Source organism: Microbacterium meiriae, assembly GCF_040686935.1.
GTDB lineage: Bacteria > Actinomycetota > Actinomycetes > Actinomycetales > Microbacteriaceae > Microbacterium > Microbacterium meiriae.
Window position 1 is genome coordinate 226,282 of record NZ_JBFBMF010000001.1, and the last position, 56,515, is coordinate 282,796.

Annotated in this window: 49 protein-coding genes and 1 riboswitch (2 of these 50 running past the window's edge); of the genes, 29 read left to right on the plus strand and 20 right to left on the minus strand. The window is 71.8% G+C overall.

The features are described from left to right. The 6 genes from paaK to dhaK all read right to left on the minus strand — a co-directional run. Nucleotides 1-473, minus strand: partial view of a phenylacetate--CoA ligase PaaK gene (gene paaK / locus AB0P08_RS01065; protein WP_363588587.1) — the 5' end (the start) only. 844 nt of this gene lie to the left of the window's left edge; the window shows 473 of its 1,317 coding nt (coding positions 1-473); it begins with the start codon at nt 471-473; the stop codon falls past the left edge of the window. A 33-nt stretch (nt 474-506) separates the two neighbouring features. After that, a complete protein-coding gene (gene paaI / locus AB0P08_RS01070; protein ID WP_363587591.1) occupies nt 507-884 on the minus strand; it encodes a hydroxyphenylacetyl-CoA thioesterase PaaI in 378 nt (125 codons plus the stop codon). Nucleotides 885-1,041: 157 nt separating this feature from the next. Continuing rightward, on the minus strand, nt 1,042-2,349 hold the full coding sequence (locus tag AB0P08_RS01075; RefSeq protein ID WP_363587593.1) for a hypothetical protein: 1,308 nt from the start codon (nt 2,347-2,349) through the stop codon (nt 1,042-1,044). Between the two features lie 171 nt (nt 2,350-2,520). Next, the gene (gene ptsP, locus AB0P08_RS01080) at nt 2,521-5,076 is read right to left on the minus strand and encodes a phosphoenolpyruvate--protein phosphotransferase (RefSeq protein ID WP_363587595.1); all 2,556 of its coding nucleotides are present in this window, start codon (nt 5,074-5,076) and stop codon (nt 2,521-2,523) included. Next, the gene (gene dhaL, locus AB0P08_RS01085; protein WP_363445967.1) at nt 5,073-5,714 is read right to left on the minus strand and encodes a dihydroxyacetone kinase subunit DhaL; all 642 of its coding nucleotides are present in this window, start codon (nt 5,712-5,714) and stop codon (nt 5,073-5,075) included. Before dhaL ends, ptsP begins: the two co-directional genes overlap by 4 nt. After that, nucleotides 5,714-6,706 (minus strand): dihydroxyacetone kinase subunit DhaK, encoded by a 993-nt coding sequence (gene dhaK, locus AB0P08_RS01090; RefSeq protein WP_259952011.1) that lies wholly within the window; start codon nt 6,704-6,706, stop codon nt 5,714-5,716. Before dhaK ends, dhaL begins: the two co-directional genes overlap by 1 nt. A 148-nt stretch (nt 6,707-6,854) precedes the next feature. Here dhaK and AB0P08_RS01095 point away from each other — a divergent pair, with 148 nt between their 5' ends. Beyond that, entirely contained in the window at nt 6,855-7,622 is a 768-nt protein-coding gene (locus AB0P08_RS01095) for an IclR family transcriptional regulator (RefSeq protein WP_363587597.1), read from the plus strand. A 24-nt stretch (nt 7,623-7,646) separates the two neighbouring features. Here AB0P08_RS01095 and AB0P08_RS01100 read toward each other — a convergent pair whose 3' ends face one another. Continuing rightward, the gene (locus tag AB0P08_RS01100) at nt 7,647-9,773 is read right to left on the minus strand and encodes a RecQ family ATP-dependent DNA helicase (protein ID WP_363587599.1); all 2,127 of its coding nucleotides are present in this window, start codon (nt 9,771-9,773) and stop codon (nt 7,647-7,649) included. Nucleotides 9,774-9,861: 88 nt separating this feature from the next. Here AB0P08_RS01100 and AB0P08_RS01105 point away from each other — a divergent pair, with 88 nt between their 5' ends. The 8 genes from AB0P08_RS01105 to AB0P08_RS01140 all read left to right on the plus strand — a co-directional run bounded on the left by AB0P08_RS01105 (nt 9,862) and on the right by AB0P08_RS01140 (nt 16,602). Further along, the gene (locus AB0P08_RS01105; RefSeq protein ID WP_187663501.1) at nt 9,862-10,281 is read left to right on the plus strand and encodes a pilus assembly protein CpaE; all 420 of its coding nucleotides are present in this window, start codon (nt 9,862-9,864) and stop codon (nt 10,279-10,281) included. An 87-nt stretch (nt 10,282-10,368) separates the two neighbouring features. After that, nucleotides 10,369-11,355, plus strand: coding sequence for a 1,2-phenylacetyl-CoA epoxidase subunit PaaA (gene paaA / locus AB0P08_RS01110; protein WP_363587601.1), 987 nt, complete (start codon nt 10,369-10,371; stop codon nt 11,353-11,355). Next, nucleotides 11,355-11,684, plus strand: a complete 330-nt coding sequence (gene paaB / locus AB0P08_RS01115) for a 1,2-phenylacetyl-CoA epoxidase subunit PaaB (protein WP_025103829.1) — start codon at nt 11,355-11,357, stop codon at nt 11,682-11,684. Before paaA ends, paaB begins: the two co-directional genes overlap by 1 nt. Further along, entirely contained in the window at nt 11,681-12,553 is an 873-nt protein-coding gene (paaC, locus tag AB0P08_RS01120; RefSeq protein WP_522727287.1) for a 1,2-phenylacetyl-CoA epoxidase subunit PaaC, read from the plus strand. The genes paaB and paaC overlap by 4 nt, the downstream gene beginning before the upstream one ends. Continuing rightward, the gene (gene paaD / locus AB0P08_RS01125; protein ID WP_363587603.1) at nt 12,547-13,050 is read left to right on the plus strand and encodes a 1,2-phenylacetyl-CoA epoxidase subunit PaaD; all 504 of its coding nucleotides are present in this window, start codon (nt 12,547-12,549) and stop codon (nt 13,048-13,050) included. The genes paaC and paaD overlap by 7 nt, the downstream gene beginning before the upstream one ends. Then, nucleotides 13,050-14,213, plus strand: a complete 1,164-nt coding sequence (gene paaE, locus AB0P08_RS01130; protein WP_363587605.1) for a 1,2-phenylacetyl-CoA epoxidase subunit PaaE — start codon at nt 13,050-13,052, stop codon at nt 14,211-14,213. Before paaD ends, paaE begins: the two co-directional genes overlap by 1 nt. Nucleotides 14,214-14,225: 12 nt before the next feature. Beyond that, entirely contained in the window at nt 14,226-14,996 is a 771-nt protein-coding gene (locus AB0P08_RS01135) for an enoyl-CoA hydratase/isomerase family protein (RefSeq protein ID WP_363587607.1), read from the plus strand. Nucleotides 14,997-15,063: 67 nt separating this feature from the next. After that, on the plus strand, nt 15,064-16,602 hold the full coding sequence (locus tag AB0P08_RS01140; RefSeq protein ID WP_363587609.1) for an ATP-dependent DNA ligase: 1,539 nt from the start codon (nt 15,064-15,066) through the stop codon (nt 16,600-16,602). On the opposite strand, the gene AB0P08_RS01145 is transcribed toward AB0P08_RS01140, so the two are convergent. After that, entirely contained in the window at nt 16,603-17,112 is a 510-nt protein-coding gene (locus AB0P08_RS01145; RefSeq protein WP_187663494.1) for a phosphoribosyltransferase, read from the minus strand. A gap of 160 nt (nt 17,113-17,272) precedes the next feature. On the opposite strand from AB0P08_RS01145, the gene AB0P08_RS01150 reads away from it, so the two are divergent. Together AB0P08_RS01150 and AB0P08_RS01155 are read left to right on the plus strand one after the other, a co-directional pair. Then, entirely contained in the window at nt 17,273-19,000 is a 1,728-nt protein-coding gene (locus AB0P08_RS01150) for a thiamine pyrophosphate-binding protein (RefSeq protein ID WP_363587611.1), read from the plus strand. A 26-nt stretch (nt 19,001-19,026) separates the two neighbouring features. Further along, nucleotides 19,027-19,875 (plus strand): PhzF family protein, encoded by an 849-nt coding sequence (locus AB0P08_RS01155; RefSeq protein ID WP_363587613.1) that lies wholly within the window; start codon nt 19,027-19,029, stop codon nt 19,873-19,875. Nucleotides 19,876-20,365: 490 nt separating this feature from the next. Here AB0P08_RS01155 and AB0P08_RS01160 read toward each other — a convergent pair whose 3' ends face one another. Both AB0P08_RS01160 and AB0P08_RS01165 read right to left on the minus strand, forming a co-directional pair. Further along, on the minus strand, nt 20,366-20,746 hold the full coding sequence (locus tag AB0P08_RS01160; protein WP_187663491.1) for a VOC family protein: 381 nt from the start codon (nt 20,744-20,746) through the stop codon (nt 20,366-20,368). A gap of 91 nt (nt 20,747-20,837) precedes the next feature. Beyond that, complete coding sequence (locus AB0P08_RS01165; protein ID WP_363588591.1) at nt 20,838-22,700, minus strand: FAD-dependent monooxygenase; 1,863 nt, start codon at nt 22,698-22,700, stop codon at nt 20,838-20,840. 128 nt (nt 22,701-22,828) lie between these two features. On the opposite strand from AB0P08_RS01165, the gene AB0P08_RS01170 reads away from it, so the two are divergent. Continuing rightward, nucleotides 22,829-23,536: an IclR family transcriptional regulator gene (locus AB0P08_RS01170; protein ID WP_363587615.1), complete on the plus strand. Its 708-nt coding sequence runs from the start codon at nt 22,829-22,831 to the stop codon at nt 23,534-23,536. A 57-nt stretch (nt 23,537-23,593) separates the two neighbouring features. On the opposite strand, the gene AB0P08_RS01175 is transcribed toward AB0P08_RS01170, so the two are convergent. Beyond that, complete coding sequence (locus AB0P08_RS01175) at nt 23,594-24,973, minus strand: MFS transporter (RefSeq protein WP_363587617.1); 1,380 nt, start codon at nt 24,971-24,973, stop codon at nt 23,594-23,596. 143 nt (nt 24,974-25,116) lie between these two features. Here AB0P08_RS01175 and AB0P08_RS01180 point away from each other — a divergent pair, with 143 nt between their 5' ends. The 8 genes from AB0P08_RS01180 (at nt 25,117) to AB0P08_RS01215 (ending at nt 33,619) form a co-directional block, all read left to right on the plus strand. Next, complete coding sequence (locus AB0P08_RS01180; protein WP_363587619.1) at nt 25,117-26,589, plus strand: fumarylacetoacetate hydrolase family protein; 1,473 nt, start codon at nt 25,117-25,119, stop codon at nt 26,587-26,589. Then, on the plus strand, nt 26,586-27,272 hold the full coding sequence (locus AB0P08_RS01185; RefSeq protein WP_363587621.1) for a GntR family transcriptional regulator: 687 nt from the start codon (nt 26,586-26,588) through the stop codon (nt 27,270-27,272). The genes AB0P08_RS01180 and AB0P08_RS01185 overlap by 4 nt, the downstream gene beginning before the upstream one ends. Beyond that, on the plus strand, nt 27,269-28,768 hold the full coding sequence (gene hpaE, locus AB0P08_RS01190; RefSeq protein ID WP_363587623.1) for a 5-carboxymethyl-2-hydroxymuconate semialdehyde dehydrogenase: 1,500 nt from the start codon (nt 27,269-27,271) through the stop codon (nt 28,766-28,768). The genes AB0P08_RS01185 and hpaE overlap by 4 nt, the downstream gene beginning before the upstream one ends. Before the next feature lie 30 nt (nt 28,769-28,798). After that, entirely contained in the window at nt 28,799-29,965 is a 1,167-nt protein-coding gene (hpaD, locus tag AB0P08_RS01195) for a 3,4-dihydroxyphenylacetate 2,3-dioxygenase (RefSeq protein WP_259951970.1), read from the plus strand. Nucleotides 29,966-29,974: 9 nt separating this feature from the next. Next, the gene (locus tag AB0P08_RS01200; protein ID WP_259951969.1) at nt 29,975-30,760 is read left to right on the plus strand and encodes a fumarylacetoacetate hydrolase family protein; all 786 of its coding nucleotides are present in this window, start codon (nt 29,975-29,977) and stop codon (nt 30,758-30,760) included. Further along, a complete protein-coding gene (locus AB0P08_RS01205; protein WP_363587625.1) occupies nt 30,745-31,548 on the plus strand; it encodes an HpcH/HpaI aldolase family protein in 804 nt (267 codons plus the stop codon). The genes AB0P08_RS01200 and AB0P08_RS01205 overlap by 16 nt, the downstream gene beginning before the upstream one ends. Nucleotides 31,549-31,629: 81 nt before the next feature. Continuing rightward, nucleotides 31,630-32,874, plus strand: coding sequence for an MFS transporter (locus tag AB0P08_RS01210; RefSeq protein ID WP_187663482.1), 1,245 nt, complete (start codon nt 31,630-31,632; stop codon nt 32,872-32,874). 22 nt (nt 32,875-32,896) lie between these two features. Further along, nucleotides 32,897-33,619 carry a DUF6882 domain-containing protein gene (locus AB0P08_RS01215; RefSeq protein ID WP_363587627.1) on the plus strand — a complete coding sequence of 241 codons (723 nt, stop codon included), beginning with the start codon at nt 32,897-32,899 and terminating at the stop codon, nt 33,617-33,619. Nucleotides 33,620-33,699: 80 nt separating this feature from the next. On the opposite strand, the gene AB0P08_RS01220 is transcribed toward AB0P08_RS01215, so the two are convergent. After that, nucleotides 33,700-34,578: a bifunctional methylenetetrahydrofolate dehydrogenase/methenyltetrahydrofolate cyclohydrolase gene (locus AB0P08_RS01220; protein ID WP_363587629.1), complete on the minus strand. Its 879-nt coding sequence runs from the start codon at nt 34,576-34,578 to the stop codon at nt 33,700-33,702. After that, nucleotides 34,575-35,849, minus strand: a complete 1,275-nt coding sequence (gene glyA / locus AB0P08_RS01225) for a serine hydroxymethyltransferase (protein WP_025103803.1) — start codon at nt 35,847-35,849, stop codon at nt 34,575-34,577. The genes AB0P08_RS01220 and glyA overlap by 4 nt, the downstream gene beginning before the upstream one ends. A gap of 38 nt (nt 35,850-35,887) precedes the next feature. Beyond that, a riboswitch (ZMP/ZTP riboswitch) is annotated at nt 35,888-35,972 on the minus strand. Nucleotides 35,973-36,089: 117 nt separating this feature from the next. Here glyA and AB0P08_RS01230 point away from each other — a divergent pair. From AB0P08_RS01230 to AB0P08_RS01255, 6 genes are all read left to right on the plus strand, one after another. After that, the gene (locus AB0P08_RS01230) at nt 36,090-37,601 is read left to right on the plus strand and encodes a beta-N-acetylhexosaminidase (protein WP_363587631.1); all 1,512 of its coding nucleotides are present in this window, start codon (nt 36,090-36,092) and stop codon (nt 37,599-37,601) included. Beyond that, nucleotides 37,598-38,770 carry an N-acetylglucosamine-6-phosphate deacetylase gene (locus AB0P08_RS01235; protein WP_363587633.1) on the plus strand — a complete coding sequence of 391 codons (1,173 nt, stop codon included), beginning with the start codon at nt 37,598-37,600 and terminating at the stop codon, nt 38,768-38,770. Before AB0P08_RS01230 ends, AB0P08_RS01235 begins: the two co-directional genes overlap by 4 nt. 507 nt (nt 38,771-39,277) lie before the next feature. Then, entirely contained in the window at nt 39,278-41,332 is a 2,055-nt protein-coding gene (locus AB0P08_RS01240; RefSeq protein WP_363587635.1) for a sigma-70 family RNA polymerase sigma factor, read from the plus strand. A gap of 9 nt (nt 41,333-41,341) precedes the next feature. Continuing rightward, nucleotides 41,342-41,713, plus strand: coding sequence for a YrdB family protein (locus tag AB0P08_RS01245; RefSeq protein WP_187663476.1), 372 nt, complete (start codon nt 41,342-41,344; stop codon nt 41,711-41,713). A 10-nt stretch (nt 41,714-41,723) separates the two neighbouring features. Further along, entirely contained in the window at nt 41,724-43,088 is a 1,365-nt protein-coding gene (locus AB0P08_RS01250; RefSeq protein ID WP_363587637.1) for an FAD-binding oxidoreductase, read from the plus strand. Further along, nucleotides 43,081-43,488: an NUDIX hydrolase gene (locus AB0P08_RS01255; RefSeq protein ID WP_363587639.1), complete on the plus strand. Its 408-nt coding sequence runs from the start codon at nt 43,081-43,083 to the stop codon at nt 43,486-43,488. The genes AB0P08_RS01250 and AB0P08_RS01255 overlap by 8 nt, the downstream gene beginning before the upstream one ends. Nucleotides 43,489-43,498: 10 nt before the next feature. Here the strand turns inward: AB0P08_RS01255 and nagB are convergent, their stop codons facing one another. From nagB to AB0P08_RS01280, 5 genes are all read right to left on the minus strand, one after another. After that, nucleotides 43,499-44,278 carry a glucosamine-6-phosphate deaminase gene (gene nagB, locus AB0P08_RS01260; protein WP_187663473.1) on the minus strand — a complete coding sequence of 260 codons (780 nt, stop codon included), beginning with the start codon at nt 44,276-44,278 and terminating at the stop codon, nt 43,499-43,501. After that, nucleotides 44,271-45,236, minus strand: coding sequence for an ROK family protein (locus tag AB0P08_RS01265; protein ID WP_363587641.1), 966 nt, complete (start codon nt 45,234-45,236; stop codon nt 44,271-44,273). The genes nagB and AB0P08_RS01265 overlap by 8 nt, the downstream gene beginning before the upstream one ends. Nucleotides 45,237-45,267: 31 nt before the next feature. Then, nucleotides 45,268-46,455 (minus strand): ROK family transcriptional regulator, encoded by a 1,188-nt coding sequence (locus AB0P08_RS01270; protein WP_363587643.1) that lies wholly within the window; start codon nt 46,453-46,455, stop codon nt 45,268-45,270. A 79-nt stretch (nt 46,456-46,534) separates the two neighbouring features. After that, entirely contained in the window at nt 46,535-49,807 is a 3,273-nt protein-coding gene (locus tag AB0P08_RS01275) for a family 20 glycosylhydrolase (RefSeq protein ID WP_363587645.1), read from the minus strand. Continuing rightward, on the minus strand, nt 49,798-51,015 hold the full coding sequence (locus AB0P08_RS01280; protein ID WP_363587646.1) for an alanine racemase: 1,218 nt from the start codon (nt 51,013-51,015) through the stop codon (nt 49,798-49,800). Before AB0P08_RS01280 ends, AB0P08_RS01275 begins: the two co-directional genes overlap by 10 nt. A 25-nt stretch (nt 51,016-51,040) precedes the next feature. Between AB0P08_RS01280 and AB0P08_RS01285 the strand changes: the two genes are divergently transcribed. Together AB0P08_RS01285 and AB0P08_RS01290 are read left to right on the plus strand one after the other, a co-directional pair. Further along, nucleotides 51,041-51,445 carry a RidA family protein gene (locus AB0P08_RS01285; RefSeq protein ID WP_187663468.1) on the plus strand — a complete coding sequence of 135 codons (405 nt, stop codon included), beginning with the start codon at nt 51,041-51,043 and terminating at the stop codon, nt 51,443-51,445. Nucleotides 51,446-51,561: 116 nt separating this feature from the next. After that, nucleotides 51,562-53,049, plus strand: coding sequence for a L,D-transpeptidase family protein (locus AB0P08_RS01290; RefSeq protein WP_363587648.1), 1,488 nt, complete (start codon nt 51,562-51,564; stop codon nt 53,047-53,049). A 168-nt stretch (nt 53,050-53,217) separates the two neighbouring features. Here AB0P08_RS01290 and AB0P08_RS01295 read toward each other — a convergent pair whose 3' ends face one another. Continuing rightward, the gene (locus AB0P08_RS01295) at nt 53,218-55,437 is read right to left on the minus strand and encodes an NADP-dependent isocitrate dehydrogenase (RefSeq protein ID WP_363587650.1); all 2,220 of its coding nucleotides are present in this window, start codon (nt 55,435-55,437) and stop codon (nt 53,218-53,220) included. Between the two features lie 164 nt (nt 55,438-55,601). Here AB0P08_RS01295 and AB0P08_RS01300 point away from each other — a divergent pair, with 164 nt between their 5' ends. Then, a complete protein-coding gene (locus AB0P08_RS01300) occupies nt 55,602-56,060 on the plus strand; it encodes a GNAT family N-acetyltransferase (protein WP_363587652.1) in 459 nt (152 codons plus the stop codon). A gap of 85 nt (nt 56,061-56,145) precedes the next feature. Here the strand turns inward: AB0P08_RS01300 and AB0P08_RS01305 are convergent, their stop codons facing one another. Further along, a protein-coding gene (locus AB0P08_RS01305) for a hypothetical protein (protein ID WP_363587654.1) crosses the window boundary here: on the minus strand, nt 56,146-56,515 show its 3' portion. It continues 452 nt past the right edge of the window; the window shows 370 of its 822 coding nt (coding positions 453-822); its start codon lies off the right edge, out of view; its stop codon occupies nt 56,146-56,148.

Below are 56,515 nucleotides of genomic sequence, written 5' to 3' on the forward strand. Positions count from 1 at the left end.
GCATGCGCGCCGAGCCCGCCCGTGAAGAGGCCGTAGCCGTAGGCGTTGTGCACCTTCATGCCGCGCCGGATCCCGCTGGCCCGGAGCGAGCGAGCCACGAGCGACCCCCAGCGGTCAAGGTCGCCACGCGTGTAGCCGACGACGGTCGGGCGCCCCGTGGTGCCGCTGGACGCGTGGATGCGGGCGACGTCGGCCATCGGCACCGCGAACATCCCGAACGGGTACGTCTCGCGCAGGTCGTCCTTGGTGGTGAACGGCAGCCGGTGCACGTCGTCGAGCGTGCGGATGTCGTCGGGGTGCACGCCCGCCTCATCGAACTTCCGCGTGTAGAGCGGGACGTTGCGGTAGGCGTGCTGCACGGTCAACCGCAGGCGCTCGAGCTGGAGCTGCTCGATCTCGGCGCGGCTCATCCGCTCCTCGGGGTCGAGCTCATCGGCCGTGGGCGGGCGGAGGGCGGAGGCGGGGGCGGTCATCGTCGACACGGGGACTCCTCGGAACGGGTGGGATCAGAAGGTGCGGGAGGTGGTGCGGGAGCGGCCGCGGAACTCGGCGACGGCGTCGCCCTGCTCGTCCACGACCGTCACGTCGTAGAGGCCGGAGCGACCGGTGCGGGTGCGGCGGACGGCCGTCGCGGTGAGCGTCTGCCCCGCGACGGTGGGCTTGAGGAACGAGATGTCGGCACCGGCAGCCACCGTCACCCGATCGTCCTCGTTGCAGGCGATCGCGAAGGCGGTGTCGGCGAGCGCGAACACGAGGCCACCGTGGGTGATCCGGAAGCCGTTGGTCATGTCCTCGCGGACGCGCATCGACACGACCGCGTGCCCGGGGTCGTCGCGCTCCACGACCAGACCGAGCATCGCCGAGGCCCGGTCTCGTGCCATCATGGCCCGATTCGGCCGGACGGCCTCCGCCGTCTCCGTCGTCGTCTCCGTCATCGCCGACCTCCTCGTCGCGCTCGGGCGGGACGACCTCGTCCCGCCCGCCCATACTAACTGAACGATCGGTCAGTAACGCAAGGAGGTCGAAACGACGGTCGACGGTTCACCTGATCGCGAGCGGCGGCCAGAGGGTCGCGTCCTCCACGGTCACCCCGGTGATGACGGCCGCGGGGTCCGCAGCATCCCGATCGGCGCGGAAGCGGATGACACCCCCTTCGCGCGTCGCTGACTGGTAGAAGTACTCGCCCGACGAGACGATGCGGATGAAGGTGCCCTCCGGGAATGCGGCGGCCGCCTCCGTCACCGGCGCGCCGATGCGGACTCCGCCCGTCGCGGGCAGGAGGGCACCGTCCGGCTCGACGTCGCCCTGCACGTTCGCGATGCCGGCGGTGATCCCCGCGAGCGTCGTGCCATCGTCCGTGAACTGCAGCAGGAGCGTGCTCGCGTCGTCCCCACTCGTGAGGCGCACCAGCGTGTTCGAGCCGCCGGCGACCTGCGCGGTCGCCCCGGGGACCGCCGCCAACGCCTCCTCGCGAGACATACCCAGCTGGAGCGGTCCGACGCCCGTCGCGGTCATCTCCCATTCGCTCCACGGGGCGGCGGGATCGGCCGTCTCCGGCGTCGGCGTCGCGGGCGGCGTGGCGGTCAGCTTCTCCACGAAGGCGGTCTTCGCTTCCCCCGCGCGGTCGCGCAGGAGCAGCGCCGCACGCTCGGCGTCGAACTCCGATCCGTCCCTGGCCGGCTGCCACAGGTGCACGATGACGTTCCCCACCGCGGCGAAACCGTGGTGCGCCCGCCAGGCGCTCTGCCCCGAGCCCATCTCCAGGGTTCCGGCGAAGGCCCGGACGCCGTCCATCTCCGGCGCCGCGACGGCGGCGAAGGTCCCCGTCCCCTGCGCATCGAACTGCGCACACTGCTCGACCGTGTCGAGGAGCTCGTCCATGCGCGACGCGGCGATGTCGTCAGACGGGAACTGCAGGATCTCCTGCTTCCCACTCATGCCCGTGTCGTCCGCGTTCACCCACGGCACGGTACGCGCGCCGATGCTGCCCATGGAGGCTTCCATGATCAGCAGCACGCAGACCGCCGGCGTGAACTCCGGTCCGCCGCCGTCGGAATACTGCAGGAGCGTGTCCTCGACCTCCGTCGCCGGAGGCGCGGAGGGAAGTAGGTCGGCGACCTCGGCCGGCGTGAGCGCGAAGGCGTCGAGCTCGTCGCCGACGAAGAGGAGGGGCCCGGCATAGGGATCAGGAGTGGGCGTCGGGGTCTCCGGCGCCCGTGATGCGGTCGCCGTGGGTGTCGCCTCCGGCGTCGCCGCGCACCCCGGGAGCACGACCAGCACTCCCGCCACCACCGCCGCGAGGAGCGCCGCTCCTCGCATCTTCCGCCCGCCGTGCACCGTCGCCGACATGAACCCTCCGCGTGATCATGTGCGCCGTGAACACGGCGCCCCCTGAGGGAAGAGTAGCGGTCGGGAGACACCCCGAACCCACCCGCACACGGTCGATATGCGAACGAGACAATAGTCATGCCACGGAAGGCATACAAGCCATGCCGATCGCATCCGCAGGAGCCGTGCGGCTCAGCCGGCGCCGCCTCCGCCGAGCACGAGAGCTGCTGCCTGTCGCGCCTCCGCAGCGGTCGCCGCGCGGCTCGCACCCTCCGCCGCCCGCCGGCACTCGTCCGGGCCCACCGCGTCGAGCGCGGCCGCCACCCGCCCGAGCGCGCGAGGCGTCATCGACAGCGAGGTCGCTCCGAGCCCGACGAGCACGGGGGCGAGCGCAGGATCACCGGCCGCCTCCCCGCAGATGCCGACGGCCTTGCCCGCCGCACGTCCCGCCGCCCCGACCGTCCCGATCAGCCGCAGCACCGCCGGCTGCCAGGGGTCGTTGAGATCGGCGAGCGCGCTGGACAGCCGGTCGGCGGCCAGCGTGTACTGGGCGAGATCGTTGGTTCCCAGGCTCACGAAATCCACGACCTCGAACAGCTCGGCCGCCAGCAGCGCCGCCGCCGGGGTCTCGATCATGATCCCCGCCCTGTCCAGCCCCGCGGCACGACACCGCGTGGCGAAGTCCGCCGCCTCGTCGACCGTGGCGACCATCGGCGCCATGACCTCCACGTCCGCGGATTCCGCGTCGGCCGCCCTGGCGAGCGCGCCGAGCTGGTCGTCGAGCAGCGCTGGCCGGCGACGGGAGAGACGCAGGCCCCGGACGCCGAGCGCCGGGTTGTCCTCGTCGTCGTCGTTCGCGAACGGCAGGGGCTTGTCGCTCCCCGCATCCAGCGTGCGCACGACCACCTTGCGTCCGGGGAACGCGCGAAGGACCCCGCGGTACGCCTCCACCTGCTCCTCGATGCTCGGCGCTTCGGTCCGGTCGAGGAAGCAGAACTCGGTGCGGAACAGTCCGACCCCCTCGGCGTGCGCCGCCGCGGCGCTCCCGGCATCCGATGCCCCTCCGACGTTGGCCAGGAGCGGCACGCGGGTCCCGTCGGCGAGACGGCCCCGTCCATCGAAGGTGACGACGACCGCCGCGGCCCGTGCCTCGGCGATCTCCGCCTCGTCCGGGTCGACGTGGATGGTGCCGTGGTCGCCGTCGACGAGGAGCATGGCACCCTCGGGGATCCCCGTCGCTCCGGCCACCCCGACCACGGCGGGCAGTCCCAGCGCGCGCGCGATGATCGCCGTGTGCGAGGTCGGCCCGCCGTCCGCTGTCACGAGGGCGACGCAGTTCCCGCCGTCCAGCGCTGCCGTGTCGGCGGGGGCGAGGTCGGTCGCGACGAGCACGAACGGCTCGTCACGCTCGGGGACCCCTGGTATGTCCACCCGGAGGACCTCGGCGATCATGCGGTCGCGGACGTCACGGATGTCGGCGGCGCGTTCCGCCATCCTCCCGCCGAGAGCCGTGAGCGCCGCTTCGTGCGCCGCGGAGGTCTCCCAGACCGCTCGCGCCGCCGTCCGCCCCTGTGCGCGCACGAGGGCGGTGGCTTCGGCGACGAGCTCCGGATCGGAGGCGAGGAGCCGTGACGCGTCCAGGATCGCCCGTGCCTCTCCGCGCGCCCGCTCGGCGCGCGATCGCAGCTGATCGGCGACGGCGACCGCCGCCCATTCGATCGTGGAGACCTCGGCCTCGCGACCCTCCGGCGGGACGACGGTCTCGGCATCCGGTTCCGGGAGTGCCGGTGCGAGGGCCACCGCCCTCGCGGCCACACGTCCGGGACTGACCCCACGGCCCTGCAGCACGGTCCCGGAGACGATCTCCGGCGGCGGCGCGGACGCGTGGTCGGCCCCGGTTCCCGTCTGAGCGTCCCCGGCCGTGCCGGGCGCGGGCGCGGGTGCGGTTCCGGGGCTGCCGGCGGCGCCCTCGTCCGTCTCGACGCCCTCGCCGAACCCACCCTGGAACAGCGAGACCAGGCGGTCGATCGCCGCCTCGGCGTCCGCTCCCCGACCGGTGAGCTCGATCTCGGTCCCCTGACGCGCCCCGAGCGCGAGCAGCCGGGTCAGGCTTCCGGCCGCGGCTTCCTGGCCGTCCGGCAGCCGCCGCAGACGCACGTCCGCGCCCGCCGCCGACTCCGCGATCAGCGCGGCGGGGCGGGCATGGATGCCGAGCGGGTTGCGCACGCGCACACGATGCGTCACGGTCTCCCCGGCCACGTCGGGCGAGGCGGAGTCGTCCCCCGCCGACGCCGGCGCGGAGTCCGCTGCCGCCGCGCCTTCCGCGTCCGCCGGGCCGAGCTGGCCGGTCTTCGCCGCGAGGGCGGACGAGGCTTCGTCGGCGACCGCGTCGAGGTCGCCGCCTGCCGCCGCAGCCACGACCGCCGCGAGGAGCCCCTCGACGAACGGTGCCGGAGCCAGCCGCACCGGCACGTCGCTGCTGCGCAGTTCGAGCGCGAGTTCGGCGCTCAGAACGGCCGACCCGAGGTCCATCAGCACGAGCACGCCGTCGACGTCGGGGGCGAGCTCGTCGATCGCCGCCGACACCGCGACGGCGTCCGTCCCGAGGATCGGCGCGCCCTCCGCGTCCACACCCGCACCGGCCGCCACGCGGACCTGCACGCCGCCGCCCGGCACCATCTGCAGGGCGAGTTCGAGCGCCGCCTCCCCGAGCCGGGCGCTGTGGGAGACGGCGACGATCCCGATCATCCGGCGTCCGCGAGGGCCGCGGCGAGCGTCTCGAACAGGAGCGCCGTCGAGGCGGCTCCCGGGTCGAGATGTCCGGCGCTGCGTTCACCGAGGTAGCTCGCTCTGCCCTTCCGGGCGACGAGGGGCACCGTGGCGTCACGACCGGCGGCCGCGGCGTCCGCAGCCGCCCTGGCCGCCGCCGCGGTATCCGCTCCGCCGGAGAGGGCGGCATCGAAAGCGTCGACCGCGGGGGCCATCGCATCGAACATCGTCTTGTCTCCGGCCTCGGGCTTGCCCCGCGCGACGATGCCCTCGAGCCCCGCCCGCAGTGCCGCGGCGAGCGCCGGTCCGTCCAGTGTCGTCACCGCACCGGCCGACATCCCCATGCGCAGGAAGAAGGTGCCGTAGAGGGGGCCACTCGCACCGCCCACCGAGCTCACCAGGGTCATACCGACGGACTTGAGGAGTTCGTCGATCGTCGCGGGCGTCGTCGCCGCGAGCTTCTCCCCGACCGCCGTGAAACCCCGCGCCATGTTCGCGCCGTGGTCGGCGTCCCCGATCGCGGAGTCCAGTTCCGTGAGCCAGTCGCGCTGCGCGGTGACGGCCTCGCGGTAGCGGGAGATCCAGTCGACGAGGACGTCGGTGCCGACGGCCGCCATCACGCGCCCCACCGCAGGCCGGGGGTGTTCACCGGGGCGTCCCACAGCCGCAGCAGCTCGTCGTCGGCCTTCAGCACCGTGACGGAGCACCCGGCCATGTCGAGGGAGGTGATGTAGTTGCCCACCAGGTTCCGCGCGATCTGCACGCCGGACTTCTCCAGGATCGCGGCGACCTCGCCGTACATGAGGTAGAGCTCGATCAGGGGCGTGGCGCCCATGCCGTTGAGCATCACGATCGCGGGTCCGGTGGCGTCGAGGTCGCCGAGGATCGGCTCGACGAGCTGCCGGGCGATCTCCGATGCCGGCGCGAGCGGCTCACGATGCCGTCCCGGCTCGCCGTGGATGCCGATGCCGATCTCCATCTGATCGTCGGGGAGGTCGAAGGTGGGCTTCCCGGCGGCGGGCACCGTGCAGCTCGTGAGGGCCATGCCCATCGAGCGCCCCTGCCCGTTGATGCGCTTCGCGAGGTCGACGACCGCCGCGAGGTCGCGGCCCTCCTCCGCCGCGGCCCCTACGAGCTTCTCCAGCAGGACGGTGAGGCCGACGCCGCGACGGCCGGCGGTGTAGAGCGAGTCCTGCACGGCCACGTCGTCGTCCACGACGACCGTGCCGACCTCGATCCCCTCCATCGCCGCGAGCTCGGCGGCCATCTCGAAGTTGAGCACGTCGCCCGTGTAGTTCTTGACGATGTGCAGCACGCCGGCGCCGCGGTCGACCGCCTGGGTCGCCACCTGCACGCGGTCGGGGGTGGGCGAGGTGAAGACCTCGCCGGCGACGGCCGCGTCGAGCATGCCGGTGCCGACGTAGCCGCCGTGCAGCGGTTCGTGGCCGGATCCCCCTCCGGAGACGACGGCCACCTTGCCCTGTTCCTTCGGTGTCGCCCGGGTGATGACGTGGTTCTCCAGGTCGACCGAGAGTTCGGGGTGCGCGGCGGCGACGCCCTTCAGGGACTCGACGAGGACGTCCTCCGGGGCGTTGATGAGCTTCTTCATCCTGCGATCTCCTTTGATGCGGCGTGAGTCTCGAGCAAAAATCCGAAAAGGATTCGTCAATGTCGAATATGCTCGGAGCCTGCCGGGTTGTCAAGATCGATCCGGCGACCGGAGACCCGGCTCGACGACGACCGGAAGGAGGACGAGCATGATCCAGGCGATCGACCGCGCGGCGAAGATCCTCGACCTGCTCCAGGGCGCCCGCCACCTCGGTATCACCGATCTCGCCGCGGCCCTGAGCCTTCCGCCGTCGACCGTGCACGGGCTGGTGAAGTCGCTGTGCGCGCACGGCCTCGTCGCGAAGGAGCGCGGCGGACAGCGCTACATGCTCGGCCCTACCCTCCTGCGGTTGAGCAACGTGTACCTCGACACACTGGATGTGCGGGCGCGGGCGATGCGCTGGACGCAGGAACTTGCCCGGCGCACCGAGCTGTCCGTGCGCCTCGGCGCTCCGCACCTCACGGACGTCCTCGTGATCCACCACAACCTCCGGCCCGACGACAGCCCGCAGATGCTGGAGACGGGGATGGCCGTCCCCGCGCATGCCTCCGCCATGGGGAAGGTGCTCCTCGCCTACGACCAGGGCTTCCAGCAGAGCGTGTTCGCGGAGCCCCTGCGCAGCCTCACCGGCGACACCATCACTGACGTCGCCCGACTGACCCTCGAGCTGCCGGGGATCGCGGAGCGCGGGACGGCGGGGGAGACGGACGAAGCCGTGCTCGGCGAATCCTCCCTCGCCGCCCCGATCGCCGACGCCTCGAACACGATCGTCGCCGCCGTCGCCGTCGTGCTGCCGACGTCGGAGGCACCCGCATCCGACGCGACCATGCACGCGCTGCGGGACACGGCACGGAACATCTCCCGCGAACTCGGCGCGACGACCTGGCCGCCACCCGTGGCCCCCGCCGAGGACTGACGGCGTCGGTTCGGGGACCGGTGCTCAGCCGCGCAGGCCGAGCGCGAACGGCAGCACGGCCGTGGCTCCGGCCTGCCGCACCCCGCGCGCCGCGACCGTCAGGGTCCAGCGACTGTCGATGAGGTCGTCGACGAGCAGCACCGGACCGGCGGGGACCTCGAGATGCGCCGCGTCGAACCGATCCCACACCCCCGCGAGCCGGAACACGCTGTTCCCGCCCGCCTGCCCCGACGGACCCCCGTTCCGCCACTCCAGCGCGCCGAGGTACGGCAGCCGCCCGATCTCCGAGAGCCCGCGGGCGAGGGAGTCGACGAGCTGCGGATGCGAGCGCGACGGCATCGCGACCACAGCCATCGGCCGCTCCGCCCAGTCCCACCCGGCCAGCACGCGCACGCAGGCCTGCAGCAGCGCCGGGCTGATCGGCGCGTCCGCGGCACCCGCGGCGAAGATCTCGCGCAGCGCGCCGCCCCAGCCGAGGTCGGTGAGCCGGGCGAGGGCGCGTCCCTCGTCGGCCTGCTCCCCCGCGGGGATGCGACCGCGCACCGGCACGCCCAGACGGTCGGCGCCGGTCGGCCACGCGCGGCGAGGCTCGACCGGCACACCGACCCGGTCCAGGGACTCCGTCGCCTGTGCACTCGCCGTCTGCGCGATCTCCGCCGGGAACCACACGCCCGCGCAGTTGTCGCACCGACCGCAGGGAGCCGCGGTGTCGTCGTCGAGCGCCCGCTGCAGGAAGGCCATGCGACAGCCGTCCGTGCGCTCGTACTCCAGCATGTGCTCCTGCTCCGCGACCCGTTCGGCGGCGATGCGCTCGTAGCGCTCGGCGTCGTACGTCCACGGCTGTCCCGTCGCGACCCAGCCGCCCTGCACACGGCGCACGGCACCGTCCACGTCGAGCACCTTCAGCAGCAGCTCGAGGGGCGTACGACGGATGTCGACGACGGCTTCCAGCGCCGGCGTGGAGATCGGGCTGTCGCCGAGCGCCGCGATGACCCGTTCCGCGCGCTCCCGATCGGGCATCGACGCGGTCGCGAAGTAGTGCCAGATCTCACGGTCCTCGACACCGGGGAGCAGGAGCACGTCCGCGCTCTCGCTGGCACGCCCGGCTCGTCCGACCTGCTGGTAGTACGCGACGGGCGAGGATGGGGCACCGAGATGCACGACGAATCCGAGGTCCGGCTTGTCGAACCCCATGCCGAGGGCGCTGGTCGCGACGAGCGCCTTCACCTCGTTCCGCTTGAGCATGCCCTCCGACTCGGCGCGCTCCTCGGGATCGGTCTGGCCGGTGTAGGCGCGCACGTCGTGGCCGTGGTCGCGCAGGAATCGGGCGGTGTCGACCGCCGCCGCCACCGTCAGCGTGTAGATGATCCCGCTGCCGGGGAGGTCGTCGAGGTGACTGAGCAGCCAGGCCAGGCGGCTCGCCGAGTCCTTGAGGCGGAGCACGCCGAGCCGCAGCGAGGTGCGGGCGAGCGGCCCCCGGATCGTGAGCACGGGCACCGCCTCCGCTCCGCCCGCGCCACCAGGCAGCGCCCCGAGCTGCTCGGCCACGTCGGCCACGACGCGGGAGTTCGCCGTCGCGGTCGTCGCCAGGACCGGCACGTCGGCGGGCATCTGCGCGATGAGATCGCGGAGCCGGCGGTAGTCCGGGCGGAAATCGTGCCCCCAGTCGCTGATGCAGTGCGCCTCGTCGACGACGAGCATGCCGAGCCGCGCCACCAGCGTCGGCAGCTGCTCCTCGCGGAAGGCCGGGTTGTTCAGCCGCTCCGGGGAGACGAGCAGCACATCGACCTCGTCCCGAGCGAGGCTGTCCTGCACCTCCGCCCATTCGTGCGCGTTCGTCGAGTTGATGGCGACCGCGCGCACCCCCGCGCGCTCGGCCGCGGCGATCTGGTCGCGCATGAGCGCCAGGAGCGGGGAGACGAGCACGGTGGGGCCGGTGCCCTGCCGGCGGCGCAGGAGGGTCGCGACGAAGTACACCGCCGACTTCCCCCACCCGGTGCGCTGCACGACCAGCGCGCGGCGACGCCCCTCCACCAGCGCCTCGATCGCCTCGAACTGGCCGTCGTGGAAGTCGACGTCGGGGCGGCCGACGAGTTCGCCGAGGGCGGCGCGGGCAGCCTCGCGGAGGGGCACGGCAGTAGTGGAGGTCATGCCTCCACTCTGCCGCAGGCCTCTGACAGGACTCTGCCCGTCGCCCACGCTCGGTGGACGACCGGCGCGGAACCCGTAGCGTGGAGGAATGATCACCCGCGAACTCGCCGTCGCGCTCCGCGATGCCGGCCTGACCTGGAAGCCCGCGGAGGGTGACCGGTTCCAGCTCGACCTCCCGGACGAGGTGGAGCTGGAGGCGGAGGCCGACGTCTTCACGGTCAGCGCGATGACCATCGAGGCGCGGCAGACGCCGGCCGGCACGGATCTCGCCTTCAACGGCACGACGGAGTGGGCGCTCGACGCCGTGACCCTCGCCGATGCGGTGTGGCTGCCGCGCGAGGACCAGCTGCGGGACCTGCTCCGCGGGACGTTCCGTGCCCTCATCCGCCTCCCCGACACGTTCCGCGTCGAGATCGAGCTCGCCGGGACTCCCCTGCTGTTCGAGCACCCGGACCCGGCGGAGGCCTACGGCCGCGCCCTGCTGGCGCTGATCTCGCGCTCCCGCTGACACGTCCTGTTGAATCGGGCCGTCGCGTGTGTCAGAATTACCTAACGATCGGTCAGTAAAGAAGGACCGGACCCCGAGGAGTCGATGATGACCAGTCCCGCAGACCTGTCCCTCGTGGACGGCGAGACCTCCGACGAGGAACGCCTGTTCGACGAGCTGATCGCGAACGAGCAGCGCATCGAGCCCCGCGACTGGATGCCCGAGGCCTATCGCAAGACCCTCATCCGGCAGATCTCCCAGCACGCCCATTCCGAGATCATCGGCATGCAGCCCGAGGGCAACTGGATCACGCGCGCCCCGAGCCTCAAGCGCAAGGCGATCCTCATGGCGAAGGTGCAGGACGAGGCCGGTCACGGGCTCTACCTCTACTCCGCCGCGCAGACCCTCGGCATCACCCGTGACGAGATGATGGACCAGCTCATCTCCGGAAAGGCGAAGTACTCGTCGATCTTCAACTACCCCACCCCTACCTGGGCCGACATGGGCGCGATCGGCTGGCTCGTCGACGGCGCTGCGATCTGCAACCAGGTGCCGCTGTGCCGCGCCTCCTACGGCCCCTACGGCCGCGCGATGGTGCGCATCTGCAAGGAGGAGTCGTTCCACCAGCGCCAGGGGTTCGAGATCCTGCTCTCGCTCATGCGGGGTACGGACGAGCAACGGCAGATGGCGCAGGACGCGGTCGACCGCTGGTACTGGCCGAGCCTGGCGATGTTCGGGCCGCCCGACGACCAGTCCCCCAACTCCGCCCAGTCGATGGCGTGGAAGATCAAGCGCTTCTCGAACGACGAGCTGCGTCAGCGGTTCGTGAGCATGCTCGTGCCCCAGGCCGAGATCCTCGGCGTCACCCTCCCCGATCCCGACCTGCGGTTCGACGAGGAGACCGGTCGCTACGAGATGGGTGAGATCGACTGGGACGAGTTCTTCCAGGTGCTGCGCGGCAATGGCCCGTGCAACGCCGAGCGTCTGGAGCGCCGCCGCACGGCGCACGACGAGGGCGCGTGGGTGCGGGAGGCCGCCGCGGAGTACGCCCGCAAGCAGCGTTCCCGCCTGGCCCCTGAAGGGGCGGTGGCGTGATGGCGACCCCCGGGGCCGACCCTTCGACGAGCTCAGGGACCCAGGGACGGGAGGTCTGGCCGCTGTGGGAGATCTTCGTGCGGGCGAACCGCGGGCTGAGCCACGTGCACGTCGGCTCGCTGCACGCCCCCGACGCCGACATGGCCATCCGCAACGCCCGCGACCTCTACACCCGCCGGGGCGAGGGCGTGTCGATCTGGGCGGTCCCCGCCGAGGCGATCACCACGAGCGACCCCGACGCCAAGGGCGCGTACTTCGAGAGTCCCGCGGGTAAGAACTACCGGCATGCGGTGTACTACACCGCGTCCGAGGGGGTGCCGCACCTGTGACCCTTCGACACGCTCAGGGACCCAGCTCCGCTCAGCAAGCCGGCGACGTCCACGGGGATGCGCACGGCGACGTCTCCGTCGACGAGTTGCGGCTCAGCGAGGAGCTCGCGGGCGCCGGCACGACCGCGGCGAGCGCCGACATCGCCGAGTACGCCCTGTGGCTCGGCGACGATGCGCTCATCCTGTCGCAGCAGCTCGGCGCCTGGATCTCCCGGGCCCCCGAGCTGGAGGAGGACGTGGCGCTCGGGAACATCGCGCTCGACCTGCTCGGCCACGCCCGCTCCTTCCTGCACTTCGCGGGGACGTGGGACGGCCGTTCCGAGGACGACCTCGCCTACTTCCGCGACGAGCCGGAGTTCCGCAGCGCCTGGATCATGGAGCAGCCGAACGGCGACTTCGCGCAGACCATCGCCCGCCAGCTCGTCGCGTCCGTCTATCTCGTCGAGCTGTATGCCGGGCTCCGTGCGAGCTCCGAGCCCACCCTCGCCGCGATCGCGGAGAAGGCGCTGAAGGAGGTCGACTACCACCGCGACCACGCCGTGCAGTGGGTGCTGCGCCTGGCGGGCGGGACGGAGGAGTCGCGGCGCCGCATGATCCGTGCCCTCGCGGATGTGTGGCCGTACGTCGACGAGCTGTTCCGCGATGAACCGCTGATCGACCGGCTGGGCGACGCCGCCGTGCGACCGTCGACGCTCCGCGCGCCGTTCGACGCGGTCATCGCCACCGTGTTCGCCGAGGCCGAGCTCACGGTGCCGGAGGTTCCGGCGTCGTCGGCGGGCGGCCGGAACGGCGCGCACGCGACCCCCTTCGGCCACCTCCTCGCCGAGATGCAGGTGCTGGTGCGACGGCACCCGGGGGCGTCATGGTGACCCGGACGACCGCCGACGCGGAGGCCCAGGCCTGGCGGATCGCCGCCGCCGTGCCGGACCCGGAGGTGCCGGTGCTCACGATCGAGGACCTCGGCGTGCTGCGGGCGGTCGAGCTCCGCGGCGAGCGCGTGGTCGTCGACATCACGCCGACCTACAGCGGGTGCCCGGCCATGGACACGATCCGCGACGACGTCGTGCTCGCGCTCACGGCGGCAGGATTCGCGGACGTCGAGGTGCGGCTCGTGCTCTCCCCCGCGTGGACGACGGATTGGATGAGCGACGCGGGGAAGCAGAAGCTCCGGGAGTACGGGATCGCGCCGCCCAGTGGCCGCGCGGCGATGCCCGCAGGTCCGATCCGACTCGCCCTCAGCGTGCGCTGTCCGCGGTGCGGCTCGCTCGACACCCGGGAGGTCTCCCGCTTCGGGTCGACCTCGTGCAAGGCACTGTACGAGTGCCGGGCCTGCCTGGAACCCTTCGATCACTTCAAGGTGCACTGATGTCGCTGTTCTCCCCGGCCCCGACGACGACGCCGGTGCCCTCTCCCGCCTTCCCCGCCCGGGCGCGCAGCCGTGCCCGGTTCCACACGCTCGAGGTCGAGGACGTCCGGCCGCTCACCGAGGACTCCGTCGAGGTGACCTTCACGGTGCCCGCGGAGCTCGCCGACGACTACGACCATCTCCCCGGGCAATACGTGGCGCTGCGCACGACGCTGGACGGCGTGGAGGTGCGGCGTTCCTACTCGCTGTGCCGGGCGCCCGAGCATCGCACCGACGGGGCACCCACCCGCCTGAGCGTCGCCGTGAAGCGCGACGAGGGCGGGACGTTCTCCACCTGGGCCCAGACCGGCCTGCACCCGGGCTTCCGCATCGACGTCATGAGCCCCCAGGGCACCTTCACCTCCGGCCTCGACGATCTGGACGAGAAGCACGTCGTCGGGATCGCGGCCGGCTCCGGGATCACGCCGCTGATGGCCCTCGCGCACACCGTGCTCTCCCGCTCGCAGACCTCGCGGTTCACGCTCCTGTACACGAACCGCTCGACGCTGGACGTGATGTTCCTGGAGGACCTCGCCGACCTCAAGGACCGCTACCCGACACGGCTCACGCTGCACCACGTGCTGTCCCGCGAGCAGCGGACCGCGCCGGTGCTGTCCGGCCGCATCGACGAGGCCAAGCTACGGACGATCCTCGACGCGCTGATCGATCCGGCCGACGTGGACGAGTGGTTCCTGTGCGGACCGCTCGCACTCGTCGACCTGTGCCGGGAGGTGCTGGCCGACGTGGGCGTGCCCCGCGAGCACGTGCGCTTCGAGCTGTTCACGACCGGCGACGAGCCGGTGCGGGACGCCCGACCGGTCACGGTGCGCTCGGGCGAGAAGACCGTGCGGATCGAGGTGAACCTCGACGGCGTCTCGTCGACGGTGGAGAGCCCCGTCGCAGCGCGCGAGTCGGTGCTGAACGCCGCACTGCGGGTGCGGCCGGACGCCCCGTTCGCGTGCGCGGGTGGCGTCTGCGGCACCTGTCGGGCGCGCGTGCTGGAGGGCAGCGTCACGATGACCGAGAACTACGCCCTGGAGCCCGACGAGCTGGAGCGCGGCTACGTGCTCACCTGCCAGTCCCACCCGACCAGCGACCGCGTGGTCGTGGACTACGACGTCTGACCCGGAGACCCCATGATCGATCTCGCCATCGCCGACGACGTCGCCACCGTGGTGCTCGACGCCCCCGCGAAGCTCAACGCCCTGGACGAGGCCGCCCTCGCGGAGCTCGACGCCGCGTACCGGGAGGCCGAGGCCGCCGGGGTGCGGGCGCTGCTGCTCCGCGGTGAAGGGCGGGCGTTCTGCGCCGGGCGGGACATCTCCGCCGTGGATCCGCGCGACGACGATGTGCTCGGCTACCTCGGCGGACGCGTGACGCCTCTGCTGCAGCGGATGTCCCGCTTCCCGGCGCCGACCTTCGCCGTCGCCCACGGCGCCTGTCTCGGCGTGGGACTCGGCCTGCTCATCGCGACGGATGTCGTGTACGTCGCGGAATCGGCGAAGATCGGCTCGCCGTTCGCCGCCCTCGGTGCCACCCTGGACTCCGGCGGTCACGCGCTGTTCCTCGACCGGCTCGGCCCCCACAAGACGCTCGACCTCATCTACACCGGCCGTCTCATGAGCGGCACGGAAGCCGTGCGCTCGGGGCTCTTCTCCCAGGTGCTCCCGGACGACGAGGTGCGGGTCGCCGCGACCGCCGCTGCGGGGAAGGCCGCCCACGGCGCCACGGCCGCCTTCCGGGCGAGCAAGGAGCTCGTCGCCCGCATCCGCGACGAACGCCTCACCCTCTGGGAGTCCATCGACGTCGAGAACGCGGCGCAGGCCGCCCTGTGCGACACCGAGGACTACCGGGAGGGCTTCGCCGCGTTCCAGGAGAAGCGGAGGCCGGAGTTCCGCGGGCGCTGACGCCACGCCCCGGTGGTCGCTGTCAACCGTCTCGTGCGGTGTCCGACGCCGGTGGGAGGATGCCCGCATGCTGCTCTCGGAGCTCGTCACCACCACCGACCAGGTCGCCGCGACCTCGTCCCGCCTGGCCAAGATCGAGGCGATAGCGGCGCTGCTCCGCCAGGCCGACGCCGACGACATCGCGCCTCTCGTGGGGCTGCTCCTGGCCGCGCCCCGCCAGGGTCGCCTCGGCGTGGGGTGGCGGGGGCTGACGGCCCTCGCCATCGAGCACACCACGACGCCGACGTTGACCATCGCGGAGATCGACCACGCCTTCGACACCCTCGCGCACACCTCGGGCTCCGGTTCGGCGGGCGTGCGCAGCGAGCTGCTGCACGACCTCGCCGCCCGAGCCACCGCTCCCGAATGGGACTTCCTGACCAGGGCGATGCTCGGGGAGCTCCGCACCGGAGCGCTGAGCGGCGTGCTCCTCGACGCGATCGCCCGCGCCGCCGAGGCCCCGCCTGCCGCGGTGCGACGAGCCGCCATGCTCTCCGGCGACCTCGGCGAGACGGCGCTGCTCGCGCTCACCGGCGCCGAGGGCGCACTCGAGGAGGTCGGGCTCCGGGTGGGTCGCCCCGTGCTCCCGATGCTCGCGGCCACGGCGCCGACGCCCACGGCCGCTCTGGAGATCACCGGGCGCGCCTCGGTCGAGTACAAGCTCGACGGCGCGCGCATCCAGGTGCACCGCCGCGGCGACGAGGTCGGCATCTACACGCGGAGCCTCGCCGACGTCACCCACCGGCTGCCCGAGATCGTCGAGGTCGTCCGGGGTCTTCCCGCGCAGGAGGTCATCCTCGACGGCGAGACGCTGGCGCTCGACGAGGACGGCGGTCCCCGGCCGTTCCAGGAGACGATGTCGCGGTTCGGTGCGGATGCCGCGCGGGAACTCGCCCTGCGCCCCTGGTTCTTCGACGTCCTGCACGTGGACGGCCGTGATCTGCTCGACGAGCCGCTGTCGGTGCGTCAGGAGGTCCTGGCCGCGGTCGCCGGTGAGTGGCGCATGCCCGGCATCGTCACCGACAGTGCGGAGGAAGCCGAGCGTCTGTCCCGGGAAGCGCTGGCGGCCGGCCACGAGGGTGTGCTGGTCAAAGCCGTGGATGCGACGTACACCGCCGGCCGCCGAGGCAAGTCCTGGGTGAAGGTGAAACCCGTCCTCACGTTCGACCTCGTCGTCCTCGGCGCCGAGTGGGGGTCGGGGCGCCGGCGCGGATGGCTGTCGAACCTGCACCTCGGCGCGCGGGACCCGGACGGCGACTTCGGCGACCCGGGCGGTTTCGTGATGGTCGGCAAGACGTTCAAGGGCCTCACGGATGCGCTGCTGCAGTGGCAGACCGACGAGTTCCCGGCGCACGAGACCCATCGCTCCGCGTCGACGGTGTTCCTCCGGCCGGAGCTCGTGGTCGAGATCGCGATCGACGGCGTGCAGCGGTCCCCGCGCTACCCCGGCGGCCTCGCCCTCCGGTTCGCCCGGGTCAAGGGCTACCGTCCGGACAAGACCGCCGCAGAGGCCGACACGATCCAGACGCTCCTGGCCCTGCGGCGGGGTGCGACGGACGACGCCTGATCAGGCCGTGGGCGGGAGCCCCTCGTCCTCCTGACGCACGGTGCCGCGGAACGACCAGGGGAAGTCGATCCAGAGGTCGGTGTCCTTCCACGCGAAGTCCGGCTGGATGATCGTCGAGGGCTTCGTGTAGATCGTGACGGAGCGCACGTCGGCGCCCTTCTCCTGCAGCAGCTGCACCGCGAGCGCCAGCGTGCGACCGGAGTCGGCGACATCGTCCACGAGCAGCACGCGGCGGCCGTCCAGATAGGCCATGTCGAGCTCCGGCGGCAGCACCTCCGGGGCGTCCAGCACGGTGCCGATGCCCGTGTAGAACTCGACGTTGATCGCGCCGCAGTTCTTCACGCCGAGCCCGTACGCGATGGCCCCGGCCGGGAGCAGGCCGCCGCGGGCGATCGCCACCACGACCTCCGGCTCGAAGCCCGTCGCCGAGATGTTCCGCGCCAGATCGCGCGTCGCCACGCCGAAGCCGTCCCAGGTGAGCGTCTCGCGCTCGATCGATGCATCCGTCATCGGTCCATTCTCGCGCATCCGCTCCGCCCGAGCCGCCGCTAGACTGAGCAGGTCCGGCCCCGCCGGTGCCTGAAAAAGAGGCACGAAGCACCTCGCATCGCCGCGAGGGCGAGACACATACGGATCCCCCTTCTCCGTCCCTGTCTCGAAAGGCTTCTCCATGCCCTCCGTCTCCGCGCACGTCGCCCTCACCCTCGCCCAGCACGTCGATGCCGTCTTCGGCGTCATGGGCAACGGCAACGCCTACTTCCTCGACGCCCTCGAGACGCAGACAGACGCCACGTTCACCGCCGTCCGCCACGAGCAGGGCGCGGTCGTCGCCGCCGACGCCCACTTCCGCGCCTCCGGCCGCATCGCCGCGGGCACCTCCACCTACGGCGCCGGCTTCACGAACACGATCACGGCGCTGGCCGAGGCCGTGCAGGCGCACGTGCCGCTCGTCCTCGTGGTGGGCGACGAGCCGACCTCGGGGCCGCGGCCGTGGGACGTGGACCAGATCGCGCTGGCCTCGGCGGTGGGCGCCCGCACCTATACCGTCGGGCGGACCGATGCCGCCGCGACCACCGTCATCGCCGTCGAGCACGCCCTCACCTATCGCGTGCCCGTGGTGCTCGCGATCCCCTACGACGTCGCAGCCCTCGAGGCGGGCGCGGTACCGGCGGCCCCGGCTCCCCGGCTCCCCGCGCCGCTCGCACCGCGCGGCGCGTTCGCCGAGGGCATGCTGGATGAGATCGCCGCCGCCCTGCGCGATGCCGAGCGTCCGTTCCTCCTCGCCGGCCGCGGGGCCTGGCTGGCCGGCGCCGGCGAGGCTCTGGGTGCCCTCGCCGCGCGGACCGGAGCACTGACCGCCTCCTCCGCCCTCGGCCGCGGCATCTTCCCGGACGCCCGGTACGACCTCGGGGTCACCGGCGGCTTCGGCGCCGAGGGGGCGATGGAGCTCGTGCGGACCGCCGACGTCGCGGTGGTCTTCGGCGCCAGCCTGAACCAGTTCACGATGCGCTTCGGCGACCTCTTCGCCCCGGGTACCCGGGTGTTCCAGATCGACACGGCTCCGGCCGCCACGCATGCCCATGTCGGCGGCTTCGTGCGCGCCGATGCCCGTCTCGCCGCCGAGGCCCTCGTCGCCCGCCTCTCCTCCGGGCACGACTTCGGAGATGCCGCCGGACTCGCCGGGGGCATCCCCGACTCCGGCGGCGAGTCGGGCACCGGCTCCGCAGTTGTGTCCGCCCGACCCTGGCGGGAGACGGTCGATGTCGCCGCGGCCCGCGCGTACGAGCCCGGGGACGAGCTCGCCCCGGACGGCCGCCTGGACCCGCGTTCCGCCGCGCGCCGGATCGCCGAGCTCCTCCCCGAAGACCGCGTCGTGGTCTCGGACGGCGGGCACTTCATCGGCTGGGCGAACATGTACTGGCCGGTCGCCGCGCCCGACCGGATGATGATGATCGGCACCGCGTTCCAGTCGATCGGACAGGGCTGGCCCAGCGTGGTGGGGGCGGCCCTCGCCCGTCGTGACGCGACCATCGTTCTCACCTCCGGCGACGGCGGCGGACTCATGGCGATCGCCGACCTCGAATCGGCCGTGCGGGCGGCGGGCGGACGCGGCATGGCCGTGGTCTGGAACGATGCCGCGTACGGTGCCGAGGTCAACCTCTACGGACTGAAGGGCCTGGCCGAGGGTCCGATGCGCATCCCCGAGGTCGACTTCGCCGCGTTCGGAGCCGCGGTCGGCGCGGAGGGTGTCGTCGTGCGGACGCTCGATGACCTGGAGCGTCTGGCCACCTGGGCCGAGGAGGACCCGGCGACCCGGCGCTTCCTCGTCCTCGACCTCCGGATCTCCGGCGACGTGATCGCGCCGTACCAGCAGGAGATCATCCGCGTGAACTCCTGACCCGCGCGGGCCGATAGGCTCCCGGGATGACGGATGCTCCCGAGGTCCTGCGCTACAGCGCCTTCGCCGCGACCGCGGACGGCGGCAACCCGGCCGGGGTCGTGCTCGCCGCGGACGGGCTCGACGAGGCGGACATGCAGCGGATCGCGACCGAGGTCGGCTACTCGGAGACCGCGTTCGTGCAGGACGCCGCGGCGGACGGCTCCCGCTTCCGGGTGCGGTACTGGTCGCCTGCCGCGGAGGTGCCGTTCTGCGGTCATGCGACGGTGGCGACCGCGGTCGCCCTCGCCGAACGGCAGGGTCCCGGGGCGGTCGTGTTCGAGACCGCGGCCGGAGACGTGTCGATGGAGTCCTTCGCGGACGCGGACGGCCGGGTCACGGTGTCGTTCACGAGCGTCGAGCCGGAGGTGCGCGACCTCGACCCCGTCGTGCGTGACCGCCTCCTCGCGCTGCTGGGGATGGAGCCGGCCGATGTCGACCCGCGCTTCCCGGTCCGCGAGGCGTTCGCGGGCAACTGGCATCCGATCGTCTTCGTCGCCGACCGGGAGCTCTTCCACCAGTTCCGTTTCTCCCCCGCCGAGGTCGCCACTCTCATGCGCGCGCGGGGCTGGCACGGCACGGTGACGGTGCTGCACGCCGAGGATCCTGCCGAGATCCAGGCCCGCAACCTCTTCCCCGTGGGGCGCATCACGGAGGATCCGGCGACAGGGTCCGCGGCCGCTTCGGTCGGCGCCTACCTCCGCGCCCAGGGCTATCCGGGCGACACCGTCCGCATCCATCAGGGGGCCCACGTCGGTCGCCCGAGCGAACTCCGCGTCGCGATACCGGCCTCCGGCGGCCTCGTCGTCTCGGGCGGAGCCACCCGCCTCCCCTGACCCCGGCCGCGGACTCCTCGGACTCGAGAGACGGAGCACGAGGCACGCGCGGTCACCCGCGCGACGCGGTTCCGTCTGCGCGACCACAGCCCTCGCCCGGCCGTGCATCCGTCCCCGGATCGTGCATTCGTCACAGCACCCGAGACCTCGCTCCTACGACCCGGCTCCGTCTGCACGACCCGGCTCCGTCTGCACGACCGAAACCCTCCCCGGGTCGTGCACTCGCACCCGCGTCGCGCACCCGTCATCCGACTCGAGACCCCGCCTCCCCGGGCATCGGAACGTCTGCACGAGCCGGTTCCGCCTGCACGACCAAACCCCGCCCCTGGTCGTGCACCCGCCCCGCGATCGTGCATCCGGAACCCGAACCAGGCCCCGGAACCCGAACCAGACCCCGGAACCCGAATCGGAACCCGACCCAGACCCCGGAACCCGAACCAGACCCCGGAACCCGAACCAGACCCCGGAGCCCGAACCGGAGCGCGAGTCGTCACCCCTGGGCGCTGTAGTCCGGGAGCTCCTGCAGGGTCCAGGTATTGCCATCGGGGTCGTCGAAGCGCACGAAGCGCCCCCAGTCCTGCTCGTCCACGCCCTCCGCCTCCACGCCGAGGCCGCGCAGGTGCGCGAGAGCCTCGTCGGCGTCGGGGACGACCACCTGGATGGTGTTCTGCTGCCCCGGCTCCAAGCCGGTGGTCAGCCCCGTGCCGAAGGCGATCGAGCAGGCCGATCCCGGCGGCGTCATCTGCACGAAGCGCAGCCCCTCGTACGGCACATGGTCGTGGTCGGCGTTGAAACCGATCTTCACGTAGAAGTCCTTCGCCCGGTCGACATCGCTGACCGGGACGAAGATGAGTTCGATCTTCCAGTCCATCACGCACTCCTCCTGTCGGGCTCCGTCACCCGTCGGCCCTCACAGTACGCGCGGCCTCCGACACCCGCCAGGGCCGGACGTGCGCCGAGGGTCAGCGCGCCGGCAGCAGCGCCCCGTCCAGGAACTCCGCCAGCTCGTCCACGCCGTCCAGCGGGAGGATCGCGGCGACGTACTGGTCCGGACGCACGACGATCACGACACCGTCACGGGACAGCTCCCGCGCCTCGAAGATGTCCGTCTCGCACCACTTGCTCGGGCCCGCGGCGTAGACCTTCTCCCAGTCGGTGAGTCCGAGCGGGCCGGTCTTCGGCTGGAAGAGCTCGGGCGTCGTCGTGACCTCGACCTCCTCGAAGGGCTGCTGGTACACGGCCTTCACGTCGAACACGGCGTCGGCGTCGGCGTCAGCCGGGGTGAACCGCGCGAACACCGGTGCCGCCTCCTCCGCCCACGCGGCGAGCGCCTCCCCGGTCCGGTCGCCGAAGGCGTAGACCCGCCAGCGGCCGTCGGCCTTCGCATGGTGCCCGAGGTGGACGACGTTGCCGTCCCCGACCCTCACGACCTCCGCCGACTTGAAGCGCTTGCCCAGCAGGTAGCCGACCGCGAGCTCCTGATGGGCGTCGGTGCCGGTGATCATGGAGGACGTGTACTGGGTCATGAAACCGGAGGGGAACTCGGCCGTCGCGAGATAGTACGTGGCCAGCTCGTTCGGGTCGGAGATCTCCTCCGGCTTGCGGGCCATGAGGCTGGACCACTCGCGGTCGAAGTCGATGAGCTGCTGCGCGACGGGACGACGCTCGGCGCCGTACGTGGCGAGCAGCGCCTCGGGGGCACGGCCGCTCAGCACGGAACCGAGCTTCCAGCCGAGATTGAAGCCATCCTGCATCGACACATTCATGCCCTGGCCGGCCTTGGCGCTGTGCGTGTGGCAGGCGTCGCCGGTGAGGAAGACCCGCGGGCTGCGATCGACGCCGGGGTCGACGTCGTCGAAGCCGTCCGTCACACGGTGGCCCACCTCGTAGACGCTGTGCCAGGCCACCTGCTTCACATCGAGCGTGTAGGGGTGGAGGATCGCGTTGGCGCGCCGGATGATCTCCTCGATGGGCGTCTGGCGCACGCGGTGGTCGTCGTCCGCCGCGACCTCGCCGAGGTCGATGTACATGCGGCTGAGGTAGCCGCCCTCCCGCGGGATGTGCAGGATGTTGCCGGCCTTGGAGTTGATCGCGCACTTGGTGCGCCAGTCCGGGAAGTCGGTGTTGACGAGCACGTCCATGACGCCCCAGGCGTGTGCGGCGCTCGCGCCCACGTGCGTGCGGCCGATCGCCTGCCGCACGCCGCTCCTGGCGCCGTCGCAGCCCACCACGTACTTCGCCCGGACCACGCGCTCCTCTGCGTCACCGACGTGGCGGACGCGCACCTCGACCGGGTACTCGCCCTCCTCGTGCACGGTGAGCCCGAGGAACTCCACGCCGTAGTCCGGCACGATCCGGCCGGGACCGTCGGCCGCCGCCTCGGCGAAGTAGTCGAGCACGCGCGCCTGGTTGACGATGAGGTGCGGGAACTCGCAGATGTCGTAGGCGTAGTCAGCGGTGCGGGTGGTCCGCACGATCTGATCGGGGTGCTCCGGGTCGGGGCCCCAGAAGTTCATCCAGCCGATGTTGTAGGCCTCGGCGATGATGCGCTCGGCGAAGCCGAAGGCCTGGAAGGTCTCCACGCTGCGGGGTTGGATGCCGTCGGCCTGCCCGAGGACGAGGCGGCCCTCGCGCTTCTCGATGATGCGGGTGGTGATGTCGGGGTACTGCGACATCTGTGCCGCGAGCAGCATGCCCGCGGGCCCGGAGCCGACGATGAGGACGTCGACCTCGTCGGGCAGGGCAGCGGGGCGGTCGATCCCGGTGCCGGCGGCGTCCTGCACGCGCGGGTCTCCGGACACATAGCCGTGGTGGTGGAACTGCATCGTCGTCGATTCCTTCCGGACGTCTTCGTCGGGTGTTGCGTCCAGGAACACGATGTTCTATATTCGAACACAGTGTTCTACTATTGAACACAGCTTAGACCGGTGCCTCGCGCATCGCAAGGAGAGCCATGCCCGAGCGCCCCGCCGCCCCCGCCTCGCAGACGCTGAGTCGCGGCATCCGCATCCTCGAGGTACTCGCCGACGCCCGCGGCGCGCTGACCATCGACGACATCGCGGGGCGCCTCGACGTGCACCGGTCCATCGCCTACCGCCTCCTCCGCACCCTCGAGGACCACGGTCTCGTCACCCGCGACGCGAGCGGCGCCGTGAGCCTCGGCGCCCGCATGGCCGCTCTCGCCGCCGGCGTGGCCCACGACCTTCAGGCAGAGGCGTTGCCGGAGCTGACCGCCATCGCGAACGAGCTCGGCATGACCTGCTTCCTCGCCGTCCTCGACGGCGCCGAGTGCATCACCCTCGCCAGCGTCGAACCGCGGCACGCCGTCGCGAGCGTCGCCCAGCGCCCCGGCGCGCGGCACTCCGTCACGGTCGGCGCTCCCGGGAAGGCGATCCTCGCGCAGCTCGACCCGGCGGAGGTGCCCGTCGGCATCTCCCCCGCCCTGCGCGCCGACATCGACACCGCCGCCGCACGCGGCTATGCCACGAGCCACGACGAGGTCATCCCCACGGTGCAGTCCGTCGCCGTCCCGCTGCGTCTGCGCGGCCAGCGTCCTGCCGCGATCGCGGTCGTGCACGTGGCCACCGACCTGGACGACGGGGAGATCGCCGCGCGACTCCAGCGTTCCGCCGACCTCATCCGCGAAGCCCTCGAGGGCTGAGCCGGAACGCACGAGAGCGCACGCCCCCTCAGGGACGTGCGCTCTCGGATCGCCGGGTCAGACCTTCGCGAGCCCGCGGATCGGGCTGACGGACTGCTCCTCCTCGTGGTCCGGACCGAGCGGGATGCCCGACCGGTCGCGCAGCAGGAGCGTGGCGACGAGACCGAGGAGCGTCATGCCGGCGAGGTACCAGGTGACGGCGTCCGTCGATCCGGTCTCCTTCACGATCGCCGTGGCGATGAGGGGCGCGAAGGCGCCACCGGCGATCGCGCCGATCGCGTAGGAGATGGAGACACCGGAGAACCGGATGCTCGCGGGGAACAGCTCGGTGTACAGCGCCGCCTGCGGCCCGTAGGTGAAGCCGAGGCCGATCGTGAGGATCGCGAGGCCCGCGAACAGCAGCCCCACCTCGCCGGTGTTGACGAGCGGGAACAGCGTGAACACGCCGACGAGCTGGAGCACCCAGCCGGTGAGGTAGGTCGTGCGACGGCCGATACGATCCGACACCCAGCCGGCCAGCAGCGTGGTCAGCAGCCAGGTCACGGCCGATCCGGTGACGGCCCACAGCACCGGCCCGCGCTCGAGCCCGATGGGTCCGTCGGGGTTCGTGGCGTAGCCCTGGATGTAGCCGCCGGTGGTCATGTAGCCCACGGCGTTGTTCCCGGCGAAGACGAGGGCCGCGATGATGACGAGCAGCAGGTGCTTGCGGAACAGCTGCACGATCGGCATCTTCGCCTTCTCCTTGCGCTCGGCGAGCTCGGCGAACACCGGGCTCTCCTCCACACGGCGGCGGACGTAGTAGCCGACGAGGATCAGCACGACGCTGAGCAGGAACGGCACGCGCCAGCCCCAGGCGAGGAACTGGTCTCCCGGAGCGATCGCGGTCATCAGCGCCATGACGCCCGACGCGAGCAGCAGGCCTAGCGGCACGCCGATCTGCGGGGATGCGCCGAAGATGCCGCGCTTCTTGCGGGGGGCGTGCTCGACGGCCATCAGCACCGCGCCACCCCACTCGCCGCCGGCCGAGATGCCCTGCACGATGCGCAGCAGCACCAGGAGGATCGGCGCCATCACGCCGATGGTCTCGTAGGTGGGGAGCAGACCGATCAGGGCGGTCGCGGCACCCATGAGGATCAGCGTCCACATCAGCACGGCCTTGCGGCCGAGCTTGTCGCCGTAGTGGCCCGCGAGGAACGCGCCGAGGGGCCGGAAGAGGAAGCTCACACCGACCGTGGCGAAGCCGACGAGAGCGCTGTTGGCGCCGAGCGGCGCGAAGAAGAGCTGTCCGAAGACGAGCCCGACCGCCGTGGCGTAGATGAAGAAGTCGTACCACTCGACGGTGGTCCCGACGACGGTGGCGAAGACGACACGACGCCGGTCGGCCGCCGTCGCGATGGTTCCGGTGGGTGTAAACCCATCCTGTGACTGCCCGCTCATGGGGTGTCTCCTTTGTGCTTGTGACCGCGTTGTCACGGCGCGCGCGGACGTGAATCCGATCTGCTTGCCGAGGGGTGAGACGATGATATATGATTTCGGATACGACGCACAACGCGTCCTGACGAGCGCGAGGAGGCGCATCCGTGACGGACACCATCGCCCGCCCGGGGAAGATCATCGCGATCCACCTGAGCTACGCCTCGCGGGCCGACCAGCGTGGTCGACGCCCCGCCCACCCCTCCTACTTCTTCAAGCCGGCCAGCTCGGTCGGCGTCTCCGGCGGCACCGTCGAGCGCCCCGCCGGCACCGAGCTGCTCGCGTTCGAGGGGGAGATCGCGCTGATCATCGGCGCCCCGGCCCGCCGGGTCGCCCTCGCCGACGCCTGGGATCACGTGCAGTGGGTGACCGCCTCGAACGACCTCGGCCTCTACGATCTGCGCGCGAACGACAAGGGCTCCAACGTCCGCTCCAAGGGCGGCGACGGGTACACCCCGCTCGGTCCGGAGCTGATCGACGCCCGCACGGTCGACCCGGCGGCCCTCCGCGTGCGCGCCTGGGTGAACGGCGAGCTCCGTCAGGACGACACCACCGCGGGCCTCATCTTCCCGCTGGCCCAGCTCGTCGCCGACCTCTCCCAGCACTTCACGCTGGAGACCGGCGACGTGATCCTCACCGGCACTCCCGCAGGATCCTCGGTCATCGTCCCCGGCGACGTGGTCGAGATCGAGGTCGACGCCCCGGACGCCCCCGGCGCTCCCACGTCCGGCCGCCTGATCACGACGGTCACGCAGGGCGATGTCCCCTTCGACGGCGACCTCGGTTCGCTCCCCGCCGTCGACGACCTCCAGCGCACCGAGGCCTGGGGCTCCCGCGAGGCCGCGGGCCTGCCCGCCGAGGACACCGCGCCCACGCTCACCCCCGAGCTCCGCGCCCAGCTTCTCGAAGCCCCCACCGCCGGCCTCTCGGCACAGCTGCGCAAGCGCGGACACCACTCCAGCTTCATCGACGGTGTCTCTGCGAACCTCCCGGACACGAAGATCGTCGGCACCGCGAAGACCCTGCGCTTCGTGCCGTTCCGCGAGGATCTCTTCCGGAGCCACGGCGGCGGGTACAACGCCCAGAAGCGCGCGTTCGACGGCGTGGCCGAGGGCGAGGTCATCGTCATCGAGGCCCGCGGCGACGCGACCACCGGCACGCTCGGCGACATCCTCGCCCTGCGCGCGCAGACCCGCGGTGCGGCGGGCGTGGTGACCGACGGCGGCGTCCGCGACTTCCAGGCCGTCGCCGAGATCGGACTGCCGGTCTTCTCCCAGGGCGCGCACCCGTCCGTACTCGGCCGCAAGCACGTGCCGTGGGACGTCGACGTGACGATCTCGTGCGGCGGTGCCACCGTGCAGCCCGGCGACATCATCGTCGGCGACAGCGACGGTGTGATCGTGATCCCGCCGGCTCTCGCCGCCGAGGTCGCCGCCGACGCCGTGGCCCAGGAGATCGAGGACGCCTGGATCGCCGAGCAGGTCGCCGCCGGACACCCGGTCGACGGCCTGTTCCCGATGAACGCCGAATGGCGCGCCCGCTACGAGCAGGCGACCGGCACCGGAGCGGAGCGGAAGTGAGCACGGTCGAGAGCGCCAGCAAGTCGGAGCAGGCGTACGCCTGGATCCGCGCGCGCATCTCGGCGCACACCTACGGTCCCGGCTACCGTCTGGTCCTCGGGCCGATCGCCGAGGAGCTGGGCATGAGCGTGGTCCCGGTGCGCGAGGCGATCCGCCGCCTAGAGGCCGAGGGGCTCGTGACCTTCGAGCGCAACGTCGGCGCCCGGGTGACCCTCGTGGACGAGGGCGAGTACGCGCACACCATGCAGACGCTCGGACTCGTCGAAGGGGCAGCGACCGCGCTGTCCGCTCCCCTGCTCGACGCGGACGCGCTCGCGCAGGCCGCGGAGGTCAACGAGCGCATGAGCCGCCTGCTCGACCACTTCGACCCGCACACGTTCACCGAGCTCAACCGGCAGTTCCACTCCGTGCTGTTCGAGCCCTGCCCCAACCCGCACCTGCTCGACCTCGTGCACCGCGGCTGGGCCCGGCTGTCCGGCATCCGCGACTCGACCTTCGCCTACGTGCCCGGCCGCGCCCACCACTCGGTCGACGAGCACACCCAGATCCTCGAGCTCATCCGCGACGGCGCCGAGCCGCTGGAGATCGAGCTCGCCGCCCGCAACCACCGGTGGCGCACGAGGGACGCGTTCCTCGACGCCCTGCACACCCGTTCCGTCCCCGCCCAAGGAGAAGCATCATGACCGACTCCCGTATCCCCGCCGACCTGCCCGACCACATCCAGCACTACATCGACGGCGCCTTCGTCGACTCGATCGACGGCGACACGTTCGACGTGCTCGACCCGGTGACGAACCAGACCTACACGACGGCAGCCGCCGGCAAGAAGGCCGACATCGAGCGGGCCGTCGCCGCCGCCAAGCGCGCCTTCGACGAAGGTCCCTGGCCGCGCATGCTCCCCCGCGAGCGCTCGCGCGTGCTGCACCGGATCGCCGACATCGTGGAGTCGCGCGACGCCCGCCTCGCGGAGCTGGAGTCCTACGACTCCGGCCTGCCGATCACGCAGGCCCTGGGCCAGGCCCGCCGCGCCGCCGAGAACTTCCGCTTCTTCGCCGACCTGATCGTCGCCCAGGCCGACGACGCCTTCAAGGTGCCGGGCAAGCAGATGAACTACGTCAACCGCAAGCCGATCGGCGTCGCCGGGCTCATCACCCCGTGGAACACGCCGTTCATGCTCGAGTCCTGGAAGCTCGGCCCCGCGCTCGCCACCGGCAACACGGTCGTCCTCAAGCCGGCCGAGTTCACGCCCCTCTCCGCCTCGCTGTGGGCGGGCATCTTCGAGGAGGCGGGCCTGCCGCAGGGCGTCTTCAACCTCGTCAACGGCCTCGGCGAAGACGCCGGCGACGCGCTGGTGAAGCACCCCGACGTGCCGCTCATCTCCTTCACCGGCGAAAGCCGCACGGGACAGATCATCTTCGGCAACGCCGCCCCGTTCCTCAAGGGCCTGTCGATGGAGCTCGGCGGCAAGTCGCCCGCCGTGGTCTTCGCGGACGCCGACCTGGAGGCCGCCGTCGACGCCACGATCTTCGGCGTCTTCTCCCTCAACGGCGAGCGCTGCACCGCCGGGTCCCGCATCATCGTGGAGCGCTCGATCTACGACGAGTTCGTGGAGCGTTATGCCGCGCAGGCGCAGCGCGTCAAGGTCGGCTACCCGCACGACCCCGAGACCGAGGTCGGCGCGCTCGTGCACCCCGAGCACTACGACAAGGTGATGTCCTACGTCGAGATCGGCAAGACCGAGGGCCGCCTCGTCGCCGGCGGCGGTCGCCCCGAGGGCTTCGAGGAGGGGAACTTCGTCGCCCCGACGGTGTTCGCCGACGTGGCCTCCGACGCCCGCATCTTCCAGGAGGAGATCTTCGGCCCGGTCGTCGCGATCACCCCGTTCGACTCCGACGAGGAGGCGCTGGCGCTCGCGAACGACACGAAGTACGGCCTCGCGGCCTACATCTGGACGAACGACCTCAAGCGCGCCCACACGTTCGCGCAGTCCGTCGAGGCCGGCATGGTGTGGCTGAACAGCAACAACGTCCGCGACCTGCGCACGCCGTTCGGCGGCGTGAAGGCGTCGGGCCTGGGCCACGAGGGCGGCTACCGCTCCATCGACTTCTACACCGACCAGCAGAGCGTGCACATCACGCTCGCCTCGACCCCGCACAACCCGACGTTCGGCAAGAACTGACGCCCGCCGGACACAAGCAAGGACGCTGACATGACCGACAAGACCGCCAAGACCCTCACCTCCTCCGGCTACTACGTGAGCCAGGAGGCACCGATCCAGAGCGACAACCCCGTCGCGACGCCGAAGAGCACGCCGCCGGACATCCTGCGCTGCGCGTACATGGAGCTCGTCGTGACCGACCTGGCCGCCTCGCGGCAGTTCTACGTCGACATCCTGGGCCTGTACGTGACCGAGGAGGACGACGAGGCGATCTACCTGCGCTCGACAGAGGAGTTCATCCACCACAACCTCGTGCTGCGTCAGGGGCCGATCGCCGCGGTCGCCGCGTTCTCGTACCGGGTGCGCGCCGCGGAGGACCTCGACCGTGCCGTGGAGTTCTACACGGAGCTCGGCTGCGACGTCCGTCGGCAGGAGAACGGCTTCGTGAAGGGCATCGGCGACTCGGTGCGCGTCGTCGACCCGCTCGGCTTCCCGTACGAGTTCTTCTACGCCACCGAGCACGTGGAGCGCCTGTCCTGGCGGTACGACCTGCACACCCCCGGCGAGCTCGTGCGCCTCGACCACTTCAACCAGGTCACCCCTGACGTGCCGCGCGCGGTGCGCCACTACCAGGACCTCGGCTTCCGCGTGACCGAGGACATCCAGGACGACGAGGGCACCGTGTACGCCGCGTGGATGCGTCGCAAGCCCACCGTGCACGACACCGCGGCGACGGGCGGCGACGGTCCGCGCATGCACCACGTCGCCTTCGCCACGCACGAGAAGCACAACATCCTCGCGATCTGCGACAAGCTCGGGGCGCTGCGCCGCTCCGACGCCATCGAGCGCGGCCCCGGCCGGCACGGCGTCTCCAACGCGTTCTACCTCTACCTGCGCGACCCCGACGGCCACCGCGTGGAGATCTACACGCAGGACTACTACACCGGCGACCCCGACAACCCTGTCGTCACCTGGGACGTGCACGACAACCAGCGCCGTGATTGGTGGGGTACCCCCGTCGTCCCCTCCTGGTACACCGACGCCTCGCTCGTGCTCGACCTCGACGGCAACCCGCAGCCGGTGATCGCCCGCACGGACTCCAGCGAGATGGCCGTGACGATCGGCGCCGACGGCTTCTCCTACACCCGCGCGGACGAGGGCGAGACCTCGATGCCCGAGTACAAGCAGGGCGAGTACAAGCTCGGCCACCAGCTCTAGGGGTCACGGATGCTGTCTGAGGAGACGATCGCGCAGATCGCGGCGGAGCTCGCCGAGGCCGACCGCACCCACGGGGTGATCCCGCGCATCACCGCGCGATACCCCGAGGCGACCGTGGAGGACTCGTACGCCATCCAGGGCGTGTGGCGGGACTCGCAGGTCGCGGCCGGACGTCGGCTCGTGGGCCGCAAGATCGGTCTGACGTCGAAGGCCATGCAGCAGGCGACGGGGATCACCGAACCCGACTACGGCGTCATGTTCGACGACACCGTGTACGAGTCCGGCGCGGAGATCCCCACCGATCACTTCTCCAACGTCCGCATCGAGGTCGAGCTCGCCTTCGTGCTCAAGGAGCCCCTGGAGGGCCCCGACTGCACGCTGGACGACGCCCTCGCCGCGATCGACTACGCCGTGCCGGCCCTCGAGGTGCTGAACTCGCACATCGAGCTCGAGGGCCGCACGATCGTCGACACCATCAGCGACAACGCCGCCTACGGGGCGATGGTGCTGGGGACGGTGCGCAAGCGCCCGGACGAGATCGACCTGCGGTGGGTCCCCGGCGTGCTCTCCCGCAACGGGGAGATCGAGGAGACCGGTGTCGCCGCAGGTGTGCTCGGCCACCCCGCCACCGGAGTCGCCTGGCTCGCGAACAAGTTCCATCAGCACGGCGCGCGTCTGGAGGCGGGCGAGATCATCCTGGCAGGATCGTTCACACGCCCGATGTGGGTGTCGCGCGGCGACGAGGTGCTGTGCGACTACGGACCGATGGGGACCATCACATGCCGCTTCGTCTAGATCCGTCCTTCCGTGAGCAGCTCGCCGCGTCCGACCGCCCCTTCGTCGGCATGTGGGTGTGCTCCGGCAGCCCGCTGCTCGCCGAGGTCGCCGCGGGGTCCGGGCTGGACTGGCTGCTCATCGACATGGAGCACTCGGCGAACACGCTCGAGTCCGTGCTGACCCAGCTCCAGGCGGTCGCGGCCTACCCGGTCACCCCGCTCGTCCGGGTGCCCTTCAACGATGCGGTCGCGATCAAGCAGGTGCTCGACCTCGGCGCGCAGAACCTCATCGTGCCGATGGTGTCGTCCGCCGACGAGGCGCGTGCCGCTGTGGCCGCGACGCGGTATCCCCCCGAGGGCGTCCGCGGGGTCGGCAGCGCCCTGGCCCGCAGCGCTCGCTGGAACCGCGTCGACCGGTACCTGAAGGAGTCCGCGCAGCACGTGTCGCTGACGGTGCAGATCGAGACGGCCGCGGGGGTCGAGGCCGCCGCCGACATCGCCGCGGTCGACGGGGTGGACGCGGTGTTCGTCGGCCCCTCCGACCTGTCCGCGTCGATGGGCCTGCTCGGACAGCAGACGCATCCGGACGTGGTCGCCGCCGTCGAGTCGGTGTTCGCCGCGGTGCGCGCCGCAGGGAAGCCGGTGGGCGTGAACGCCTTCGACCCCTCCGCCGCCGACGCGTATCTCGCGGCGGGCGCGGACTTCGTGGCCGTCGGCGCCGACGTCGCCCTCCTCGCCCGTGCCTCCGAGGCCCTCGCCGCCCGCTTCCTCCCCCGCTCCGACGCCCCCGGCCGCCCCAGCTACTGACTTCGAGTCGCGCACCTGGCTCCATCCGCGGCCGGAATGGGGCCATTTGCACGATTCGAAGCGGCCGGGAAGGATGAGCCGGTGCACAGACTGGCGGCGATGCAGGACCGCAACTTCCGGTGGTTCTTCCTCGCGCGCGCCCTGACGCTCGTCACCGGCTCGATGTCGGCCATCGCCCTGGCGTTCGCGGTGCTCGAGATCGACAACGACGCCCGCTCGCTCTCGATCGTGCTCGCGGCCTTCACGATCAGCAACATCGTGTTCGTCCTGTTCGGAGGGGTCGTCGCCGACCGCCTCCCCCGCGCCCTCATCATCCAGTCCTGCTACGTCGTGGACATCCTGTCGGTCGGGGCGATGGCCGCTCTGCTGTTCACCGGCACGGCTACGGTCCCGCTCCTCGCGGTGCTGTCCGCGCTCAACGGCGCCTCGTCCGCGTTCGTGCTCCCGGCGATGCAGGGCATCATCCCGCAGCTGACCACTCCCGCGCACCTCCAGCAGGCGAACGCGATGCTGTCGTTCGTCCGCTCGGCCGTCACGATCGGCGGGCCGGTCATCGCGGGCGTCCTGGTCGCGACCGCGGGACCCGCGTGGGCCATGGTCGTGCAGGCGGCCGGCTGGCTGCTCGCGATCCCGGTCCTCGCCCTCGTGAAGCTCCCGCCGCCTGCGGCCTCCGGCGGCACCACGATGTTCCACGACCTCCGGGTGGGCTGGCGCGAGTTCTGGAGCCGCTCCTGGCTGTGGACGATCGTACTGGCCTTCATGATCATGAACGCGATCCACGTCGGAGCCTGGGGCGTCGTCGGGCCCTACATCGCGAAGAACGACGATCGCCTCGGCATCTCCGGCTGGGGGTGGGTCGTGAGCGCGGAGGGCGCGGGGGTCCTGGTGATGACCCTGCTGCTGATGTGGTTCCCCCTCCGCCGCCCCCTGCGCTACGGGATGATCGGGATGGCGGTGTTCGCCCTGCCGCTCACCCTCCTCGGCGTGCACCCGGCCGTGGTGCTGCTCGCGATGGCCGCGTTCGTGGCCGGGGCCGGGGCCGAGGTCTTCGCGACCGGCTGGAACCTCGCGATGATGGAGAACATCCCCGGCGAGAAGCTCTCGCGGGTCGCGAGCTACGACATGCTCGGCAGCTTCGTCGTGATGCCCATCGGCACGCTCGTGTACGGCTGGCTGGTCACCCACGCGGAGCCGGCCACCGTGCTCACCACCTCCGCCGTCCTCTACGCCGCGATCGCCCTGGTGACGCTGCTCGTCCCCGCGGTATGGCGGATGGGGCGCCCCGCGGCGGCCGTCACGGAGCGCGCGGGAGTGGCGGATTCATAGCAATCCCGGCGAGACTGTGAGCATGACCTTCCCCCCGCTGCAGCCCCTCGCCGACCGTGCCGCCCTCTTCACCGCGCTCCGCCAGGACGCCCTCTCCGCGGCCGCCGACGCACTCGGCGAGCACCGGTGGGACGCCGATCTCGCAGCGGGGACCCTGACCTTCACCGCGAACGCCGACCCGACCCGGCAGCTCGTGACCCGCGCGCACCTCATCGCCACGATCGCCCCCGGTCCGCGCTCGCTGCTGTGGGCGTGGGCACACCCGCAGGGCGACCCCCAGGGCGTCGCGGCGCAGCTCCGCGCGTACGGCGAGCAGCACGGGATCGCCGAGCTCACCACCCCCGAGGTCCCGTTCCCCGCCGATGCCTCGGGCGACGCGGACTGGATCGCCCGCGGGGCGCACACGATCGGCGGCGTCGCTGTCGAGCTCACCGGACGCTCCCCGTACTACTCGGCACCCGTCGACGGCGGCACCCGCGCGGTGTTCCTGCTCGACGCGCCGCTAGCCCCGCTCACGGTCGCCGACACGGTGGTGGCCCTCCCCCGCACCCTCGCGCAGACGCCCCTTCCCGACGCCCGTACGGCCGTCTGGGACCTCGCCCGCCTCGCCGGGTGGACCCTCACCTGGACGGACGAGTCGTTCTCCGGCGCCACGGTGACGGATGCCTCGGGCACCGCGACGATCCGCTTCGACGAGCAGGCCCGGATCAGCGGCGTGGAGAGCTCGCTGCACGGCCAGGTCTGAGTCCGCAGAAACGCACGAACGCCGCAGGGATCACCGGGATCCCTGCGGCGTTCGCGTGAATCTGCGACGCGGCGCGGAGGTCAGACCGTCCGCTCGGCCGCCTCGACGACGTTGGTCATGAGCAGGGCGACGGTCATCGGACCGACGCCTCCGGGATTCGGAGACAGGTACCCGGCGACGTCGGCGACCTCGGGAGCGACGTCGCCGAAGACGACGTTCTTCCCGGTCTCCGGGTCCGTCTCCCGGGTCACGCCGACGTCCAGCACCGCGGCTCCGGGCTTGACGTCCTCGGCGCGGATGAGGTGCTTGACCCCCGCGGCCGCGATGATCACGTCGGCCTCCCGCAGGTAGCGCGGCATGTCGACCGTGCCGGTGTGCGTCAGCGTGACCGTGGCGTTGAGGTCGCGACGGGTCAGCAGCAGCCCGATCGAGCGCCCGATCGTGACACCGCGACCGACGACCACGACGTGCTTGCCCTTGAGGTCGTAGTCGTTGCGCAGCAGCAGCTCGATGACCCCGCGCGGGGTGCACGGCAGCGGCGTGTGGATAGGCGCGTTGACGTTGAGGACGAGGCGCCCGAGGTTGGTCGGGTGCAGCCCGTCCGCGTCCTTCGCCGGATCGATCCGCTCCAGGATCGCGTCGGTGTCCAGGTGCTTCGGCAGCGGCAGCTGCACGATGTACCCGTGGCAGGCCGGATCGGCGTTGAGCTCGTCGATCAGTGCCTCGACGTCGGCCTGGGTGGCGTCGGCCGGCAGCTCGCGCTGGATCGAGTTCATCCCGATCGCCTCGGACTGCCGGTGCTTCATGCCCACGTAGAGCTGCGAGGCGGGGTCGGCTCCCACCAGCACGGTGGCGATGCCGGGGGTGACGCCCTTCGCCTTCAGCGCCGCGACCCGCTCCGTCAGCTCGGCACGGATCTCGGCCGCCGCCGCCTTGCCGTCGAGGACGACCGCGGTCACTGCTGCAGGTCCGGGTAGAGCGGGAAGGCCGCGGCGAGCGCGTCCACGCGGGCGCGGAGCGCCTCGATGTCGGCACCGGGGAGCAGCGCGAGGGCGATGATGTCGGCCACCTCCGTGAACTCGGCGTCGCCGAAACCGCGGGTCGCGAGCGCGGGCGTGCCGATGCGGAGGCCCGAGGTCACCATCGGCGGACGCGGGTCGTTCGGCACGGCGTTGCGGTTCACGGTGATGTGGATGTCGTGCAGGAGGTCCTCCGCCTGCTTGCCGTCGATCTCGGCGTCGCGGAGGTCGACGAGCACGAGGTGCACGTCCGTCCCGCCCGAGCGCACCGCGATGCCGGCGTCCTTCACGTCCTGCTGCGACAGGCGCTCGGCGATGAGCTTCGCCCCGCGCAGCACGCGCTCCTGGCGCTCCTTGAACTCCGGTGTGCCGGCGAGCTTGAACGCGGTCGCCTTTGCCGCGATCACATGCATGAGCGGACCGCCCTGCTGACCGGGGAAGACCGCGGTGTTGATCTTCTTGGCGAGGTCGGCGTCGTTGGTGAGGATGAAGCCCGAGCGGGGGCCGCCGATGGTCTTGTGCACGGTGGAGGACACGACGTGCGCGTGCGGCACCGGGTTGGGGTGCAGGCCGGCGGCGACGAGGCCGGCGAAGTGCGCCATGTCGACCCAGAGGATCGCGCCCACCTCGTCGGCGATGGCGCGGAACGCGGCGAAGTCCATCGTGCGCGGGTAGGCGGACCACCCGGCGATGATGACCTTGGGCTTGTGCTCGATGGCGAGGCGGCGGACCTCGTCCATGTCGATCGTCGAGGTCTCGGCGTCGACCCCGTAGGCCACGATGTCGTACAGGCGGCCGGAGAAGTTGATCTTCATGCCGTGCGTGAGGTGGCCGCCCTGGTCGAGTGAGAGGCCGAGCAGGGTGTCGCCGGGGCGGGCGATCGCGTGCAGGACCGCGGCGTTCGCCGAGGCACCGGAGTGCGGCTGGACGTTCGCGAACTCGGCGCCGAACAGGCTCTTGGCGCGGGAGATGGCGAGCTCCTCCGCGACGTCGACCTCCTCGCAGCCGCCGTAGTAGCGACGGCCGGGGTAGCCCTCGGCGTACTTGTTGGTGAGCACGGAGCCCTGCGACTGCAAGACCGAGACGGGGACGAAGTTCTCCGAGGCGATCATCTCGAGGAAGGTCTGCTGGCGCTTCAGCTCGCGATCGAGGACCTCGGCGATCTCCGGGTCGACTTCGGACAGCGGGGCGTTGAAGTAACGGTCGGTCATGACGTGCTCCTTTTGACGACGGATTCGAAAAGGGTGTTCCTATCGGCCCAGGCGCGCGGTCGAATTCCGTGGTCAGTCGCTCCCCGGTGGTTGTCCACCCAGACGCCAGTCGCGACGGTTACGAGCATAGCCGATGCGCGACGCCGCGCACGCGGTCGTTTCGGGCGTCGTGCCCACCGCTTGCAGAATCGTTTCGATCGCCCTGTTCCCTTGCGGCGTTCCGGCGGCTAGGTTTTGTTCATGGTCCTACCTCTTGATCTGCCCCTCGTCCCTGCACCGGTGTCCGCGAAGGCCCGCGACGGACGCCTGCCGCTGTCCGCGACGACGCGTGTGCTCGGCTCCTCCCCCGCCGCCGGACAGCTGATCGACGCCGTCGCACGCCGCACCGGCCTCACCCTCACCGCGGCGGACTCCGGCCCCGCCGAGATCGAGTTGTTCGTCGATCCGGCATCCTCCACCCCGGAGGGCTACACGCTCGAGATCGGCGACCGCGCCATCCTCATCGGCGCCGATGAGGCGGGGCTCTTCTACGGGGTCCAGACGCTGCTGCAGCTGCTGCGTGAGGACGACGCCGGCTGGGCGCTGCTCCGTGCCGACATCGCGGACGCCCCGCGCTTCGCCCGCCGCGGCGTCATGCTCGACGTGGCCCGGCACTTCTTCGGCGTCGACGACGTGAAGAGATTCATCGACAGCACCAGCGCGCTGAAGTTCAACCACCTGCACCTGCACCTGACGGACGACCAGGGCTGGCGCGTGCACATCGACTCCTGGCCGCTGCTCACCGAGCGGGCGGCCACCACCGCGGCCGACGGCGCCCCCGGTGGCTTCTACACCAAGGACGACTACCGCGAGATCGTGGCGTACGCGGCTGCACGCCACATGATCGTGATCCCCGAGGTCGACCTCCCCGGGCACACCCACGCGATCGGCGTGGCCTACCCCGAGCTGGTCGAGGCCCCCGTCCTGAACGACGCACTGGTGGCCCAGTCCGAGCAGCTCGGCCAGCCGCTCCCGGTGGCCGGAGAGCCCTATCTGGGCTGGGGCGTCGGGCACTCCAGCGTGCGCATCCACGAGGAGGAGACGTATCGATTCGTCCGCGACGTCGTCCGCGAGCTCGCCGAGATGACCCCGGGGCCGTACATCCACATCGGCGGCGACGAGTCCCTCGGCACGCCCCAGGCCGACTTCGACCTCTTCGCGGAGCGCGCGACGGCGATCGTCGTCGAGGAGGGCAAGACCCCGGTGGCCTGGCACGAGATGGGCTCGGCTGCGGGCATCGCCTCCGGCACGGTCGGCCAGTACTGGGGTATGACGACGCCGACCGGAACGCACGCCGAGGAGGCCGCGCACTTCGTCGAGCGCGGCGGCGCCCTCATCATGTCGGCGGCGGATGCGACCTACCTCGACATGAAGTACACCGCCGACTTCCCGCTGGGTCTCACCTGGGCCGCGATCATCGACGTCCGTCGCGCCTACGAGTGGGAGCCGACCGCTGTCCTCGACGTGCCCGACGAGGCGATCCTGGGAATCGAGGCGCCGCTGTGGTCCGAGACCACCCGCACGCTCGACGAGGTGGAGCAGCTCGTGTTCCCCCGTGCCGCCGCGCAGGCCGAGATCGCCTGGTCGCCGCGCGAGGGCGTCGGCCGCACGTGGGAGTCCTTCCGCGACCGACTCGGTGCGCTCGCACCGCTGTGGAAGGCTGAGGGGGTCGATTTCCACCCCGCCCCCGAGATCCCCTGGAGCGCCCGTTGAAGACCCTCTCCTCCGCGACCGGTTCCCTCGTCATCCACTCCGTCCGCCTCGTCGATCGCGGGGAGATCGCCGAGGACGCGTGGGTGCGCATCGAGGACGGCGTCGTCGTCGCGCGCGGCACGGGCACGGACTGGCAGCCCGCGACCGAGGTGGTGGACGGGACGGAGGTGGCAGGCGCCGGCGCGCTGCTCACGCCGGGCTTCGTGGACATCCACGGTCACGGTGGAGCGGGCGCCGCCTACGACGACGGGGTGGACGCGATCCGGACGGGGCGGAACCTGCACCGCGCGCACGGCACCACCAGGGCGGTCATCTCGCTCGTCACCGGCACGATCGACGACCTGGCCCGCAGCGTCGCCCTGATCGCCGCCCTGACCAGGACCGACGGGGACGTGCTCGGCTCGCACCTCGAGGGCCCGTTCCTCGACCCCGGTCACCACGGGGCCCATGAGCCCACGCTGCTCCGGCACCCCGTCGCGGCCGATGTGGCCCGGCTGCTGGAGGCCGGAGAAGGCACGGTCCGCCAGGTCACCATCGCTCCGGAGCTCCCGGGCGGGATCGACGCCGTCCGTCAGATCGTCGCGGCCGGCGCCGCCGCCGCCGTGGGTCACACCGATGCCGATGCCGCCATGGCCGTCGCGGCCTTCGAGGCCGGCGCCTCGCTGCTGACCCACGCGTTCAACGCGATGCCCGGCATCCACCACCGCGCTCCCGGCCCGGTGCTCGCCGCGGCCGCCGACCACCGGGTGATCCTGGAGGCCATCGCCGACGACGTCCACCTCGACCCCCACGTCGTCAAGCTCGTGTTCGACGCGGCCCCGCACCGCGTGGCGCTCATCACCGATGCGATGGCGGCCGCAGGAAGCGCCGACGGCAGATACGACCTCGGTGCGGTGAAGGTGACCGTCGAGAACGGCGTGGCCCGCGCCGACGACACCGGCTCGATCGCCGGCTCCACCCTGACCCAGGACGTCGCGCTGCAGCGGGCCGTGGCAGCGGGCGTCGATCTGCCGGAGGTCGTGCGTGCGCTCACGGAGACGCCGGCGCGGGCCATCGGGCGCGACGCCCACCTCGGCGCACTGCGTCCCGGCCTGCTCGGCGATGCCGTGCTGCTGGACGCGGAGCTGCGCGTCGCGCGGGTCTGGACAGGACCGGCGCTGCCCGCCTAGGCGTGCAGCGCTTCGCGCGACGCGCAGCGCTGCGGTCTCCGGTCGATCGGACGAGATGGCGGCGCCGGATTCCCCAGATCGACGTCGCGCTTCTCGCGAGGTGGGAGTGGAGGGCCGCCGTTCTCCCCAGATCGGCGGCCCTTTCCCTCCCGTTCGAGCGGGCGGGGCCGGGAGCTCCTCCCCCGAGGATCCCGACCCGCCCACTGGTGCAGTACCCCCCGCACCAGCGCCGGAACTCCGCCCCCCGGTGGAGTCCATTTCGGCTGTCTCTACGGGATGAGACGAGGGCCGGCCCGGTTCATTACGCGGTTCTCGGAAAAAAGTTCAGAAAATTCTCGCTGGGGCATCACCGCCGGGGCGCGGAGGCGTCCCCGAGCATCTGCTCCGAGTCCTCCCCGGGGGTGGCCACCGCGCCTGTTTCGCGAGAGAATGGACTGACCGCGTAATGAAAGACGCCTTCTCGCGTCTCTCCTCCTGGGGACGGTTGTGTGCCCCGGGACCAGATGGATGACCGTGCACCGAGAGAACACCACACCAGACGAGACCATCGGCGATGCCGACCTGATCCTCCGCGTCCGCTCCGGCGACAAGGGGGCGTTCGGGGAACTCTGGAGGCGGCACTATCCGTCCGGCATGGCCGTCGCGCGATCGGTGACCTCGTCGATCGATCCCGACGATCTGGTGCAGGAGTCCTACACCCGCATCTACCAGGCGATCCTCAAGGGCGGCGGCCCCAACGGCTCGTTCCGCGCCTACCTCTTCACCAGCATCCGCAACACCGCCGCGGCGTGGGGACGAGCACGTCGCGAGACCGCGATCGACGAGCTCGACACGGTGGCCGATCCGGACAGCACCGAGCACGCCACGAACGAGGCCCTCGACCGCAGCCTCACCGCGCAGGCCTTCCGCAGCCTCCCGTCGCGGTGGCAGGAAGTGCTCTGGTACACCGAGATCGAGCAGATGAAGCCGCAGGAGGTGGCTCCGCTCCTCGGGATGAAGGCCGGCGCGGTGTCGCAGCTCGCGTTCCGTGCGCGTGAGGGGCTCCGCGAGGCGTGGATCCAGGCGCACCTGCGGAGCGCGAGCCCCGGCTCCGAGTGCCAGTGGACGATCGAGCACCTCGGCGCCTACTCGCGCGGCAACCTCGCGACCCGCGACCACCGTCGCCTCGAGCTGCACCTCGACGAGTGTGCCCGCTGCATGATCGTCGCCGCCGAGGCCAAGGACGTCTCCAAGCGTCTCGCCCTCGTCCTGCTCCCGCTCGTCCTCGGCGCCACCGGGGCCTCCGGGTACCTCGCTGCCCTGCAGGGCGGTGCGCCGGTCCTGGCCGTGGCGGGGATGTCGTCCACCATCCCGGGCGCGGTGTTCGTCGGTGACGGCGGCATCGGCCAGGCCGCGGCGGCCACCTCCGGCGCGGGCGCAGCCGGCTCAGGAGCGGGCTCGGTCGGCGGCGCCGGCTCGGGCGCGAGCACGGGCGGCGTCTTCACGGGCATGGGCGCCGTCGTCGGCGCCGGGTCGGCAGCCCTCGTGGTCGCCGGAGTGGTCGCCGCAGCGGCCATCGTCCCCGGACTCGCGGGCGCGAACCCGGCGACCTCCCTGCCCAGCGCCTCGGACACCGACCCGTCGTCGATCGCGACCGACATCGCCCCGGACTCCTCGCTGAACCTCGACAAGCCCGTGGTGATCGAGACGCCGGAGAACGACGCGACGCCTGCACCTCCTGCCGAGGAGGAGGCGGCGCCGCCCGTCTCCTCGGAGGCCGGGCCCGACACGGCACCCGCCGTCCCGGATCTCCCCGCGGCGCTTCCCGAGGCCACGCAGCCGCCCGTCGCTCCGGTGGACCCGATCGACCCCGTGGACCCTGTCGATCCGGTCGATCCGGTGGAGCCGGTCGACCCCGTCGACCCCGTCGACCCCGTCGACCCCGTCGACCCCGTCGACCCCGTGGACCCCGTGGATCCTGCGATCCCGACGGAGCCGCCCACCTGGAGCCCCGCCGACTACTGGCTCGGCGAAGACCTGCACTGGTACTACCTCGTGCCGATCGCCGGAGCTCCGGGCACGATCGTGCAGGCTCTCCTCGGCACCGCAGACGCCGGCAGCGTCGTCCTCGGCGAGGACGGCACCGGCACCCTCGAACTCCGCGCCTCGCTGGACCAGTTCCTGTTCGCCAGTCTCGTGCCCGTGACCTTCCGCTACGTCCTCCCCTCCGGCGCGGACGCCCCGTCGGCCGTCACCACGCTCTACGCCTTGCAGCCCCAGGACGCGGCGGCCGATGAGCGCGCTGCGGCGGCTGCGCCTGTCGAGCAGACGGCGGTCGTCATCGACGAGGCCGAGCCGGTGACCGCTCCGGTCGAGGCCCCGGCGCCCGCCGTCTTTGAGGACACCGCGACACCTGCCGACGAGGTCGAGGCAGCTCCCGCACCCGTGGAGCCCGCGCCGGCGGAGCCCGCGCCGGCCCCCGAAGCTGCGCCGGCCGCCGAAGCTGCACCGGCCGCACCGGCCGAGGAGGCCCCGGCCACGGAGGCCCCGGCTCCGACCGAGGACGCTCCGGTCGCGGAATAGACTGGACGCATGACCCCGGATTCCGCCCCCGTCGCCGGCGTCGACCGTCCGGCCATCACGGCCCTCGACATCGTGCGCGTCGTCGTCCTCATCGTGGCGATCGCCTCGCTCGCCCTGTGGGGGTTCGCCAGCTGGGACCTGCCGTGGAGCATCGTCATCGGCGTCGGCGCCCCCGTGGTCACCCTGCTGCTGTGGGCGCTCTTCCTCTCGCCGCGGCCGGTTCTTCGCGTGCATCCCTTCCTCCGGGCGGTCGTCGAACTGTTCATCTACGTGGGCGTGACCATCGCCTGGTGGTCCATGGGGCAGGCCCTGATCGGCACCGCCTTCGCCCTGGTCGCCGTCGTCGCGGGCGTCCTCAGCGGACGCCGCGCCCTGGCATGAGCGCACGGTCGTGAGCGTCGTCTCGCTGCTCCGCGACGCCCTCGGGGCGCGCGTGGACGTCAGCGAGCAGGCGAGGCAGGACGCCAGGTCCGACAGATCGGGTCATGCCGCGGTGGGCCTCCCGCAGGCCGTCGTCCATGCCGAGAGCGTGGACGACGTGCAGCAGACGATGCGGATCGCCACCGCCACGCGCACTCCCGTCGTCGTGCGCGGCGCCGGGACGGGGCTCGCCGGCGCCGCGAATGCGGGTGACGGCGAGATCGTCCTCTCCCTCCGCCGGATGGACGCCGTCCTCGAGGTGCGACCGGACGACCTCCTCGCCGTGGTCGAACCCGGGATCCTCAACGCCGACCTCAACGCGCACCTGGCCGCGCACGGCCTCTGGTGGGCCCCTGACCCCGCCAGCCGCGACATCTCCACGGTGGGTGGCAACATCGCGACCGGAGCCGGCGGACTCCTCTGCGCGAAGTACGGTGTCGTGCGGGATGCGGTCCTCGGCGTCGACCTCGTCCTCGCGGACGGTCGCCTGCTGCACCTCGGCCACCGCAGCGTGAAGGGCGTGACCGGGCTCGACCTCACCGCTCTCGTGGTGGGATCGGAGGGTACGCTCGGCGTCGTCGTCGGGGCGACGCTCAAGCTGCGCAGACTGGTGCCGGGCGAGACCTGCACGGTGACCGCGACCTTCCCCGGCGTGCGAGCCGCGGCCGCGGGTTCTGCCGCCGTGACCGCTGCGGGAATCCAGCCGGCGATCATGGAGCTCATGGATGCCGCCAGTCTCACCGCCGTCCATGCCCTCCTCGGGCTCCCGGCACCGACGCCGGGGGCCGCGCAGCTGACGATCCAGACCGACGGCCCCGCCGCCCGCGCGGAGGCGGAGGACATCGCCGCGATCCTGAGCGCCCACGAGGGCGTCCCCGTGGTCTCGCACGACCCCGTCGAGGGCGATCGGCTGCTCGCGGTCCGGCGATCCATGCACGCCGCGATGGCGTCGCTCGGGACCACCCTCATCGAGGACGTCTCCGTGCCGCGGAGCGCCATGCCGGCCATGTTCGACGAGATCGCACGGATCGAGCGGGAGTTCGAGATGGTGATCCCGACGGTCGCACACGCGGGCGACGGCAATCTGCATCCGAACTTCATCTTCGAGGGCCCGGAGACCCCGGCCCGGGTGTGGGAGGCGGCCGATGAGCTCTTCCGCGCCGCGATCCGGCTGGGCGGAACCCTCACCGGCGAGCACGGCATCGGCGTCCTCAAGAGACGATGGCTGGCCGACGAACTCGGCGAGGACCAGTGGCGCCTTCAGCGCGACATCGCGGCCGTGTTCGATCCGCTCGGCATCCTCAACCCCGGAAAGGTCTTCTCCCCCGATGCCTGACATCCACGTGAGCGCGGCCGTGATCGTCGATGCGGAGGGCCGCGTCCTGGTCGTCCGCAAGCACGGCACGACGCGCTTCATGCAGCCGGGAGGGAAGCCGGAAGCGGGCGAGTCCCCCGCCGAGACCCTCATCCGGGAGCTGCACGAGGAGCTCGGTCTCGAGCTCGCGGAGACCGACCTCCGGCCGCTGGGGCGCTTCGTGTCGGCGGCCGCCAACGAGCCGGGGCACCGCGTCGTGGCCGACGCGTTCTCGGCCTCGATCGATCCCGACGGGGTCCGGGTGCAGGCCGAGCTCGCCGAACTGCGCTGGATCACCCCGGCGGACGTCGTGACGCTTCCGCTGGCCCCGCTGAGCGTCGAGCACCTGCTGCCGCTCGCCTGGCCCGCCGCAGCGCGCTAGCCCGTCCGGGTCAGATGCCCTGCCAGGAGGGCTTGTTCGCGAACGTGTAGCGGTAGTAGTCCGCGAGCTGCAGCTTCGACGCGGCAGCTTCGTCGACGACGACGGTGGCGTGCGGGTGCAACTGGATGGCCGATCCGGGCAGCAGCGCCGTGAGCGGCCCCTCGACCGCGCCGGCCACCGCCTCCGCCTTGCCGGCGCCGAATGCCAGCAGCACGAGGTGGCGGGCCTCGAGGATGGTGCCGAGGCCCTGCGTGATGCAATGCATCGGCACGTCGTCGATGGAGTCGAAGAAACGGGCGTTGTCCTCGCGCGTCTGCTCGGTGAGGGTCTTCACCCGCGTCCGGGACGCGAAAGAGGACCCGGGCTCGTTGAACCCGATGTGGCCGTCCGTGCCGATGCCGAGGATCTGCAGGTCGACGCCGCCGGCCGCCGCGATGGCCGCGTCGTAGTCCTCACCGGCGTGCTGGATGGTGGCCTGCGCGCCGTTCGGCACGTGGATGCGCTCCGGGTCGAGGCCGAGCGGCTCCACCACCTCACGGGTGATCACGGAGCGGTAGCTCTCCGGGTGGGACGGGTCGATGCCGACGTACTCGTCGAGCGCGAAGCCGCGCACCTGCGACACGTCGCGTCCCGCGAGGCGGCTGCGGAGAGCCTGATAGACCGGCAGCGGCGTCGATCCGGTCGCGAGCCCCAGGACAGCGTCCCGACGGCTGTCGATGAGCTCGACGATCTCGGTGGCGACCAGGGCGCCGGCGGCCTCGGCATTCTCGACGATGACGACCTCAGCCATGCGGAACGATCTCCTTCTCAGAAATGGATGCGCCCACCAGAGCGGCGCCGAAAGCGGCGGCGGGGGAACCCGCGGGGAGCAGTTCGATTCTCTCATCCAGCCGCAGCGACTTCAGGAACGGTGACGCCTCGGCACCGGCGTGCAGGGCGGCACGGACCCCCTCCGCCAGCCGGCCGCCGAGAGCGGTGAGTCCCCCGCCGATGACCACGGTCTCGACGTCGGCCGACAGCACGAGCACGCGCACGGCCGCCGCGGCCCCGAAGAAGAGGTCCGCCTGCAGGGCCTGCGCGTGCGGATCGCCCGTGTCGGCCGCCTCGACGATGTCCTTGACGGGCAGCGCACCGGGACGTCCCCACGCCTTGGCCAGCGCCCCACCGCCGCAGAAGGTCTCCACGCAGCCGCGCTGCCCGCACCCGCACAGCCGACCGCGGGGATCGACGGAGAGGTGTCCGACCTCGCCGGCGGTCCCGCGTGCGCCGCGCCAGATGCGGCCGTCCACCACGATGCCGGCGGCGACGCCGGTGCCGAGATTCAGATAGGCCATGGAGCCGGCGACGTCGCTCAGGACCGCGGCGCCGAGCGCGGCGGCCTTCACGTCGTTCTCCACCCGGAACGGAACGCCGAGTGCGTGCTCGGCGCGCGCCGCGAGGTCGAGCGACTCCACCCCGAGGTTCACCGCGTGCAGCACGCGGCCGGTCTCCGCATCCACGAGGCCGGGGATGCCGATGCCGGCGGATCCGACCGCGGACAGCGGCAGTCCGCTCTCCTCGGCGAGGGCGGCGACGGTCGACACGATGCTGTCGACGACGGCGTCCTCTCCCCACCCGGTCGGGCGGCGGAGGCGGGCGAGGATCGTCCCTGCCGGATCGACGGCGACGGCGTCGATCTTCGTGCCGCCGACGTCCAGGCCCACGCGAAGGGGCCGACCGGCGCGGTCGGCGGAGGCGGGGACGATCATCGGATGCCGTTCCCGATCATGGTCGCGGATGTCACGACACCCCCAGCTGCCCGGAGAGGACCATGACGGCGGCACCGCGGAGCACGATGTCGTCCTGACGGGTGAGCCGCACCATGACGTCCTCGAAGACGCCCTCGAGCGTCCGCGCGTGCAGCGTCTCGACGGCCGCGTCGATGAGCGTGCCGTCCAGCAGCTCGGCGGGCCCGGAGAGCACGACCTCGGACAGGTCCAGGGCGGCGACGATCGGGGCGATCGCGATCGCCATGCGGGTCCCGGAGTCGCGGAGGATCTCCTCGCGGGCGGCCGGGTCGGCGTCGAGCGCCTCCTGCATGCGACTCACGCTCAGCCATGCCTCCAGGCAGCCGATCTTGCCGCAGGCGCAGCGAGGGCCGCCGTCCGTGCCGACGACGACGTGACCGATCTCCCCGGCGGCGAAACGGCTGCCGAGGAGCGGCTGGCTTCCGGTGATCAGCCCAGCACCCACGCCTCGACCGATCTTGATCAGCATGAAGTCGGCCTCCGCCTCGCCGAACGTGTACTCGGCGAGGACCGCGGCATTGGCGTCGTTCCGTGCGAGCACCGGCAGGTCGAGGTCGGCGCTGAGCTTCGCCTCCAGCGGGAAGTCCGTCCAGCCGAGGTTGGGCGAGCTGAGGACGAGGCCGTCCGGGCGCACGACGCCCGGGGTGCCGATGCCGACGCCGAGCACCGGCTGTGTGGCGATCTCGACGAGGGTCTGCGCGAGGCTGCGGAGAGCCTCATACGCGGCATCGCCGTCCGGCGTCTCCGGACGCGGCACCTGCCGCCGCTCCAGCACGTCGCCGTCCAGGCTGAGGACGGCGCCCTCGAAGGCGGTCGGACCGGAGAGGTCGAGCCCGATGATCTGATGCCCCACCCGATCGATGTCGATGAGGATGGGCGGCTTGCCGGGGCCGACGGCCTCGCGCACGCCGATCTCGACGACGATGCCGTCGGCGATGAACTCCGCGACCAGATCCGAGATCGTGACGCGTGTGAGGCCGGTCTCGCGGGAGAGGTCAGCGCGACTCATCGCCCCCGAGTGATACAGCGTCTGCAGCACGAGCGCGCGGTTGTGGCCGCGGGCGTGCTCGGGGAGCACCTTGGTGCGCGAGCGGAGATGCCGCGCGGGGCCGAAGGCGTGCGCGTTCGCGGCGACGAAGTCAGTCGTCGCCGCGGGGCGCTGATCATCCGAAACGGACATGTTTGTTAGTAGACCTTACGAACAGGATTTGTGCAACTGTTCCGCGCGATTCCGCGGGCAGGGTTACCGAAACGTGACATCATGCCGACCGCGGCGGTTCGCCGTCCGCCGCCATCCGGAGCAGCCGCTCGACGAGCCCGGCGACGATCCCCTCCCGGGTCTCGACGGTCATGGGCTTGCCGGGCACGCCCGGTCGCCGCTGCTCGGGCGACGGCCCGTCCAGCGGACGATACCGCACGCCCACCGCGGCGAGGCGCCGCAGATGCGTGGGCAGCCGCCGGGCGAAGTCCGCGAAGGGCGCGGGCTCTCCCCCGTCCCACAACCGCTCCGCGATCGCGGCGAGGCGCGGGAACATCGCGAAGTCGACCCGGTCCCTGCTCGGCAGGTGCTCCGTCCAGATGTTCGCCTGCCCGCCGACCGCGCCGTCGACGACCTCGAACGAGTACGCGCGCTCGATGGTCAGCGGGGGCCCGACGCGGATGGGCTCCTCAGCCGATTCGGACTGCGGGTAGTCGAGGTACACCTCGAGATCCGGGCACCCGACAACGGGAATCCCCCGCCGCAGCGCCTCGCGCATGGCGACCGGCCCGCGCCAGGCGAGGATGCGCACGCCCTCCGGGACCTCGCCCTCCAGCACCTCGTCCCAGGCGAGTGCCGTCCGTCCCCTGCGGCGGACATGCGCGACGAAATGCGCCGTGAACCAGGGCTGGACGTCGTGCGCGGTGGCCAGCCCGAGCTCCCGCATCCCCGCGGCGGCCGTGGCGCTGTCGGCCCATTCGGTCACCGGGACCTCGTCGCCGCCGATCCCGATCCATGCGGACGGGAACACGTCGCACAGCGCATCGATGGCGGCACGGCCGAAGGCCAGCGCCTCCTCGGTCGGCGCGAGGGTGCGCGCGTTCACGCCGAAACGCTCCCACGGCCCGGTGGGCGGCGTCCCGACGTCGAGGTTGCCCAGCTCCGGGTACGCGGCGAGCGCGGCCTGGATGTGTCCCGGCAGCTCCACCTCGGGCACGAGAGTGACGAAGCGCTCCTCCGCATACCGCACGAGGTCGCGCAGCTCGGCGGTCGTGTAGAAGCCCTCGTGCACGCCGGGCTCGACCGTGGCCTCAGGGCCGTGGCCGCGTTGCGTGGCCTCGCGCCGCGCACCGACCTCGGTCAGGCGCGGATACCCCGGCACCTCGAACCGCCAGCCCTGATCGTCCGTCAGGTGCAGGTGCAGGATGCTGAGGTGGTGATCGGCGAGCAGGTCGATGAGACGACGGACGTCTTCCGCAGGGCGGAAGTGGCGCGCCACGTCGAGCATCGCTCCACGCCAGGCGTAGGCGGGAGAGCCCTCCCAGCGCCCTGCCGGGATCGTCGCGGGGAGAGCGGGGTCGTGATCCGGGTCGCGGAGCTGACGGAGCGTGGTCGCGCCGCGGAAGACCCCCTCCGGCGTCGCCCCCGCGATCTCGATCCCCGCGGCCGTCACGGTCACGCGGAAGGCCTCGGGGCCATGGCGCCCTGCCGCGGATGCCGCGGCGCCCAGCTCCGGATCGATCACGAGGCGGATGGCGGGCAGCGTGTCGTCCGCTCCCCCGCCGCCGAGTCGTGCGACGGCCGCGGCCAGCTCCGGTGCCGTCTCGATCGGCGTCGACGGGGTCCATCGGAAGCCCGGAGCCAGGGAGTCGATCTCTGCGACGACGTGCGGCACCGTCGCGCGCGGCGCCGAGGGGGGCATCCGCAGCGCGCGGCCGGCGACCGCACCGGTGGGGTCGCCGTCGATGACGACCGGCACACCGCCGACGAGAACCTCGCGCACACCCTGCGGCACACCGTGCGGGTCGTCGAACGTGGCTCCGGCCGCGATCGTCTCCGGGTCGAACAGCACCAGGTCGGCGGTGGCGCCCTCGCGGAGCACACCGCGCGGCGCGTCACCGCGGTCGAGGCCCAGGCGGGCGGCCGGGTTGCCGGAGAGATGGCGGACGGCCTCCTCGAGGCTCAGCACCCCCAGGTCCCTGACGTAGTGACCGAGGTAGCGAGGGAATGTGCCGCGGCCGCGCGGGTGCGGCCGGGCACCGATGAGGATGCCGTCGCTGCCTCCGGAGTGCCGCGGGTGCCGCATGATGGCGCGGACGTTGTCCTCGTCGCCGATGTGCATGAGCACGCCGGTGGCGCCCGCATCGGCGAGGATCGTGTCGATCACGACGTCCACGGCGCGCTGCCCGGTCTCCGCCGCGATGGCGGCGATCGTGCGGCCGACGAGGCCGGCCAGAGCGGGGGTGCCTGTCCCCGAGATCTGGATCACCGACCAGTCCGCCACCTCGCCGTGGAACCCGTCGCAGCCGATCTCCTCCAGCTCGACGCGGACGGCCTCGCGCCCCTCCGCATCCAGGCCGGCCAGGACGCCCAGCAGGTCGCCGGTCGCCGCCAGCCTGCTCGGCAGGAGCGCCGCGAGAGTGGTCGCCCCCGGGAGGTACGGGTAGGTGTCCAGCGTCACGTCGACGCCGTCGGCCGTCGCCTCGTCGACGAGCGCCAGCAGCTCCGCGGCACGCCCGCGGTTCGGCGCGAAGTTCATGGTCGCGTGCGTGAGATGGACGGGACACCCGGTACGGCGGCCGATCTCGATCGCCTCGCGATACGCATCCAGCGCCGCCCGCCCGTAGCTGCGGGTGTGCGGCGCCCAGTAGCCGCCGCGCTCCGCGACCACTCGGCAGAGCGCCTCCAGCTCGGCGACGTCGGCGTACATCCCCGGGGTGTAGGTCAGGCCGCTCGACATGCCGAAGGCCCCGGCGTCCAAGGCCTGTCCGAGGAGGTCGGCCATCGCCGCGATCTCGGCGGCGGTCGCCCGACGGTCATCGTGCCCGACCACCATCATCCGGAGGTTGCCCTGCGGCACCAGCACCGCGGCGTTGGCCACCGCGGCGACGTCGATCGCCTCCAGGAAATCGTCCATAGACCGCCACGGGACCTCCGCCGGCCGCCCGTTCCAGCCCGCGATCTGGGCGGGGATGACGGCGGCGGTCGCCTCGTCCAGCGGCGCGTAGCCCAGGCCGTCCTGGCCGAGCACCTCCGTCGTGACCCCCTGACGGATCTTGGCGTCGTGCGCGGCGCCCTGGAGCACCGCGAGGTCGCTGTGCGCGTGCATGTCGATGAAACCGGGCGCCAGGACGAGGCCGGACGCGTCGACCTCGACCGCGTCGTCCGGCAGCTCGATCCGGTCGGCATCGCCCTCGCGGATGACGGCGACGACCCTGGCCCCCTCCACCGCGACGTCCGCGACGAAGCGCGGGGCGCCGGTGCCGTCGACGACGGTCGCCCGCCGGTAGACGCGCACGAGGCCGGCTGCCGCCTTCTCCGCGCTCAGAAGCACGTCGCCACCGCCCCGATCACCCGCGGGTCCGGAGCGTCGGGGTCGTCGATCACGGCCACGACGCGCCACTTGTCGAACGCCGTGCACGGATGCGAGAGGCCGAGGCGCACGACCTCGCCGACCGCGACGGTCGCCCCGTCGGCGGGTCGGAGGAAGGCGTGCTGGTCGTTCAGGGCCGTCACGGTGCCGGCGACCGACTGCGGCGCCGGGAGGTCGATGTCGAACGGCACGTCCCGCCGCCCGGCGTCGAGCAGGGCGAGGCCGGGTTCGGGCTGCGAGACCACCCGCGACCACGCGTGCATCGCGGAGCGCAGCGGGGCGGTGTCCGTGAGCGGACCGAACGGCGACATGCGGGAGTAGAAGCCGTCGTCGTGGATCTGGAAGGCACCGGAGCGCAGCACGACCTCGGCGTCCGCTCCCGCGGCGCCGAGGACTGCGGCGGCGCGATCAGGGAAGGAGCTGCCGCCCGCGCTGAGCACGGGGCGGACGCCGTCGGGGTACTCCAGTCGGCGATGCAGCTCGACCAGGGTGGCCAGGAAACCGTCCACCGCGGCGACCGACGCCGCGGAGCGATCGGGACCGAAGGGCCCTTCGTAGCCCGTCACTCCGGCGAGGCGGAGACCGGGGGCGGCCATGATCGCCGCGGCGATGCGCTCGCCCTCCGCCACGGTCCGCGCACCCGTGCGCCCCTGCGCACCGCCGAGCTCCACGAGCACGTCCAGCGGACGCGGGGCGTCCGCGAGGGCATCGGCGAGGATCGCCACGCCGGCGAGGGAGTCCGCCCCGCACAGGATCCGCAGGCCTTCGTCGGCCGCGAGCAGCGCCCCGAGCTCACGGGCCGCAGCGCCGTCGGTCACCCCGTTGGCGATGAGCACCGTCGGGACACCGGCGTCGACGGCGACGCGGGCCTGCCACGGCGTCGCCACGGAGATCCCCCAGGCCCCGGCGTCCAGCAAGCGCTGCCACAGCGCGGGCGCCATGGTGGTCTTGCCGTGCGGGGCGAGGCGGACGCCCTCTCGCCCCGCCCAGCCGAACACGGTGTCCTCGTTGTGTGCGATCGCGTCGGCATGCACCGTGAGCACCGGCGTGCCGAGGTCCGAGAGGCGCAGCCCCGCACCGGCGACCTCCGACAGACGCAGCCCCGCGGCGTGCGTCGGGAACCCCTTCGCCCAGGCGCCGAGGACGGGATCCGGAATTTGTAGAGGCATCTAACAAGGCTACTAGGCTGGCGGCATGACCGCGAAGACACGAGTTTCCACCGACGCCGCCCCCGCTCCCGCGCACACGTTCTCCCAGGGCGTCCGCAAGGGCCCGATCGTCCAGGTCTCCGGCCAGGGCCCCGTCGACCCGCAGACCAACGAGTACCTGTACCCCGGCGACGTCGCGGCGCAGACCACCCGCACGCTCGAGAACGTCAAGGCCATCGTGGAGGCCTCCGGCGCCACGTTCGACGATGTCGTGATGCTGCGCGTGTACCTCACCACGCGCGAGGACTTCCCGATCATGAACGAGGCCTACGGCGCGTTCGTCGAGGCCCACACGACCAGCGGCGTGCTGCCCTCGCGCACCACCGTCTTCACCGGTCTTCCCCGCGAGGAGATGCTCGTCGAGATCGACGGGCTCGCCGTCATCGACTGACGCCCCGACACCCCTGGCGAACGGGGAGGCACCTTATCAGGACCGTTGCCTCCCCGTTACCAGCCATCCCGTACCATGGACGACAGGACACGTCGAGACTGCGGGGGGTGTAGTTCGTGACCGATCTGATTTCCACGCCGGGCACTGCGACGGGGGCACAGCCCGACGATGCGACCCCGACGAGCGTCCTGACGCCGGAGGCGGCGACCGACACGGCCCCGCCGCAGACCGGCGAGCAGCCCCTGGCCTGGGCTCCCGTCGAGCCGGCCCCGAAGAAGCGCCGCCTCGGCCTGTGGATCGGTCTCGGCCTCGGCGTGGTCGCGCTCGGCGCCGGCGCCGCCTCGATGATCCTCATCGCCCCCGGCACCACCGTCGCGGGCATCCCGGTGGGCTGGATGACTCCCGGTGCCGCCGCCGAGACGATCAGCTCGCACCTCGCCCAGACCGAGGTCACCCTCACGGGCGACGGCGACGACGCCGTGCTCACCGGAGCCGACCTGGGGGCGACCGCCGACGCCACGGCCCTCGCCGATGCCGCGTTCTCGGCGCATCCGATGTGGAATCTCGGCGCCTGGATGGGCGACCCCGTGCCCGCGGACATCGTCCTCGACCAGGAGACCGCATCCGCCGCGCTCCGGGCGGCCGTCCCCGGGAGCTTCGTCGACCCGGTCGACGCCGCCGTGGTCTTCGACGCCGCGAAGGGCACCTACACCGTCACTCCGTCCGTTCCCGGCACCGGTGTCGACGTGGCCGATCTGAACGCTGCTTTCGTCGAGGCTGTCGGCGACGGACGCACGACCTTCGAGTACCCGGGCGGCCCTGTCGAAGCCCTGCCCGCCGTGTCCGACGACGACGCGACGGCGACCGCCACCACCCTCAACACCATGCTGTCCACCATCGGCTTCTACGTCGGCAAGGAGCGCACCGTCCCGGTCTCCCCCGCGGTCGCCGCGTCCTGGCTGACCGTGGTCGACGAAGACGGCCAGCTCCGCATCGAGGCGGATCCGGCGGCGATCCAGACCACCGTCGACACGCTGCCCGCCGCCGTGGACCGCGCGCCCGTGAACGCGACAAACATCGTCGACTCCGCGGGGAATGTGCTGCGCGCCGAGAAGGAGGGCGCCACCGGACGCGCCCTGGGAGACACCGACGGCATCGCCGACGACTTCGCGACGCAGCTCGCCGCGGGCGACGGCACCTTCGCGCTCTCCGTGACCGAGACGCCGTTCGAGACGACGAACCTGTTCCGCCGTGCGGAGATCAACCTCAGCACGCAGCGCGCCTACCTCTTCGAGAACGACAAGGTCGTGCAGTCCTGGGCGGTCTCGACGGGCCTGCCCGGTACGCCGACGCCGACCGGCAACTTCAAGGTCTTCGCGCACACGTCGATGCAGGACATGGGCTGCTACGAGGGTGCGCCGTACTGCACCGAGGACGTGCCCTGGATCACGTGGTTCGCCCCGAACATCGGCTTCCACGGCACCTACTGGCACAACAACTTCGGCAACCGGATGAGCCATGGCTGCGTGAACCTGCCGATCGACCTCGCGAAGTACGTCTACGACTGGTCCCCCGTGGGCCTCGAGGTCTCCGTCTACAACTGACCCGGTTCGCGTGCCGAGCACAGCTTCGGAGACGCGGAACGACACGCCGTCGAGGCGTCCCCTCTCCCAGGGTGTCGCGGTCGCGCTCCGCAGTCGTGCTCGGACCTGGCGGAGGGCGGACAGCGAGAAGGGGGCGGATGCCGCAGCATCCGCCCCCCTTCCGTCGTCTCAGCGCAGGGCGTCGACGATCTCGTTGAGCGTCGCGGACGGACGCATGACCGCCGCTACGAGCTTCTCGTCCGGGCGGTAGTACCCGCCGATCTCCACGGGCTTGCCCTGCACCGCGTTGAGCTCGGAGACGATGGCCTCCTCGTTCGCTGCGAGCTTCTCGGCGACCGGGGCGAAGGCCGCGGCGAGCTCCGGATCCTTCGTCTGCTTCGCCAGCTCCTGCGCCCAGTACAGCCCCAGGTAGAAGTGGCTGCCGCGGTTGTCGATCGTGCCGAGCGCGCGGCCCGGCGAGCGGTCCTCCTCGAGGAAGGTACCGGTCGCGGCGTCCAGCGTCTCGGCGAGCACGCGGGCCTTCTCGTTGCCCGTGCGGTCGGCGAAGTGCTCGAGCGAGGCGGCCAGCGCGAAGAACTCACCCAGCGAGTCCCAGCGCAGGTAGTTCTGCTCGACCAGCTGCTGCACGTGCTTCGGAGCGGAGCCACCGGCACCCGTCTCGAACAGTCCGCCGCCGGCGAGCAGCGGCACGATCGAGAGCATCTTGGCGCTCGTGCCGACCTCGAGGATCGGGAACAGGTCGGTGAGGTAGTCGCGCAGCACGTTGCCCGTCACCGAGATGGTGTCCAGGCCGTGACGCATGCGGGCGAGCGTGTACCGCGTCGCCTCCTCCGGCGCGAGGATCGTGATCGTCAGGCCCTTGGTGTCGAGCGTGGCGAGGCCCTGGTGCACCTTCGCGATGATCTGGGCATCGTGCGAGCGGTTCGCGTCCAGCCAGAACACCGCGGGCACGCCGGTCGCACGGGCACGGCCGACGGCGAGCTTGACCCAGTCCATGACGGGGATGTGCTTGGTCTGCGTCGCGCGCCAGATGTCGCCCTTGCCGACCTCGTGCTCGATGAGGACGGTGCCCTCGCTGTCGAGCACCTGGACGATGCCGTCCGCCGCGATCTCGAACGTCTTGTCGTGGCTGCCGTATTCCTCGGCCGCCTGCGCCATGAGACCCACGTTCGGCACGGTGCCGATGGTGGCCGGATCGAGCGGGCCGTTCGCGATCACATCGTCGATCACCGCCTGGTAGACGCTCGCGTAGGACGAGTCGGGGATGACCGCGATCGTGTCGGCCTCCTCGCCGTCCTTGCCCCAGAGCTTGCCGCCGTTGCGGACGAGCGCCGGCATGGACGCGTCGACGATGACATCGCTCGGCACGTGCAGGTTGGTGATCCCCTTGTCGGAGTTCACGTACGAGAGACGCGGCCCCTCGGCGATGGCCTTGTCGAACGCCGCAGCGATCTCCTCGCCGCCGGTGACGTTCGCCAGGCCCGCGAGGATGGAGCCGAGGCCGTCGTTCGCGCTCAGTCCGGCCTCGGCGAGCTGCGTGCCGTACTGGTCGAAGACATCCTTGAAGAACGCCTTCACCACGTGGCCGAAGATTATCGGGTCGCTGACCTTCATCATCGTCGCCTTGAGGTGCACCGAGTAGAGCACGTCGTCGGCCTCGGCCTCCGCGAGGGTGTCCGCGAGGAAGGCGTCCAGCTCCTTCGCGGAGAGGAACGTCGCGTCGATGATCTCGCGCGGGAGGACCTTGAGTCCTTCCTTGAGGACCGTGACGGTGCCGTCCTTCGCCGTGTGGCGGAAGGAGAGGACGTCATCGTGAGCGGCGACCCACGAGCGCTCGTTGTGCTTGAAGTCGTCGTGGCCGAGGGTCGCGACGCGGGTCTTCGAGCCCTCGGCGAACGGCTTGTTGCGGTGCGGGTGCTTCTTGGCGTAGTTCTTCACCGCGAGCGGCGCGCGACGGTCGCTGTTGCCCTCGCGCAGCACCGGGTTCACTGCGGAGCCCTTGATGCGGTCGTAGCGGGCGCGGACGTCCTTCTCCTCCAGCGACGAGGGCTCGTCCGGGAAGTCGGGGACGTCGTAGCCCTGCTGCTGCAGTTCCGCGATGGCGGCCTTGAGCTGCGGGATCGACGCGGAGATGTTCGGCAGCTTGATGATGTTCGCCTCGGGGAGCGTGGCGAGGCCGCCGAGTTCGGCCAGCGCGTCGCCGACCTGCTGCTCCGGGGTGAGCTTCTGGGGGAAGGCGGCGAGGATGCGGCCGGCAAGAGAGATGTCCCGCGTCTCGAATTCGATGCCCGCCTGGCCCGTGTAGGCCTGGATGATCGGCAGGAACGAGGCGGTGGCCAGCGCCGGTGCCTCGTCGGTGTAGGTGTAGATGATGGCGTCGTCGGTCACCGGGAGGTTCTCCGTTCACGAGGGCTATTTGTCTCGATACCAAGATACCTGAGCGGCCCTCGCCCCGAAGCGGCGCTCCCGGCGACGGGGTCCGGCACGTGACCGGTCCGTGAAAAGTCCACCCGAGTGATGAATGCGGTGACCGGAGGGGTTAGCCTGGGGTCATGTCCGAACTGCGCATGGTCGAACTCTCCGCCGCGACGATCGTCGCCGTGAACAACCTGTCGCTCAAGCCCGGACAGGAGCAGTTCCTCGCGCCAGTCTCGTACGGCATCGCGGCCACCGTCATCAACCCGCAGACCTCCTGGCAGCGGGTGATCCTGGACCGCAACGAGGTCGTGGGCTTCGTCAGCGCCAACTTCGACGACGAGGCCCCGGAGGAGCACTTCCGCTCCGTGCTGTGGCGCATCAACGTCGACGCGGACGACCAGGGTCGCGGCATCGGCCGCTTCGCCGTCGAGAACCTCATCGACGAAGCGCGCAGCCGCGGCGTCGACCACGTCAACGTGATCTACGAAGCGGGCGAGGACGGCCCGGAGGCCTTCTTCCGGCGCGTCGGCTTCACCCCCGTCGGGGAGACGGCCTACGGCGAGGTCATCGCCGAGATCCGGGTCCCCTCCTGAGACCGGCGGCGGGGTCTCGAATCCCCTCCCCCATCGAGACTCCGTCGCCCTCGGATTCGGCCGGGCGGCGCGACCTCGATCCCTCTCAGCGCTGACCGCTGCCGTCGGGAGGAGTGCCCTTGCCCCGACGGCTGTTCCACGCGGCGAGCGCGGACGCGGCGGCTCCCGCCGCCCGGTCGATGGCCTCCGCGGAGCGGTGCAGCATGTCCTGCGCGGCGTCCTGCCAGGCCGCGGTCGGAGGTGCCTCGCCCGTCTGGACCTTCGCCGCGTGCTCGGCGGCCTCGAACGCCCGCTCCAGCTCCGCGACAGCGTCGCGGTACGCCGCGTACTCGGCGGCGGTCACCCGGCCCGTCGTCTGCCGACGCGCCCCGACCGCGGCACCGGCGGCCCGCAGGTAGGCGGCCGTCTCCGGACGCTTCACGTCCGTCATCTCGGGATAGGTGATCTGCAACGCG

What these genes read in the sequence shown, in the direction of transcription:
- paaI (WP_363587591.1), bottom strand. Translation starts at nt 884, where the DNA reads ATGATGGCACGAGACCGGGCCTCGGCGATGCTCGGTCTGGTCGTGGAG.
- AB0P08_RS01075 (WP_363587593.1), bottom strand. Translation starts at nt 2,349, where the DNA reads ATGTCGGCGACGGTGCACGGCGGGCGGAAGATGCGAGGAGCGGCGCTC.
- ptsP (WP_363587595.1), bottom strand. Translation starts at nt 5,076, where the DNA reads ATGATCGGGATCGTCGCCGTCTCCCACAGCGCCCGGCTCGGGGAGGCG.
- dhaL (WP_363445967.1), bottom strand. Translation starts at nt 5,714, where the DNA reads ATGGCGGCCGTCGGCACCGACGTCCTCGTCGACTGGATCTCCCGCTAC.
- dhaK (WP_259952011.1), bottom strand. Translation starts at nt 6,706, where the DNA reads ATGAAGAAGCTCATCAACGCCCCGGAGGACGTCCTCGTCGAGTCCCTG.
- AB0P08_RS01095 (WP_363587597.1), top strand. Translation starts at nt 6,855, where the DNA reads ATGATCCAGGCGATCGACCGCGCGGCGAAGATCCTCGACCTGCTCCAG.
- AB0P08_RS01100 (WP_363587599.1), bottom strand. Translation starts at nt 9,773, where the DNA reads ATGACCTCCACTACTGCCGTGCCCCTCCGCGAGGCTGCCCGCGCCGCC.
- AB0P08_RS01105 (WP_187663501.1), top strand. Translation starts at nt 9,862, where the DNA reads ATGATCACCCGCGAACTCGCCGTCGCGCTCCGCGATGCCGGCCTGACC.
- paaA (WP_363587601.1), top strand. Translation starts at nt 10,369, where the DNA reads ATGACCAGTCCCGCAGACCTGTCCCTCGTGGACGGCGAGACCTCCGAC.
- paaB (WP_025103829.1), top strand. Translation starts at nt 11,355, where the DNA reads ATGGCGACCCCCGGGGCCGACCCTTCGACGAGCTCAGGGACCCAGGGA.
- paaD (WP_363587603.1), top strand. Translation starts at nt 12,547, where the DNA reads ATGGTGACCCGGACGACCGCCGACGCGGAGGCCCAGGCCTGGCGGATC.
- paaE (WP_363587605.1), top strand. Translation starts at nt 13,050, where the DNA reads ATGTCGCTGTTCTCCCCGGCCCCGACGACGACGCCGGTGCCCTCTCCC.
- AB0P08_RS01135 (WP_363587607.1), top strand. Translation starts at nt 14,226, where the DNA reads ATGATCGATCTCGCCATCGCCGACGACGTCGCCACCGTGGTGCTCGAC.
- AB0P08_RS01140 (WP_363587609.1), top strand. Translation starts at nt 15,064, where the DNA reads ATGCTGCTCTCGGAGCTCGTCACCACCACCGACCAGGTCGCCGCGACC.
- AB0P08_RS01145 (WP_187663494.1), bottom strand. Translation starts at nt 17,112, where the DNA reads ATGACGGATGCATCGATCGAGCGCGAGACGCTCACCTGGGACGGCTTC.
- AB0P08_RS01150 (WP_363587611.1), top strand. Translation starts at nt 17,273, where the DNA reads ATGCCCTCCGTCTCCGCGCACGTCGCCCTCACCCTCGCCCAGCACGTC.
- AB0P08_RS01155 (WP_363587613.1), top strand. Translation starts at nt 19,027, where the DNA reads ATGACGGATGCTCCCGAGGTCCTGCGCTACAGCGCCTTCGCCGCGACC.
- AB0P08_RS01160 (WP_187663491.1), bottom strand. Translation starts at nt 20,746, where the DNA reads ATGGACTGGAAGATCGAACTCATCTTCGTCCCGGTCAGCGATGTCGAC.
- AB0P08_RS01165 (WP_363588591.1), bottom strand. Translation starts at nt 22,700, where the DNA reads ATGCAGTTCCACCACCACGGCTATGTGTCCGGAGACCCGCGCGTGCAG.
- AB0P08_RS01170 (WP_363587615.1), top strand. Translation starts at nt 22,829, where the DNA reads ATGCCCGAGCGCCCCGCCGCCCCCGCCTCGCAGACGCTGAGTCGCGGC.
- AB0P08_RS01175 (WP_363587617.1), bottom strand. Translation starts at nt 24,973, where the DNA reads ATGAGCGGGCAGTCACAGGATGGGTTTACACCCACCGGAACCATCGCG.
- hpaE (WP_363587623.1), top strand. Translation starts at nt 27,269, where the DNA reads ATGACCGACTCCCGTATCCCCGCCGACCTGCCCGACCACATCCAGCAC.
- hpaD (WP_259951970.1), top strand. Translation starts at nt 28,799, where the DNA reads ATGACCGACAAGACCGCCAAGACCCTCACCTCCTCCGGCTACTACGTG.
- AB0P08_RS01200 (WP_259951969.1), top strand. Translation starts at nt 29,975, where the DNA reads ATGCTGTCTGAGGAGACGATCGCGCAGATCGCGGCGGAGCTCGCCGAG.
- AB0P08_RS01205 (WP_363587625.1), top strand. Translation starts at nt 30,745, where the DNA reads ATGCCGCTTCGTCTAGATCCGTCCTTCCGTGAGCAGCTCGCCGCGTCC.
- AB0P08_RS01215 (WP_363587627.1), top strand. Translation starts at nt 32,897, where the DNA reads ATGACCTTCCCCCCGCTGCAGCCCCTCGCCGACCGTGCCGCCCTCTTC.
- glyA (WP_025103803.1), bottom strand. Translation starts at nt 35,849, where the DNA reads ATGACCGACCGTTACTTCAACGCCCCGCTGTCCGAAGTCGACCCGGAG.
- AB0P08_RS01230 (WP_363587631.1), top strand. Translation starts at nt 36,090, where the DNA reads ATGGTCCTACCTCTTGATCTGCCCCTCGTCCCTGCACCGGTGTCCGCG.
- AB0P08_RS01240 (WP_363587635.1), top strand. Translation starts at nt 39,278, where the DNA reads ATGACCGTGCACCGAGAGAACACCACACCAGACGAGACCATCGGCGAT.
- AB0P08_RS01245 (WP_187663476.1), top strand. Translation starts at nt 41,342, where the DNA reads ATGACCCCGGATTCCGCCCCCGTCGCCGGCGTCGACCGTCCGGCCATC.
- AB0P08_RS01255 (WP_363587639.1), top strand. Translation starts at nt 43,081, where the DNA reads ATGCCTGACATCCACGTGAGCGCGGCCGTGATCGTCGATGCGGAGGGC.
- nagB (WP_187663473.1), bottom strand. Translation starts at nt 44,278, where the DNA reads ATGGCTGAGGTCGTCATCGTCGAGAATGCCGAGGCCGCCGGCGCCCTG.
- AB0P08_RS01265 (WP_363587641.1), bottom strand. Translation starts at nt 45,236, where the DNA reads ATGATCGTCCCCGCCTCCGCCGACCGCGCCGGTCGGCCCCTTCGCGTG.
- AB0P08_RS01270 (WP_363587643.1), bottom strand. Translation starts at nt 46,455, where the DNA reads ATGTCCGTTTCGGATGATCAGCGCCCCGCGGCGACGACTGACTTCGTC.
- AB0P08_RS01280 (WP_363587646.1), bottom strand. Translation starts at nt 51,015, where the DNA reads ATGCCTCTACAAATTCCGGATCCCGTCCTCGGCGCCTGGGCGAAGGGG.
- AB0P08_RS01285 (WP_187663468.1), top strand. Translation starts at nt 51,041, where the DNA reads ATGACCGCGAAGACACGAGTTTCCACCGACGCCGCCCCCGCTCCCGCG.
- AB0P08_RS01300 (WP_363587652.1), top strand. Translation starts at nt 55,602, where the DNA reads ATGTCCGAACTGCGCATGGTCGAACTCTCCGCCGCGACGATCGTCGCC.